60 protein-coding genes and 4 tRNA genes (2 of these 64 cut by a window edge) are annotated in these 53,750 nt (G+C 60.0%); 31 read left to right on the top strand and 33 right to left on the bottom strand.

From position 1 onward, the window contains the following. A protein-coding gene (gene asd, locus ACFIQF_RS02235; protein WP_393939679.1) for an archaetidylserine decarboxylase crosses the window boundary here: on the top strand, positions 1 to 260 show its 3' end. Its footprint begins 589 nt before the window's first position; only the last 260 of its 849 coding nucleotides appear in the window; its start codon lies beyond the left edge, outside the window; it ends in the stop codon at positions 258 to 260. 18 nt (positions 261 to 278) lie between these two features. Here the strand turns inward: asd and ACFIQF_RS02230 are convergent, their stop codons facing one another. After that, the gene (locus ACFIQF_RS02230) at positions 279 to 1,211 is read right to left on the bottom strand and encodes a pseudouridine synthase (protein WP_393939677.1); all 933 of its coding nucleotides are present in this window, start codon (positions 1,209 to 1,211) and stop codon (positions 279 to 281) included. A gap of 118 nt (positions 1,212 to 1,329) precedes the next feature. Here ACFIQF_RS02230 and ACFIQF_RS02225 point away from each other — a divergent pair, with 118 nt between their 5' ends. Further along, positions 1,330 to 2,604, top strand: coding sequence for a purine-cytosine permease family protein (locus ACFIQF_RS02225; protein ID WP_393939675.1), 1,275 nt, complete (start codon positions 1,330 to 1,332; stop codon positions 2,602 to 2,604). Between the two features lie 44 nt (positions 2,605 to 2,648). On the opposite strand, the gene ACFIQF_RS02220 is transcribed toward ACFIQF_RS02225, so the two are convergent. Together ACFIQF_RS02220 and ACFIQF_RS02215 are read right to left on the bottom strand one after the other, a co-directional pair. Beyond that, positions 2,649 to 3,995 (bottom strand): 3-deoxy-D-manno-octulosonic acid transferase, encoded by a 1,347-nt coding sequence (locus tag ACFIQF_RS02220; protein WP_393939673.1) that lies wholly within the window; start codon positions 3,993 to 3,995, stop codon positions 2,649 to 2,651. 9 nt (positions 3,996 to 4,004) lie between these two features. After that, on the bottom strand, positions 4,005 to 5,435 hold the full coding sequence (locus tag ACFIQF_RS02215; protein ID WP_393939671.1) for a phosphomannomutase/phosphoglucomutase: 1,431 nt from the start codon (positions 5,433 to 5,435) through the stop codon (positions 4,005 to 4,007). Between the two features lie 261 nt (positions 5,436 to 5,696). Between ACFIQF_RS02215 and ACFIQF_RS02210 the strand changes: the two genes are divergently transcribed. After that, positions 5,697 to 6,632, top strand: coding sequence for a DMT family transporter (locus tag ACFIQF_RS02210; protein WP_393939670.1), 936 nt, complete (start codon positions 5,697 to 5,699; stop codon positions 6,630 to 6,632). Between the two features lie 15 nt (positions 6,633 to 6,647). Here the strand turns inward: ACFIQF_RS02210 and ACFIQF_RS02205 are convergent, their stop codons facing one another. After that, positions 6,648 to 7,094, bottom strand: coding sequence for a Fur family transcriptional regulator (locus tag ACFIQF_RS02205; RefSeq protein WP_393939668.1), 447 nt, complete (start codon positions 7,092 to 7,094; stop codon positions 6,648 to 6,650). 114 nt (positions 7,095 to 7,208) lie between these two features. Beyond that, positions 7,209 to 7,760, bottom strand: a complete 552-nt coding sequence (gene msrA / locus ACFIQF_RS02200) for a peptide-methionine (S)-S-oxide reductase MsrA (protein WP_393939667.1) — start codon at positions 7,758 to 7,760, stop codon at positions 7,209 to 7,211. Positions 7,761 to 8,118: 358 nt separating this feature from the next. Here msrA and ACFIQF_RS02195 point away from each other — a divergent pair, with 358 nt between their 5' ends. From ACFIQF_RS02195 to ACFIQF_RS02170, 6 genes are all read left to right on the top strand, one after another. Next, positions 8,119 to 8,808, top strand: a complete 690-nt coding sequence (locus tag ACFIQF_RS02195; protein ID WP_393939665.1) for a TetR/AcrR family transcriptional regulator — start codon at positions 8,119 to 8,121, stop codon at positions 8,806 to 8,808. After that, entirely contained in the window at positions 8,805 to 10,019 is a 1,215-nt protein-coding gene (locus ACFIQF_RS02190; RefSeq protein ID WP_393939663.1) for an efflux RND transporter periplasmic adaptor subunit, read from the top strand. Before ACFIQF_RS02195 ends, ACFIQF_RS02190 begins: the two co-directional genes overlap by 4 nt. 3 nt (positions 10,020 to 10,022) lie before the next feature. Beyond that, on the top strand, positions 10,023 to 13,187 hold the full coding sequence (locus ACFIQF_RS02185; RefSeq protein WP_393939661.1) for an efflux RND transporter permease subunit: 3,165 nt from the start codon (positions 10,023 to 10,025) through the stop codon (positions 13,185 to 13,187). Between the two features lie 94 nt (positions 13,188 to 13,281). Next, positions 13,282 to 13,995 carry a protein-L-isoaspartate O-methyltransferase family protein gene (locus tag ACFIQF_RS02180; protein ID WP_393939660.1) on the top strand — a complete coding sequence of 238 codons (714 nt, stop codon included), beginning with the start codon at positions 13,282 to 13,284 and terminating at the stop codon, positions 13,993 to 13,995. A 51-nt stretch (positions 13,996 to 14,046) separates the two neighbouring features. Further along, a complete protein-coding gene (locus tag ACFIQF_RS02175; protein ID WP_393939658.1) occupies positions 14,047 to 14,382 on the top strand; it encodes a rhodanese-like domain-containing protein in 336 nt (111 codons plus the stop codon). A gap of 66 nt (positions 14,383 to 14,448) precedes the next feature. Then, positions 14,449 to 15,867, top strand: coding sequence for a TolC family outer membrane protein (locus ACFIQF_RS02170; protein WP_393939656.1), 1,419 nt, complete (start codon positions 14,449 to 14,451; stop codon positions 15,865 to 15,867). Between the two features lie 273 nt (positions 15,868 to 16,140). On the opposite strand, the gene ACFIQF_RS02165 is transcribed toward ACFIQF_RS02170, so the two are convergent. The 18 genes from ACFIQF_RS02165 to uvrB form a co-directional block, all read right to left on the bottom strand. After that, positions 16,141 to 16,608: a hypothetical protein gene (locus ACFIQF_RS02165; protein ID WP_393939655.1), complete on the bottom strand. Its 468-nt coding sequence runs from the start codon at positions 16,606 to 16,608 to the stop codon at positions 16,141 to 16,143. Between the two features lie 87 nt (positions 16,609 to 16,695). Continuing rightward, a complete protein-coding gene (locus tag ACFIQF_RS02160) occupies positions 16,696 to 16,983 on the bottom strand; it encodes a hypothetical protein (RefSeq protein WP_393939653.1) in 288 nt (95 codons plus the stop codon). Between the two features lie 490 nt (positions 16,984 to 17,473). Next, entirely contained in the window at positions 17,474 to 17,965 is a 492-nt protein-coding gene (locus tag ACFIQF_RS02155) for a hypothetical protein (RefSeq protein WP_393939652.1), read from the bottom strand. A 52-nt stretch (positions 17,966 to 18,017) separates the two neighbouring features. After that, entirely contained in the window at positions 18,018 to 18,299 is a 282-nt protein-coding gene (locus tag ACFIQF_RS02150) for a hypothetical protein (protein ID WP_393939650.1), read from the bottom strand. Positions 18,300 to 19,362: 1,063 nt separating this feature from the next. Continuing rightward, positions 19,363 to 19,578 (bottom strand): hypothetical protein, encoded by a 216-nt coding sequence (locus tag ACFIQF_RS02145; protein WP_393939649.1) that lies wholly within the window; start codon positions 19,576 to 19,578, stop codon positions 19,363 to 19,365. A gap of 242 nt (positions 19,579 to 19,820) precedes the next feature. Continuing rightward, positions 19,821 to 19,895 (bottom strand) — tRNA-Val (locus ACFIQF_RS02140). 37 nt (positions 19,896 to 19,932) lie between these two features. After that, positions 19,933 to 20,007: transfer RNA gene (locus tag ACFIQF_RS02135), tRNA-Val, on the bottom strand. A 37-nt stretch (positions 20,008 to 20,044) separates the two neighbouring features. Next, positions 20,045 to 20,119, bottom strand: a tRNA-Val gene (locus ACFIQF_RS02130). 37 nt (positions 20,120 to 20,156) lie between these two features. Beyond that, positions 20,157 to 20,231, bottom strand: a tRNA-Val gene (locus ACFIQF_RS02125). A 59-nt stretch (positions 20,232 to 20,290) separates the two neighbouring features. Continuing rightward, positions 20,291 to 21,007 (bottom strand): DNA polymerase III subunit epsilon, encoded by a 717-nt coding sequence (gene dnaQ, locus ACFIQF_RS02120; RefSeq protein WP_393939647.1) that lies wholly within the window; start codon positions 21,005 to 21,007, stop codon positions 20,291 to 20,293. A gap of 212 nt (positions 21,008 to 21,219) precedes the next feature. Continuing rightward, positions 21,220 to 21,558 (bottom strand): ISC system 2Fe-2S type ferredoxin, encoded by a 339-nt coding sequence (gene fdx / locus ACFIQF_RS02115; RefSeq protein ID WP_393939646.1) that lies wholly within the window; start codon positions 21,556 to 21,558, stop codon positions 21,220 to 21,222. A 158-nt stretch (positions 21,559 to 21,716) separates the two neighbouring features. Beyond that, complete coding sequence (gene hscA, locus ACFIQF_RS02110) at positions 21,717 to 23,579, bottom strand: Fe-S protein assembly chaperone HscA (protein ID WP_393939645.1); 1,863 nt, start codon at positions 23,577 to 23,579, stop codon at positions 21,717 to 21,719. Positions 23,580 to 23,710: 131 nt separating this feature from the next. Beyond that, the gene (hscB, locus tag ACFIQF_RS02105) at positions 23,711 to 24,229 is read right to left on the bottom strand and encodes a Fe-S protein assembly co-chaperone HscB (RefSeq protein WP_393939644.1); all 519 of its coding nucleotides are present in this window, start codon (positions 24,227 to 24,229) and stop codon (positions 23,711 to 23,713) included. A 105-nt stretch (positions 24,230 to 24,334) separates the two neighbouring features. Next, positions 24,335 to 24,658, bottom strand: a complete 324-nt coding sequence (gene iscA / locus ACFIQF_RS02100; RefSeq protein ID WP_393939643.1) for an iron-sulfur cluster assembly protein IscA — start codon at positions 24,656 to 24,658, stop codon at positions 24,335 to 24,337. A gap of 6 nt (positions 24,659 to 24,664) precedes the next feature. After that, positions 24,665 to 25,063: a Fe-S cluster assembly scaffold IscU gene (gene iscU / locus ACFIQF_RS02095; protein WP_393939641.1), complete on the bottom strand. Its 399-nt coding sequence runs from the start codon at positions 25,061 to 25,063 to the stop codon at positions 24,665 to 24,667. Between the two features lie 35 nt (positions 25,064 to 25,098). Further along, on the bottom strand, positions 25,099 to 26,319 hold the full coding sequence (locus ACFIQF_RS02090; protein WP_393939639.1) for an IscS subfamily cysteine desulfurase: 1,221 nt from the start codon (positions 26,317 to 26,319) through the stop codon (positions 25,099 to 25,101). Between the two features lie 147 nt (positions 26,320 to 26,466). After that, positions 26,467 to 27,003: a Fe-S cluster assembly transcriptional regulator IscR gene (gene iscR, locus ACFIQF_RS02085; protein ID WP_393939637.1), complete on the bottom strand. Its 537-nt coding sequence runs from the start codon at positions 27,001 to 27,003 to the stop codon at positions 26,467 to 26,469. Between the two features lie 222 nt (positions 27,004 to 27,225). Then, positions 27,226 to 29,319 (bottom strand): excinuclease ABC subunit UvrB, encoded by a 2,094-nt coding sequence (gene uvrB, locus ACFIQF_RS02080; protein WP_393939635.1) that lies wholly within the window; start codon positions 29,317 to 29,319, stop codon positions 27,226 to 27,228. A 133-nt stretch (positions 29,320 to 29,452) separates the two neighbouring features. Between uvrB and ACFIQF_RS02075 the strand changes: the two genes are divergently transcribed. The 4 genes from ACFIQF_RS02075 to ACFIQF_RS02060 all read left to right on the top strand — a co-directional run bounded on the left by ACFIQF_RS02075 (position 29,453) and on the right by ACFIQF_RS02060 (position 32,495). Then, positions 29,453 to 30,652 carry an amino acid aminotransferase gene (locus tag ACFIQF_RS02075; RefSeq protein WP_393939633.1) on the top strand — a complete coding sequence of 400 codons (1,200 nt, stop codon included), beginning with the start codon at positions 29,453 to 29,455 and terminating at the stop codon, positions 30,650 to 30,652. Between the two features lie 298 nt (positions 30,653 to 30,950). After that, entirely contained in the window at positions 30,951 to 31,199 is a 249-nt protein-coding gene (locus ACFIQF_RS02070) for a GlsB/YeaQ/YmgE family stress response membrane protein (RefSeq protein WP_393939632.1), read from the top strand. 88 nt (positions 31,200 to 31,287) lie between these two features. Beyond that, positions 31,288 to 31,833, top strand: coding sequence for a hypothetical protein (locus ACFIQF_RS02065; RefSeq protein WP_393939631.1), 546 nt, complete (start codon positions 31,288 to 31,290; stop codon positions 31,831 to 31,833). A 59-nt stretch (positions 31,834 to 31,892) separates the two neighbouring features. After that, on the top strand, positions 31,893 to 32,495 hold the full coding sequence (locus ACFIQF_RS02060) for an isochorismatase family protein (protein ID WP_393939630.1): 603 nt from the start codon (positions 31,893 to 31,895) through the stop codon (positions 32,493 to 32,495). Positions 32,496 to 32,627: 132 nt separating this feature from the next. Here ACFIQF_RS02060 and ACFIQF_RS02055 read toward each other — a convergent pair whose 3' ends face one another. Then, on the bottom strand, positions 32,628 to 33,635 hold the full coding sequence (locus tag ACFIQF_RS02055; protein ID WP_393939628.1) for a DNA-binding protein: 1,008 nt from the start codon (positions 33,633 to 33,635) through the stop codon (positions 32,628 to 32,630). A 90-nt stretch (positions 33,636 to 33,725) separates the two neighbouring features. On the opposite strand from ACFIQF_RS02055, the gene ACFIQF_RS02050 reads away from it, so the two are divergent. Beyond that, positions 33,726 to 34,922 carry a tyrosine-type recombinase/integrase gene (locus ACFIQF_RS02050; protein ID WP_393939627.1) on the top strand — a complete coding sequence of 399 codons (1,197 nt, stop codon included), beginning with the start codon at positions 33,726 to 33,728 and terminating at the stop codon, positions 34,920 to 34,922. Between the two features lie 205 nt (positions 34,923 to 35,127). On the opposite strand, the gene ACFIQF_RS02045 is transcribed toward ACFIQF_RS02050, so the two are convergent. From ACFIQF_RS02045 to ACFIQF_RS02010, 8 genes are all read right to left on the bottom strand, one after another. Beyond that, positions 35,128 to 35,880 carry an ABC transporter ATP-binding protein gene (locus tag ACFIQF_RS02045; RefSeq protein ID WP_008903073.1) on the bottom strand — a complete coding sequence of 251 codons (753 nt, stop codon included), beginning with the start codon at positions 35,878 to 35,880 and terminating at the stop codon, positions 35,128 to 35,130. After that, complete coding sequence (locus ACFIQF_RS02040; RefSeq protein WP_393939625.1) at positions 35,877 to 37,067, bottom strand: ABC transporter permease; 1,191 nt, start codon at positions 37,065 to 37,067, stop codon at positions 35,877 to 35,879. Before ACFIQF_RS02040 ends, ACFIQF_RS02045 begins: the two co-directional genes overlap by 4 nt. Beyond that, positions 37,064 to 38,260, bottom strand: a complete 1,197-nt coding sequence (locus ACFIQF_RS02035; RefSeq protein ID WP_393939624.1) for an efflux RND transporter periplasmic adaptor subunit — start codon at positions 38,258 to 38,260, stop codon at positions 37,064 to 37,066. The genes ACFIQF_RS02040 and ACFIQF_RS02035 overlap by 4 nt, the downstream gene beginning before the upstream one ends. 257 nt (positions 38,261 to 38,517) lie before the next feature. Then, positions 38,518 to 40,245, bottom strand: a complete 1,728-nt coding sequence (locus tag ACFIQF_RS02030; protein WP_008903069.1) for a SulP family inorganic anion transporter — start codon at positions 40,243 to 40,245, stop codon at positions 38,518 to 38,520. Positions 40,246 to 40,282: 37 nt separating this feature from the next. Next, positions 40,283 to 40,714, bottom strand: coding sequence for a protein tyrosine phosphatase family protein (locus ACFIQF_RS02025; protein ID WP_139019267.1), 432 nt, complete (start codon positions 40,712 to 40,714; stop codon positions 40,283 to 40,285). A 1-nt stretch (position 40,715) separates the two neighbouring features. Continuing rightward, complete coding sequence (locus ACFIQF_RS02020; RefSeq protein WP_393939622.1) at positions 40,716 to 41,150, bottom strand: DUF6691 family protein; 435 nt, start codon at positions 41,148 to 41,150, stop codon at positions 40,716 to 40,718. A gap of 11 nt (positions 41,151 to 41,161) precedes the next feature. Beyond that, positions 41,162 to 41,599, bottom strand: coding sequence for a YeeE/YedE family protein (locus tag ACFIQF_RS02015; protein WP_393939620.1), 438 nt, complete (start codon positions 41,597 to 41,599; stop codon positions 41,162 to 41,164). A gap of 3 nt (positions 41,600 to 41,602) precedes the next feature. Continuing rightward, positions 41,603 to 41,923 (bottom strand): ArsR/SmtB family transcription factor, encoded by a 321-nt coding sequence (locus tag ACFIQF_RS02010; RefSeq protein ID WP_393940011.1) that lies wholly within the window; start codon positions 41,921 to 41,923, stop codon positions 41,603 to 41,605. Positions 41,924 to 42,040: 117 nt separating this feature from the next. Here ACFIQF_RS02010 and ACFIQF_RS02005 point away from each other — a divergent pair, with 117 nt between their 5' ends. The 10 genes from ACFIQF_RS02005 to ACFIQF_RS01960 all read left to right on the top strand — a co-directional run bounded on the left by ACFIQF_RS02005 (position 42,041) and on the right by ACFIQF_RS01960 (position 48,669). Next, positions 42,041 to 42,925 (top strand): MBL fold metallo-hydrolase, encoded by an 885-nt coding sequence (locus ACFIQF_RS02005; RefSeq protein ID WP_393939618.1) that lies wholly within the window; start codon positions 42,041 to 42,043, stop codon positions 42,923 to 42,925. A gap of 53 nt (positions 42,926 to 42,978) precedes the next feature. Further along, on the top strand, positions 42,979 to 43,170 hold the full coding sequence (locus ACFIQF_RS02000; RefSeq protein ID WP_028600946.1) for a YgaP family membrane protein: 192 nt from the start codon (positions 42,979 to 42,981) through the stop codon (positions 43,168 to 43,170). A gap of 82 nt (positions 43,171 to 43,252) precedes the next feature. Continuing rightward, positions 43,253 to 43,702, top strand: a complete 450-nt coding sequence (locus ACFIQF_RS01995) for an OsmC family protein (RefSeq protein ID WP_008903062.1) — start codon at positions 43,253 to 43,255, stop codon at positions 43,700 to 43,702. Positions 43,703 to 43,711: 9 nt separating this feature from the next. After that, positions 43,712 to 44,170, top strand: coding sequence for a hypothetical protein (locus ACFIQF_RS01990; RefSeq protein WP_393939616.1), 459 nt, complete (start codon positions 43,712 to 43,714; stop codon positions 44,168 to 44,170). A gap of 25 nt (positions 44,171 to 44,195) precedes the next feature. Beyond that, complete coding sequence (locus ACFIQF_RS01985) at positions 44,196 to 45,110, top strand: alpha/beta hydrolase family protein (RefSeq protein WP_393939615.1); 915 nt, start codon at positions 44,196 to 44,198, stop codon at positions 45,108 to 45,110. 4 nt (positions 45,111 to 45,114) lie between these two features. Further along, positions 45,115 to 45,945, top strand: coding sequence for a prolipoprotein diacylglyceryl transferase family protein (locus ACFIQF_RS01980; RefSeq protein ID WP_393939614.1), 831 nt, complete (start codon positions 45,115 to 45,117; stop codon positions 45,943 to 45,945). Beyond that, on the top strand, positions 45,942 to 46,598 hold the full coding sequence (locus ACFIQF_RS01975) for a class I SAM-dependent methyltransferase (RefSeq protein ID WP_393939613.1): 657 nt from the start codon (positions 45,942 to 45,944) through the stop codon (positions 46,596 to 46,598). Before ACFIQF_RS01980 ends, ACFIQF_RS01975 begins: the two co-directional genes overlap by 4 nt. Before the next feature lie 15 nt (positions 46,599 to 46,613). Further along, a complete protein-coding gene (locus ACFIQF_RS01970) occupies positions 46,614 to 47,078 on the top strand; it encodes a methyltransferase family protein (protein WP_393939612.1) in 465 nt (154 codons plus the stop codon). A gap of 79 nt (positions 47,079 to 47,157) precedes the next feature. After that, positions 47,158 to 47,871 (top strand): Crp/Fnr family transcriptional regulator, encoded by a 714-nt coding sequence (locus ACFIQF_RS01965; RefSeq protein WP_393939611.1) that lies wholly within the window; start codon positions 47,158 to 47,160, stop codon positions 47,869 to 47,871. Between the two features lie 153 nt (positions 47,872 to 48,024). Beyond that, positions 48,025 to 48,669, top strand: a complete 645-nt coding sequence (locus ACFIQF_RS01960; RefSeq protein ID WP_008903053.1) for a peroxiredoxin — start codon at positions 48,025 to 48,027, stop codon at positions 48,667 to 48,669. 24 nt (positions 48,670 to 48,693) lie between these two features. Here ACFIQF_RS01960 and ACFIQF_RS01955 read toward each other — a convergent pair whose 3' ends face one another. Continuing rightward, positions 48,694 to 50,040: a sigma-54 interaction domain-containing protein gene (locus ACFIQF_RS01955; RefSeq protein WP_393940009.1), complete on the bottom strand. Its 1,347-nt coding sequence runs from the start codon at positions 50,038 to 50,040 to the stop codon at positions 48,694 to 48,696. 346 nt (positions 50,041 to 50,386) lie between these two features. On the opposite strand from ACFIQF_RS01955, the gene ACFIQF_RS01950 reads away from it, so the two are divergent. From ACFIQF_RS01950 to ACFIQF_RS01920, 7 genes are all read left to right on the top strand, one after another. Continuing rightward, the gene (locus tag ACFIQF_RS01950) at positions 50,387 to 50,536 is read left to right on the top strand and encodes a cytochrome d ubiquinol oxidase subunit II (RefSeq protein ID WP_393939610.1); all 150 of its coding nucleotides are present in this window, start codon (positions 50,387 to 50,389) and stop codon (positions 50,534 to 50,536) included. Continuing rightward, complete coding sequence (locus tag ACFIQF_RS01945; protein ID WP_393939609.1) at positions 50,533 to 50,697, top strand: hypothetical protein; 165 nt, start codon at positions 50,533 to 50,535, stop codon at positions 50,695 to 50,697. Before ACFIQF_RS01950 ends, ACFIQF_RS01945 begins: the two co-directional genes overlap by 4 nt. 75 nt (positions 50,698 to 50,772) lie before the next feature. Beyond that, positions 50,773 to 52,104 carry an NAD(P)/FAD-dependent oxidoreductase gene (locus ACFIQF_RS01940; protein WP_393939608.1) on the top strand — a complete coding sequence of 444 codons (1,332 nt, stop codon included), beginning with the start codon at positions 50,773 to 50,775 and terminating at the stop codon, positions 52,102 to 52,104. 39 nt (positions 52,105 to 52,143) lie between these two features. Further along, positions 52,144 to 52,488 carry a hypothetical protein gene (locus tag ACFIQF_RS01935; RefSeq protein WP_393939606.1) on the top strand — a complete coding sequence of 115 codons (345 nt, stop codon included), beginning with the start codon at positions 52,144 to 52,146 and terminating at the stop codon, positions 52,486 to 52,488. 91 nt (positions 52,489 to 52,579) lie between these two features. Further along, entirely contained in the window at positions 52,580 to 53,212 is a 633-nt protein-coding gene (locus tag ACFIQF_RS01930) for an MBL fold metallo-hydrolase (RefSeq protein WP_393939604.1), read from the top strand. After that, positions 53,209 to 53,658 carry a group II truncated hemoglobin gene (locus ACFIQF_RS01925; RefSeq protein WP_393939602.1) on the top strand — a complete coding sequence of 150 codons (450 nt, stop codon included), beginning with the start codon at positions 53,209 to 53,211 and terminating at the stop codon, positions 53,656 to 53,658. The genes ACFIQF_RS01930 and ACFIQF_RS01925 overlap by 4 nt, the downstream gene beginning before the upstream one ends. Before the next feature lie 35 nt (positions 53,659 to 53,693). Continuing rightward, positions 53,694 to 53,750: the start of a hypothetical protein gene (locus ACFIQF_RS01920; RefSeq protein ID WP_393939601.1), read on the top strand. 489 nt of this gene lie beyond the right edge of the window; the window shows 57 of its 546 coding nt (coding positions 1–57); its start codon is at positions 53,694 to 53,696; its stop codon lies beyond the right edge, outside the window.

Genomic DNA, 53,750 nt, shown 5'->3' with positions numbered 1-53,750 from the left:
TGCTGGTGGGTGCCACCATTGTTGGCAGCATGTACACCACCTGGCACGGCCAGGTGAACCCGCCGCGCTCGCGCAAGCCCCGCCACTGGGATTACCAGACCCAGCCCATCGTGCTGGAGCAAGGCGACGAGATGGGCCGCTTTCTGCTCGGCTCGACCGTGGTGTTGTTGCTGCCGCCGGGCAAAACGCAGTTTGCCGCCGATTGGGTGGCCGCCAAGCCCGTGCGCCTGGGCGAAAACATGGGCAACTTCCCGCTGTAAGGTCTCTAGCGCCGCCGGCTAAGCCTGCTCCGGCAAAGGCAGCAACTGCAGTCGGCTTGTAAAAGCGTGCTGCACGCCGCTCACCGGGTCGACAAAACCCAGCTCTTTGGCCAATAGCTGCAAAGGGCGCGAGAAATCGCCTTCCGGCGGATCATTCACTTCCGGGTAGAAAGCATCGTTGCGGATGGCTATGCCCAGCGCCGCCATATGCACGCGCAATTGGTGGCGCTTGCCACTGATGGGCTGCAAGCTGTAACGCGCCCAGTGGCCGTTGCTCTCCACCACATCCATCAGCGTGTGGCTGTTCGGTGCGCCAGACACTTCGTGCATCAGAAAAAAGCGCTGGCTCTCTTCCATGCGGCTGTGGTGCTCGCGCGGAAACTCCAGCCCGGCACGCATTGGCGCCACCGCCTCGTATCGCTTGTGCATGGCGCGATCGCGGAACAAAGCCTGATAAACGCCCCGCGTCGCAGCGTCTTTGGACAGCAGCACCAAGCCTGCCGTATCGCGGTCAATGCGGTGCAAAGGCGACAAAGCAGCATTGCCGGTAGCCAGCTTCAAACGCACCAGCAATGAGTTCTGCACGTATTTGCCCGTTGGCAATACGGGCAGGAAGTGCGGTTTGTCGACCAGCAGCAAGCGCTCGTCCTCGTACAACACCTGGGCTTCAAACGGGATCGGGGTTTCACTCTCCAGCGTACGCCAGTAATAAACGCGCTGGCCGGGCACAAAGCGCTGGTCGGCACGCAAGGGTTGGCGCTGCGCATCCACCACAGCGCCAGCGTCCATGCGCGCCTGCCAATCGGCGCGGGCTACCAGCGGCAGGCGCTCGGCCAGGTAATCGAGCAGCCAGCCATCGCCCTGGCTGGGCAAGACCACGCAACTGGGGCTGACGCCGTCGCGCATCCAGGTATGCGGCTCGCCAAGCGCCGCGTTTGCATGCAAATCCATATCGGCGTGGATTGTAGTGAGGCAGCAATGCCAGCATTGCACGCTTGGCCGTCAGGGGCTTGGCGCCAAGGCACAATAGCGCGACTTTTTGCCCAGCCCTAACCACTTACTCCGATCCATGAGCAGCAGCCTGCCCTCCAACTCCAATGCCGCGCTAACGCCGGTCCGCGCCGAAGAGCGCGTCTTCAACGGCATGCACCTGGCCTCGCTCTGGTTCAGCCTGGGCGTGGGCCTGTTGGTGATGCAAATCGGCGCTTATCTGATGCCGGCCCTGTCGCCACAACAAGCGCTGCTGGCGATTGTGGGAGGCTCCATCGTCGGGGCAGGATTGCTGGCCTGGGTAGCCAAGCTTGGCTGCGACACCGGTTTGTCCAGCGCCGGCCTGATCCACCAGGTGTATGGTCGCCACTTCGCCAAGCTGCCGGTGCTGCTGAACATTGTGCAATTGCTAGGCTGGGGCGCTTTTGAGCTGGTGGTAATGCGCGATTCCACCGTCGCCATTGGCCGCCAGGCTGGCAGCATGCAAGCCGAATACTGGCCTTGGCTGGCGACCATTTTGTGGGGCGCTTTGCTGGTGGTGCTGATGCTCGGCTCCATGGTGCACCTGGTGCGCAAGCTGATTTCGCGCATTGCCCTGCCGCTGGTGGTGCTGTCGCTGCTGTGGCTGAGTTGGCAATTTGTCGGCATGGCGCACAACCAGGGCCTGGCCGCTTTGTGGAGCCGCGAAGGCGCAGGCGGCATGGGCGTCATGCCAGCGCTGGACCTGGTGGTAGCCATGCCCATCTCCTGGCTGCCGCTGGTGGCCGACTATTCGCGCTACGGCAAAAACGGCCGCTCTGCCATGGCGGGCACTTGGCTGGGTTTTGGCATTGCCAACGTGTGGTGCTATGCGCTGGGTGTATTGGTGGCGCTGGTGTTACCCAGCAAAGACCTGGTGGCGGCGCTGCTGCTGGCACAAGGCGGCCTGATCGCGCTGTCTTTGGTGCTGCTCGATGAGGTGGACAACGCCTACGGCGACGCTTACTCGGGCGCCGTGTCTGCACACAGCCTGTCACCCAACTGGAGCGTGCGCGCCTGGGGCCTGGCCATCGCCGTGGCCTGCACCTTGCTCGCCATGGTGTTGCCGATGCACAGCCTGGAGCCGTTTTTGCTGATTCTCAGCTCAGTCTTTGTACCTTTGTTTGGCGTGATTCTGGGCCGCTTGGCTTTTGGCGGCTTCCGCTTGCCAGTAGCACAAGCCAATGTCCACGCCCTGCCCGTCGCGCTGTGGCTGGGCGGTATTGCGCTGTACCACGCGCTGGCAACCTGGGCACCTGTTGCCGGCTCGGCGATTCCTACCTTGTTGGTGACTTTTGTGCTGGCGTTTGCCACGCGGGCCAAGCCCCAGGCTTGACGGCCCCAGCTCTGAGCGGCAGATAGGGCTGCCACTGCAGGACTTCAGCTTTCCTCGTCGAACAGCGAAGCTTCAAAGCTGGTGTTGACAAAGCCTTTGGTGGATTCGAGCAGCGCCGCAATCATTTGAGCGCTTGCCTTGGCCGCGCCGCGGTGCGATTGGGCAAATACCAGCGCTGCATCGCGCATGCGCTTTTGCAGGGCGCTATCGCAGGCAATGGCCACGGCCTGCTGCAGGCCTTGCGCCATATCGGCCACGCGCACGGCGGCACCGGCTTCGGCGCTGCTGTCGGCGGCTTGCGCAAAGTTGAAGGTGTGCGGCCCCATGACCACCGGACAACCGCAGGCGGCGGCCTCGATCAGGTTTTGCCCGCCCAAGGGGGCATAGCTGCCGCCCAGCAAAGCCACATCGGCCATGCCGTAGTACAGCTGCATTTCGCCCATGCTGTCGCCCAGCCAAATATCGGCCGGCTCGGGCTCAGCCTGCCATTGGCTGCGCCGTGACACACTCAGGCCGCTGGCGGAGAGCAGCGCTTGCACTTCGTCAAAACGCTGCGGGTGGCGCGGCACCAGCAGCCACTGCACGGACGACGCAGCATCGCCAGCTTGTTGCCGCCATTGCTCCAAAGCCTGCAGCCACAGCGCTTCTTCGCCCTCGCGGCTGCTGGCCAGCAAGACCACAGGTTTGCTGCTTTGTTGGCGCCAAACCTGGCCTTGGGCCAGTTGCGCAGCGTCAGGCTGCACATCGAATTTCAGGTTGCCCAGCACAGCCGCCACGGGCGCGCCCACGCTGCGCAGGCGCTCGGCATCGGCATAGGTCTGGGCGATCACGCTGGACAGGCTTTGGTACGCCGGCCGGGCCAGCCAGGCCAAACGCTGGGCGCCACGCAGCGATTTTTCATTCAACCGCGCATTGGCCAGCACCAGTGGCACCTGCGCTTTGCGGCAGCCGGCCACCAGGCCAGGCCACATCTCGGTTTCCATCAAGATGCCGATCGCCGGCCGGAAATGGCGCAGAAAAGCGCGTACGGCCGCCGCATCGTCCCAAGGCTGCCACACCTGAATATCGCCGGGCAGCAGCAGCTTTTGCCCTTCGGCGCGGCCGGTGGCCGTGCCATTGGTCAGCAACAGGCGTACGGCAGGAATTTGCTCGCGCAGCTCGCGCAGCAAGATCGCAACCGCGCGGGTTTCGCCCAGCGATACCGCGTGGATCCACACCAGCGGCATGTCGGCCAGGCTTTGGTAAGGCGGCAGATCGCTGTAGTTGCCAAAGCGCTGCTCCACCGCTTCGGCGTAGCCGGGCTCGTTTTGCGCACGGCGCGCCAGCTTGCGCCGCACCAAGGGCCGCGCCAACCGCGCAGCCAGTGAATACAAGCCCAGGACCAGCCCCATCAGCCGTGCTCAGTGCGCCGCGCTGCCAACCACGGCGTCGGGCTTGACCTTGAGCAGCAGCGCCTTCATCTCGTTCTGGATGCGGTGCAGCGCCGCCTGGGTGTGGCCTTCAAAACGCAACACCAGCACAGGCGTGGTGTTGCTGGCACGGATCAGGCCAAAACCATCGGGCCAATCCACGCGAAGGCCGTCGATGGTGTTGATCTGCGCCGGTTCGCTGAAAACCGAAGGCGCCATGGCTTGCAGCTCGGCGGTGAGCTTGTGCGGCTCGCCCTCCTCACAGGCCACATTCAGCTCAGGCGTGCTGTAGCTGGTGGGCAAGGCGTTGAGTACGGCGCTGGGGTTCTGAGCGCGGCTCAAAATTTCGAGCAGGCGGCAGCCGGCGTAAGTGCCATCGTCAAAACCAAACCAGCGCTCTTTAAAGAAGATGTGGCCGCTCATCTCGCCGCCCAGTGGCGCATTGGTTTCGCGCATGCGGGCCTTGATGAGCGAGTGGCCGGTCTTGAACATCACCGGCTTGCCGCCAGCGGCCTCAATGGCCGGAGCCAGGCGCTGCGAGCATTTCACGTCGTAGACAATCTCGCCGCCGGGCACGCGCGAGAGCACGTCTTGCGCGAACAGCATCATCTGGCGGTCGGGGAAAATGTTCTGCCCGTCCTTGGTGACGATGCCCAGGCGATCGCCGTCGCCGTCAAAGGCCAGGCCCAGCTCGGCATCGCCGCTTTGCAGGGCTTCGATCAGGTCTTTCAGGTTTTCGGGCTTGCTCGGGTCCGGGTGGTGGTTGGGGAAATTGCCGTCCACTTCGGAGAACAGCTCGGTCACCTCGCAACCCAGCGCGCGGAAGATGCCAGGTGCTGTAGCGCCGGCAATGCCGTTGCCGCTGTCCACCACAATCTTCATCGGACGGGCCAGCTTCACATCGCCCACAATGCGCTCCACGTAGGCCTGGGTGACATCGGCTTGGCGCACTTTGCCGCCGCCTTGCATGCGCCAGGCTTCTTTTTCCATGATTTGGCGCAGCTTCTGAATCTCGTCGCCATAAATGGCGCGGCCGGCCAGCACCATCTTGAAGCCGTTGTAATCCTTGGGGTTGTGGCTGCCGGTGATCTGGATACCGCTGTGGCACAGCGTATTGGCCGCAAAGTACAGCATGGGCGTGGTCACGCGGCCAATGTCGATGACTTCGATACCCGCATCCACCAAGCCCTGGATCAGCGCGCGGCTCAGCTCGTCGCCGGACAGACGGCCATCGCGCCCCACGGCCACCACCATTTCGCCTGCGGCCAGGGCTTGCTGGCCAAACGCACGGCCCAGTTTCAGCGCTACGGACTCATTCAAGGTGCTCGGCACAATGCCGCGGATGTCATAGGCTTTGAAGATCGACGGAGAAATCGGCACAGTGAAACCTTTGCGATAGCTGGAGCAGCAAGGCGCTGGCATGCCAGGCGCGCACCGCGCCCGCAGCGCGCTGCGAAACGCGCTATTGTAGGCACGGCTGGCAGGCGCCAAAGCTCGCTGCGCCTGTGCGACAGGGCCTTGCCCTGAAATTTTCTCTGTTTTTATTACAGAAATCCAACGCACAGGCAAGCGCATGCAGCTATCACAACAATAGCAACACAGCGCGCATCAATTCAGCGCAAGAATCTCAGCAATCGGCCGAGGCAGTCCGTTTAGCATGGCACACCACTTATGAAAACAGCCATGGCTTCCACCTCCACTTCCGCCGCCGTTCACAGCGCCTCTGCCTCATCTAACCTGCGTTGGTTGCCCGAATTTGTCTTGTTGGCCGTGCTCTGGGGTGCTTCGTTTCTCTTCATGCGCCTGGGCGCGGCGCAGTTTGGCCCGGTGCCCACGGCTGGCCTGCGTGTCACCCTGGCAGCGCTGTTTTTGCTGCCGGTGATGGTGCTGCGCGGCGAATGGCCGGCCTTGCGCCAACACTGGAAGCCGGTGCTTTTCTCCGGTCTCATCAACTCGGCCATTCCTTTTGCTCTGTTTGCTTATGCCGTGGTGCACATGCCCACCGGCATGGCTTCGGTCTTGAATGCTGCAGCGCCTCTGTTTGGCGCCGTGGTGGCCTGGCTTTGGCTGGGCGACCGCATTACCCGGCTGCGCGCCATTGGCTTGCTGATGGGTTTTGCCGGCGTGGCCCTGCTCGCCTTGCACGACAAACCGGCCAGCAGCACCGGCAGCAGTGATTGGGCCGCTTACACCGCCATTGGCGCTTGTTTGTGCGCATCGCTGAGCTACGGCATTGCGGCCAGCTTTGCCAAACGCTATCTGGTGGGCGTGCCGCCTTTGGCCACTGCGACCGGCAGCATGATCGGCGCAAGCCTGGCCTTGTTGGTGCCTACCGTAGCCCTGTGGCCGGCCCAAACGCCGGGCGCGGGCTCTTGGTGGGCAGTGGCGGCTTTGGCGCTGCTGTGTACCAGCGTGGCTTATATCTTGTACTTCCGCATCATCCAAAACGCGGGCCCGAGTCGCGCCATTGCGGTCACCTTTCTGGCTCCGGTTTTCGCCCTGCTCTACGGCAACTGGTTCCTGAGCGAGCCGATTACCGCGTGGATGCTGGGCTGCGGCGTCATCATTGTGGGCGGCACCATGTTGTCGACCGGGCTGATCGGCGCCAAGCGCCCGTAAAACGCAACAAGCCTTTTATAGGTGGCTGCGTTTGCAATCGGCGCACAGGCCTTGCAAGCGCAGCTCGGTCTCGGCCGGGGCTAAACCCTGGCCTTGCAGGCTTTGCAAATACTGCGCCATGGCTTGCGCCATTTGGGCATTGGGCGCGTTGTCGGCCGATTCATCGAGCGCCTGCACCTGGTGGCAATCGGTGCATTCGTAGCGCACATGCAGCGTCTGCGCCGAGCTGCGCAAGCTGTAGCGCGTCAGCCGTTCAGCGTCCACGCTTTTGAGCAAGCGGCCGGCGGCGGCCAGGCGATCGAGCAAACGGTAGGTGGTGACGCGGTTCACATCCACCCCCATTTTTTGCAAACGCGCCTGCACATCGGCGGCCGACCACTGGGTTTGCGGCTGCGCATCCAGCAAGGCGAGCAAAGCCTTGGTCGCCCGCGTGGCACGCATGCCCGCGGGGAGCGACTGCACGGACAAAGCGGCAGAATTGGGAGAGCGTTTGGCTGCAAGCATGAAAACGGTTGTGGCTGCGCTGATGCAATTGTGTTGCATTATGCCCGCTCCCCCGGCGGGCTGCGGCCAGGCTTATTTCAACCAGCTGGAAAAACGGGTTTCCAGCTTGTCCACCTTGGGCGCCACCACGTACTGGCAGTACGGTTGGCGCGGGTTGTGGTCGAAATACTCTTGGTGGTAGGCCTCGGCCGTCCAAAAGCGCGCGAGCGGTTCCACCTCGGTCACCAGCGGCGCACCAAACTGGCCGCTGGCTTGCAGTTGCTGCACAAAGGCACGCACTGCGGCCAATTGCTGCGCATGGGTGCAGAAAATGGCGCTGCGGTACTGCGTACCCACATCGTTGCCCTGGCGGTTGAGCGTCGTCGGGTCGTGCGTAGCAAAAAAGATCTGCAACACCTGCTCCAACGGCAAAACACTGGGGTCAAAACGCAGCTCAATGCACTCGGCGTGGCCCGTGGTGCCCGAGCACACTTGCTCATAACTGGGGTTGGCCAGCTCGCCATTGGCGTAACCGCTGGTCACGCCGAGAACGCCGCGCACGCGGCTAAATACCGCGTCCGTGCACCAAAAGCAACCACCAGCCAGATAAATGGTTTCGGTGGACGAGGGATCGTGGGTAGCCATGCAAACTCCGGAAAGCGATTCGCGAAATACTGCCAAGATTTGTACCAGAGATTGCTGACCCCGCTTCGTCAGCCAAACACTATTTTTAAAGCTTTACGCAGCCTCAGGCCGCTTTTCGGTGCCGGTATGGCTAGCCCCGACTGCGCGGCATCTGCAAGGCGGCTGATGGAAGGCCGGTCCGCCGTTGCCGCTTGACGCGGTCAGAGCCGCAACCTACAGTGGTCGGCGCTCTGGAAAGCATGCGTTTCCAACGCGTCGCGCCACGCAAGGAACATAAACATGCTTTAATAACCGCCGGGTCATTAACCGGGCACCTACGCAGAGCTAGGCTGCAAGCCCGTTTTCTTTGTTGGCTGGCATGGGCACTTCTTCTTCCAATCCGTCTTCCGAACCGGCAGCGCCGCGCCGCAGCCGGCGCAAGCAAGCGCGCCCAGGCGAGCTGCTCGATGCGGCGCTGGATCTGTTCGTGGCCAAAGGCTATGCCGCCACCAAGGTGGAAGAAGTGGCGCGCCAGGTTGGCGTCTCCAAAGGCACACTGTTCCTCTACTTTCCCAGCAAGCAAGAGCTTTTTCAGGCGGTGGTGCGCCATACGTTGGCCGACCGTTTTGCCGAATGGGATTTGGAGCTGGACGCCTACCAGCAAGATACCGCCAGCCTGATTCGCTATTGCTACGAAGTGTGGTGGACGCGCATTGGCAACACCAAGGCTTGCGGGCTGACGCAGCTGGTAATGGCCGAGGCGCACAACTTTCCCGAGATTGCGGCGTTTTACCGGCAAGAGGTCGTCATCCCCGGCAACCGCCTGGTCGAGCGCATGCTGCAACGCGGCATTGAGCGCGGCGAGCTGCGCCCCATCAACTTGCAGCAAGGCACCGCCTTGGTGTTGGCCCCCCTGATTTATTGCGCCACCGCCCGGAACACCGGCGGCGTTTGCCTGCCCGATCCCCAAATGCATATTCCCGATTTTCTGCAACTGCAAGCCGATACGCTGGTGCGCGGCCTCGCCCCCATCACTGCAGCGCCTTTGGCGGCCAAGGAAGGTGCATGAAAAAGCTGATTCCCTGGGTTTTGGTGGTTTGCGTGCTGGCCTTGCTGGGTGCTGGCGTGTGGCGCGGCATGCGCACGCAACAACAAAAACAACAAGCCTTGGAGCAAGCAGAGCAAGCCAAGGCACAAGCGCTTTACCAGTTGGCGCCCAGCGATGTTTTGACTGCCACGCAGCAGCAACTGCCGCTGACTTTGCCCATCAGCGGCACCGTGCAAGCCGTGAACACGGCCACCATCAAGGCGCGTATGGCGGGCGAGATCCAGCAACTGCAGTTGCGCGAAGGCGATGCCGTGACCGCCGGCCAAGTGGTGGCGCGCATAGACAGCACCGAAAGCCAGGCCCGCTTGGCGCAGGCTCAGCAGCAAGCTGATGCGGCGCGGGCGCAGCGCGATATTCAGCAGCGCCAGTTCGACAACAACCGCGCCCTGGTAGACCAGGGCTTTATCTCGTCCACGGCGCTGCAGGCTTCGCAGTCGCAGCTGCAAGCGGCGCAATCCAACTACCAGGCGGCTTTGTCGGCCGCCCAGGTGTTGAAGAAGAACCTGAGCGATACCGTGCTCTACAGCCCGATCAGCGGCCAAGTGGCCAAAAAATGGGTGAGCAACGGCGAGAAAGTCGGCCCCGATGTGCAGGTGCTGGAAGTGGTAGACCTGAGCCAGCTGGAGCTGAAAGTGCAGCTCTCGCCCGCTGATTCGCTGCAAGTGCAGCCCGGCCAACGTGCGCTCTTGCGGGTGGAAGGCAGTGAGCAGACGGTGAACGCCACGGTCGCCCGCATCAACCCCGAGGCAGACACGGCCAGCCGCTCGATTGCCGCGTATTTGCGCCTGCAACCCGCGCCCCAACAAAAGCTGCAACAGCAATTGCGCCAAGGCCTGTATCTGCAAGGCCAATTGCAGATTGGTGCGGTTGATGCGTTGGCCGTGCCCTTGTCTGCCGTGCGCACCGACCAGCCAGAACCCTACGTGCAGCTGCTGGTGCCGCAAGGCGAGCATTTTGTGCTGCGCCACCAGCCGGTGCAATTGGGCAGCCGCGCCTTGCAAGACGGCACCACCTGGGTAGAAATCAGCCAAGGCTTGCAAGCGCAGCAACAAGTGCTGAGCGGTCAGGTGGGCCAGCTGCGCGCTGGCACGCTGGTGCGTTTACCTGCTCCCGCGCCCGCTGCGGCGGCCAGCAATGCACCTGAAGCAGCCACCAGCAAAGCGGCGCCATAAACCATGTGGTTCACCCGAGTCAGCCTGAACAACCCGGTTTTCGCCACCATGATGATGGCGGCCCTGGTGGTGCTGGGCGTTTTCTCTTTCCAGCGCCTCAAGGTCGACCAGTTTCCGAACATCGATTTTCCGGTGGTGGTGATCACGGTCGAATACCCCGGCGCAGCGCCCGAGATCGTTGAGAGCGAAGTCACCAAGAAGATCGAGGAAGCCGTCAACGCCGTGGCCGGTATCAGCGCCCTCACCTCGCGCAGCTACGAAGGCCGGGCCGTCATCATCATGGAGTTCCAGATCTATGTGGATGGCCGCCGCGCAGCGGAGGATGTGCGCGAAAAAATCGCCGCCGTGCGCCCGATCCTGCGCGACGAAGTGAAAGACCCGCGCGTGATCCGCTTTGACCCGGCCGATACCGCCGTCTGGTCGCTGGCCGTTATTCCCGACAGCAGCAAAGGCCAGGCGCCCAGCGCCATCGCCCTCACCTCCTGGGCCGATCAGGTGCTGAAAAAGCGCTTGGAAAACGTGCGCGGCGTGGGCGCGGTCAACCTGGTGGGCGCCACCCCGCGCGAGATCAACGTGTACCTGAACCCGCAGCAGATGGAAGCGTTGTCGGTATCGGCCAGCGAAGTGGCCGATGCGGTGCGCCGCGAAAACCAGGATTTGCCACTGGGCTCGGTGCGCTCGCTGCAGCAAGACCGGCTGGTGCAGATCGATTCGCGCATGAAGCGGCCTGAAGATTTCAACCAGATCATTGTGGCCCGCCGCAATGGCGCGCCGGTTTACCTGCACCAGGTGGCCCGCGTGCAAGATGGCGCGCAGGAGCTGGAGAACCTGGCGCTGTACAACGGCACGCGCACTTTGCTGCTGTCGGTACAAAAGTCGCAGGAAGAAAACACGATTGAAGTGGTGGACGGCCTGACACGCGCTGTGGCTGAGATTGCCCCCGAATTGCCGCCCGGCGTGCGCCTGGAGCCGATTGCCGATGCCTCGCGCCCGATCCGCGTGGCCGTGGACAACGTGCGCCAGACGCTGGTGGAAGGCGCAGTGCTGACGGTGCTGATTGTGTTTCTGTTTTTGCGCTCTTGGCGCTCTACAGTCATTACCGGGCTGACGCTGCCGATCGCCATCATCGGCACTTTCTTCTTCATGTATGCGCTGGGCTTCACCATCAACATGGTGACGCTGATGGCCTTGTCGCTGTGCGTCGGCCTGCTGATTGACGATGCGATTGTGGTGCGCGAGAACATTGTGCGCCACCTGCAAATGGGCAAGTCGGCCTACCGGGCGGCGCTGGACGGCACGCAGGAGATAGGCCTGGCCGTGTTGGCTACTACCTTGTCCATCGTGGCAGTGTTCCTGCCTATCGGCTTTATGGGCGGCATCATCGGCAAGTTCTTCCACGAGTTCGGGCTGACGATTGTGGTGTCGGTGCTGTTGTCGATGTTTGTCAGCTTCACGCTCGATCCCATGCTCTCCAGCGTTTGGCACGACCCGAGCGTGAACCCGCAAAAAACCGGCAAAGCCAGCTGGTACGAGCGCAGTATTGGCCGCGCTTTGCTGGCTTTCGAGGCCGGCACCGAGCAGCTCAGCCACGGCTACCAGCGCTTGCTCGCTTGGTCGCTGCGCCACAAGCTGAGCACGCTGGCCATAGCGGCGGCCATTTTTGCGCTCAGCATTGTGCTGGTGCGGTTTCTGGGCACCGAGTTTGTGCCGCGTGCAGATTTTTCCGAGACCAATATCCGCTTCAACGTGCCGGTGGGCGCTTCGGTAGAAGCCACCGAAGCCAAGGCGCGCCAGGTGGAAACCTTGGTGCGCCGCCATCCCGAGGTGCGTTACACGCTGACCACCATCAACACCGGCAACGCCAATGGCAAAAACTACGCCAGCATGTATGTGCGCCTGGTGGACCGCGCCCAGCGTAGCAAAGACGTGAACCAGATCTCGGCCGAACTGCGCAGCGAGCTGAACCAGGTGGCCGGCATAACCGTCACCCACGTGCGCTTGCTGGAGGCCGTGGGCGGGCAAAAACAAGTGGAGTTCTCGCTGCAAGGGCCTGATTTGAAAGAGCTGGAGCGCCTCTCAGCCCAACTGGCCGAGCGCTTGCGCGGCATTCCCGGCCTGGTCGATCTGGACAGCAGCGTGCTGGAGCGCGAACCCATCGTGCAACTGCAGTTCAATCGCGACGCGGCCTCAGAACTGGGCCTGCCCATGGGCACAGTGGCCGCCACTTTGCGCACCATGGTGGAAGGCACCACGGTGGGCAACTGGCGCGCGGGCGATAACCAGACCTACGACGTGAACGTGCGCATGGCACCCGAGGCCCGCACCAACCCGCAAATGCTGGCCCATTTGCCGCTCACCGCGACGGGCGTGGACGGCAAACCGCACACCGTGCGCCTGAACCAGCTGGCCACCATCAGCGAAACCACCGGGCCCAACCGCATCAACCGCCGCGCCATGAACCGCGAAGTAGCCTTCAGCGCCAACGCCTACCAGCGCAGCGCGGGCGAGGTGGCGGGCGACATCAAGGCGGTGCTGGCGCAGATTCCCTTCCCGCCCGGCTACCGCTACGAGTTTGCCGGCAGCACCAAGAACATGCAGGAATCGTTTGGCTACGCGCTCTCGGCGCTGGCGCTGGCGGTGCTCTTCATCTACATGATTCTGGCCAGCCAGTTCCGCAGCTTTTTGCAGCCGCTGGCCCTGATGACATCTCTGCCACTCACCCTGATTGGCGTGGTACTGGCGCTGCTGATGTTTGGCACCACGCTGTCGATGTTCTCCATCATCGGCATCATCATGCTGATGGGCCTGGTCACCAAAAACGCCATCTTGCTGGTGGACTTTGCCATCCGCGCCCGCGAGCCGCATACCGACGACCAAGGCCAGACCGTGCCCGGCCTGCCACGCGAGCAAGCCCTGCTGCGCGCCGCACAGGTACGGCTGCGCCCTATTTTGATGACCACGCTGGCCATGATCTTCGGCATGGTGCCGCTGGCCTTTGCCATGAGCGAAGGTGCCGAGCAACGCGCGCCTCTGGGCCAGGCGGTGATTGGTGGCGTAATTACCTCTTCGCTGCTCACCTTGGTAGTAGTGCCGGTGGTGTATTGCTACCTGGACGATTTTGCGCGCTGTGCCGCCCGTCGCTGGCACGGCGCAGGCCCGGCTGCATAGGCTAAAATCGAAGGTTGGTCAGGTAAGCGCGTATCGACAGTCGAACAGGAATACGGCCTGGGTGTCTGCTGCAATTTGTATAACGGAGTCTGGAATGAGTTTGCCATTGAACATGCCCTCGAGCTCGAACGACAAATACCAAGTCGCTCGCTACAACATGGTGGAGCAGCAAGTGCGCCCCTGGAGCCTGGGCGACGAACAGGTGCTGGAGCTGATCGGCACGCTGCGCCGCGAAGAGTTTGTGCCCAATGGCCTGCAAGACATGGCTTTCATGGACATCCAACTGCCGCTGCTCGGCGACGACGGCGAAGAAGCCGTGGCCAATGGCCACTGCATGATGCCCCCGCGCGTGGAAGCCCGCGTGCTGCAAGACCTGAAGCTGCAAGCGCACGAGAACGTGCTCGAAATCGGCACCGGTTCGGGCTACATGGCCGCGCTGATGTCGCGCCTGGCCAAGCAAGTGACCACGCTGGAAATTGAGCCAGCCCTGGTCGAGCTGGCCCGCGCCAACCTGCACCGTGCCCAGATCAAAAACGTCGATGTGGTGCTGGAAGACGGCTCCAGCATGAAAGCCATTGGCGGCACCTACGACGTGATCGTGCTCAGCGGCTCGGTCTACCAAGTGCCTGCTGCGCTGTTCGACAAGCTCAACGAAGGCGGCCGCCTGATCGCCTTTGTTGGCGAACTGCCGGTGATGCGCACCACGCTGTACACGCGCGCCAACGGCAAGATCGAAGTGAGCCAGCCCTGGGACATTGTGGTGGCCCGCCTCAAAGGCTTCCCCGAGGCACCGCGCTTCAAGTTCTGATCTCTGCCGCCAGTCCGTGCAGCCGCCGCGCTGCACGGCAGAAAGTGACTTATGCAACAAATCCGCCCCGCGCAACTGCAAGATTGGCTGAGCCGCCACGCAGACGCCCAGCCCCTGGTGCTGGATGTGCGCGAACCCTGGGAAGTGCAAACCGCCTCGGTGCAGCCCGCCGGCTTTGAGCTGCTCAACATCCCCATGCAGCAAATCCCGGCCGCACTCAACCAGCTCGAAGAAGACCGCCCCATTGCCTGCCTCTGCCACCATGGCATGCGCAGCCTGCAAGTGGCGCATTTTCTGGAGCAAAACGGATTTACCGAAATTGCCAACGTCACCGGTGGTATCGACCTGTGGAGCGCCGAGCGCGACCCGAGCGTACCCCGCTACTAACTACCAACAAAAACAAAGCTGCTGGTGCCAGACTGGTAGGCGCCCGCAGCAAAAAACCAGCACACCATGCGCACTGCCTCTGACCTGTTCCGCCCTGTTTGGTTCGGTTCCTGCTTGGCAGGCGCCCTGTTGGTATTGGCCAGCGGCGCAGCACACAGCCAGAACCTCTCGCAAATGGCCGAACAGGCCAGCGGCTACGACGCCGCCTGGCTGGCCGCCCGCGCCAATGTGGATGCCGCCATCAGCCGCGGCGAACAAGCCCGTGCCGGCCTGCTGCCGCAAGTGGGCCTGCAGGCGCAATCGCAGTACGGCCGCACCGAAATCAGCAAGCCCGACATGGCCATCACCGGCCCCAACCACCAGTTGGGCCTGACAGCCAGCCAGCCCCTGTACCGGCCCGCCAACCGCATCAGCTTTGAACAAGGCCAATTGGGCGGCAACATCGCCCGCCTGCAGCTGGATGCAGCCAGCCAAGACCTGCTGGTGCGCGTGGCGCAAGCCTATTTCGACGTACTGGCCGCACAAGACACCATGCGCTTTGTACAGGCGCAAAAAGCGGCCGTGCAAGAGCAATTGGCTGCCGCCAAACGCAATTTTGATGTGGGCAGCGCCACCATCACCGATTCCCGCGAGGCCGAAGCCCGCTTTGACCTGGTGCGCGCCCAGGAAATTGCCGCCGCCAACGACCTGACGGTGAAAAAACTGGCGCTGGACAACGTAGTAGGCACGCCCGGCAACCAGCCCTGGCCGCTGAAGCAGCCCGTGCAACTGCCCGCCTTGCAGCCCAACCAGGTAACACCCTGGGTAGACCAGGCGCAAAGCGAGCAAGCGCAAATCCGCATTGCGCAATTGGCAGTAGACAATGCTCGCCTGGACACGAAAAAAGCCGAAACCGGCCACCTGCCTACCGTCGATCTGCAAGCCAGCGTAGGCAAACAGTTCTACCCCAAAGGCAGCGCGTCCATGCCCAACAATGGCTACAACGCCACCCAAGGCACGGTGGGCGTGGTGCTGAATGTGCCCTTGTTTGCCGGCTTCTCGGTGCAAAACCGTGTCAAGGAAACCCTGGCACTGGAAACCAAGGCCGAGGCAGACCTGGACAACGCCCGCCGCACCGTGGCGCAAACCGTGCGCAGCGCCTTCTTTGGCGTGCAATCGACCGCCAGCCAAGTGCAAGCCCTGGAAGCCGCCGAAGCCAGCAGCCAGCTGGCCCTGGATGCCAACCGCACCGGCTACGAGGTCGGCGTGCGCATCAACATCGACGTGCTCAACGCCCAAAGCCAGCTCTTCCAAACCAAGCGCGACCTGGCCCAGGCCCGCTACAACACCCTGCTCGGCCAGCTCAAACTCAAACAATCCGCCGGCTCGCTGACTTTGGACGATATTCGCGCCCTGGATCGCATGCTGGGTGCGCCGGAAGCTGGGGCGGCTGCTGATGGTTCTGGCAGCGCAGCAGCTTCTGCGCCTGCTGCCAACAAGCCTTGAGGCATTGGCGGCACCGCTGTGCCATGGCTAGTTGACATACCGACGGCCCTAAACCAGCCCGCTACGACAAACGGTGGGTTTGCTCTCCTCTGGGCTGAGCTGTGGCGGGCAACCGATGACTGGATGCCTTGCTCTTGCCAACCAGCACAACGCACCGAAGCTTGCTCGCCGCTGGTAGCGTATTGCACCGTCCGACTCATAACCCACCCTAAATAGCACCGTCGCACGGCTTAGGCCTAGCACGCAACTGCGGTGCGGCTAGGGATACGTAGGTTACTGCTCCGGCACCCGGTTTTGGCGGGTTCCGAATATCTCAAAACGCCCTCCAAAATCAGCACAGTGGTATTGGTCTTTTGGCACGGCTTCTACAAAGCTATAGCTCCATTTGACAGCCACCGGACCAAGCTCCTGGGCGAGCCCATGAAACCGTTTCGATAAATTGATCTCTCGAATCAGCTTCTCATTCGATTTCAATAAAATATTTTCCAATCGGTGTCCTGAGCCGAAAACAGGTTGAATGGCTTGCTTGCTATTTTTATACTCGGCAGAAAAATTAACACCAAAGCCAAACATCGACCAAGGCAGGAAATCATAAGGAATTACCACATCCCGCGTCGACACATTCTTGATAGAAACAGCAACCAGATCAGCACCGCTGGAATGAACGTGGACTTCAACAGGACACCCGCTTGCAAATGCCAATTTACCAGCAAGCATGAGGGCGACAGCAAGAGTTAGCATCCTCATAATCGAGCCCCACTTTAATACAAGGATTTTATCAACACTGGTGGCACCAGTCAGCGTTCACAAAAAACCAATTCGCTGCTATCAATAGCACAGCAGCAGCAACCCAGCAACAGTAAAAATCCATCCAAAATAGCCTTGAACAACAAGTGCCTGATGGCCTAAAAGCGGAAACATTGCATCAATGGCCGATAATATTTCTTTCTTGAACCAGAGAAGGTACAGGCAATAAGAAAACATACCATCCATAAGAACTAACAAGATTAAATCTGCATAGAGCTTTCTGCACGTATTGGCATCATACAAAACCCAAAGAAGCAACACCATCTTGAAGATCAAGAAGAGATTAAAGGCAATGTACTTTGCGCGCATTTCTCAGATGAAAACTGTTATACATATGTAGACCTGAATCACATACACTGCATAACAAAAATATTTTAAATTATACGCCCATTATTTCAGTGAGACGAACACCAAATACAGTAAAACGAATAGAAAAGCAGATGAAAAACAAACAACAAAGATAAATAAATTTAACTCATACTTTTTTGACTCGCTTAAGTCTATTCGATACTTTTCCAGAAAATAGCCCAAGATTAACCTGTGAAAAACCCCGAGAACACCAAACAAAACCGGGCCTACAGGAATGATCAGATCAACTGGTGACAGCACTGCTTGAATGCCGAAAAACAGCAATGATATAAAAAATGCAGAGAAATATATTTTCTTAAGCACAGCAGTTATTGCAATCATTCATCAATCATAAATTATTCACATGCAATTTTAAAAAATATATTTACTTCAACAGCCAATATTAGAGCCGCTCCGGTGACACTGACCAGCACCTAAAACCCATTATTTCTCACTGCATATTTGAGTTGTTTAGCACTTTCTGCAGGCTAAGCTTACTGTTGCGAGCGCTCCATATGTCAACAGTCACACCAGGCTGCACTGGCGTATTTTTGAATCTAAACATCACTTTCCGCTTGTGCGGCAACGAAAACCCCAAAGGCCTTTCACCGTTCACACGAAAAAAACCAATGGGCCAGCATGCATACTCATTTCCATACCTTGGCCACGTCAAATCACTCAATTTTACTTCTCTCTCTTCAAGTTTTCCGTTTGTATTCATGGAGATTTGAATGCTTCCATTCAGTGGATTGCTGCAATTGTATTTTTTAACCACAAATAGCAATTCACTCCTGCCCTCATTAATCATTATTTCAGTTGAAATGTCATTTTTTAAACCCGTATTTATGCTTGCGATTTTTCTAGAAAAATGGTCATCCGAGATAAGCAATGCACAGCCACCAACAACTAAGATCAGGAGCAATGCCACGAGCGATTTCTTCATCTACTAATGCTTTTTAGATAAAAATCATATCCCACAAAAATTCACGGAATAATTAGCTTTGATTATAGGTTTGACAACTTAAAGCAGGTGTTATTAAACACTCATCGCCACCAGAATGCAATGAGAATTTTATTTTGTATGCAACACTTCTATTCAATCTAACACTATCCACATTATCCCATTTGATATTAAAATACAATGTGCCATGGTCATATATAGGATTGATACTAATAATACCTTGATCTTCAAATACCATCTTTCCGGCAGCGTCAGTCATATCATAGATGCTTGCTGCTATTTTTATATTTTTACAGTTTTGAGGATCTTTTGGCATGGCTCCAAAGTAGTACTTCCCAGAGGGAAGCCCCGATATGTTTAAAGTAGTCGAAGTCTGGGTTGATATTTCATCGAAAAAGTATGCGGCTGAATGGCCATATATAACCCACCCCAGATAGCGCCATCCATTTCTGTTACCGTCCTGAATATTGGGATACTTCAGTGTGGGAGCGCATGCGGAAATAAGGAATATCATTAGTAAAAAGCATCTTCTCATCACAACACCCAAACTGTTAAATTTCACTAAACAAACCGAAGAGCTACAAAGACAAATACGATTGTCAACACATATACCGAATACGCCAAAAAATATAGTGATCTGACTTCGGAGGGAATCAGGTCTGGATAGTTTATTTTTTGCTTGTATAAAAAATAGATAAATGACAGGGAAATCATTGGCGTGTTTTTAAAGAGCCAAGTTTTCTTGACATTTATTTTATTTCCATTAGAGCCCATCCTTTTCTCAATAAATCCAAAGCAGAAACTCAAAATGCAAAATGCCGGCAACCCATTCAGAATACAAATCCACGCCATTGATGAAATTTTGTCTTCATAAAATAAAAACCCACAAACCACTAATGAAAACAAGCACCAACAAATAAAAATCCACTTTAATTTTGCATAGACATTCATATTCATTCACAAATAAAATAAAATTATCTCCACAACCTAATCTGAGATCAAATGCTACTTGTTTATCTTGGCTTTTATGTGCATATACAAGTGCATGGAGCCGACTATTGCAAGAAAATCCCAAAATACAAAGCCTGCCGGCCAAGCAAGGTGTCCCAGCCCATCGCCGGTGTCCACACCAGTAAAAATTGGAATATACAAGCCAATCAGCAATACAGTGATCATTACAGCCTTGAATTTAGTCGTTGTACAAAATTCAGATATGTAGAATGAACACAACAGCATGATTACCGTTTTGTATAAAACAAGCCAACCGGCGAAGAATAGCAATCTGTCAGGAAAGAATATATTTGTATTGAATATCAATACCGCCATAAGGTTCAGAAACACGAATAGCACCAGAAAGCCGAGAAATACAAAGAAATTTCTCATTCGCCACTGATCCGGTTGATGCGCTGCTCGCCTGCAACAGCTACCACACTGAAGCCGAGCTCGGTGGTTGGGACGAAGAGACCGATGCCGGAGTTGGATTGGGCCAGGCTGAACGTTGTGGTGGCGGCCATTGCGGTCAAGAGCGAGCAGACGCGCAGCCATTGGCGCAGTGGCTGGTGCCTGGTTTTGTTTTGCTTATAGCTGTCTGGCATGGATGTCCCCTTGGGCACCGCCCACAGCGGGCAAGTGCCAACGAGCCAGTTTGCCTATCGCACTGAATCAGCTATTGACAAAAGCTAACGAAATAGGTTTTGTGAAGTTGCCTGGCCAGGCATGAACCGAGACGTCATGGTATGGCGCCAAAACCCGGAGAAAATCTGCCGAATTGAGTGCTCTATGCAGGCCAACGCGGAAATGCAAAAAGGCCTGATGCGAACATCAGGCCTTTTGATATTGGTGGGTGATACATGGATCGAACATGTGACCCCTGCCGTGTGAAGGCAGTGCTCTACCGCTGAGCTAATCACCCGAGAAAGCCGCCTTTGCAGGCTGCTTTCCAGAAAAACTGGTGGGTGATACATGGATCGAACATGTGACCCCTGCCGTGTGAAGGCAGTGCTCTACCGCTGAGCTAATCACCCAAGAAAGCGGCCTTTGCAGGCTACTCTCTGGAAAAACTGGTGGGTGATACATGGATCGAACATGTGACCCCTGCCGTGTGAAGGCAGTGCTCTACCGCTGAGCTAATCACCCAAGAAAGCGGCCTTTGCAGGCTACTCTCTGGAAAAACTGGTGGGTGATACATGGATCGAACATGTGACCCCTGCCGTGTGAAGGCAGTGCTCTACCGCTGAGCTAATCACCCCGTTTGACGTCCCCGTCAAGCCCTCTATTATGACAGCTAATTATTGCCACTTGGCAATTTCAGGCTGTTTTTCGCCAAATTGTTTTGTCGCCGCTGGATTTGTCGATCTGGGCCAGCACGGCTTCGTGCGCAGCCAGCTCGGCTTCGGAGGGCTCGATGACGGGCAGGCTGAATTGGCTCAGGTCTTGGCGCTTGACGACGACGCCCGCTTTGGCGGCATTGCTGCTGGTGGGCGCATCGACAGACAGCAGTTGCTCCTGGCCACGCGTCATGTTGATGTAGACGTCGGCCAGCAGCTCCGCGTCGAGCAAAGCGCCGTGCAGCTCGCGGCCGGAGTTGTCTACTTCCAGGCGGTCGCACAAGGCGTCCAGCGAGTTGCGCTTGCCGGGAAACAGCTCTTTGGCCATGACCAGGCTGTCGATCACGCCGCTGACCATGGTGCTGAGCTTGGGCAGCCCCAGGCGCTCAAACTCCATGTTCAAAAAGCCCATGTCAAACGGCGCGTTGTGGATGATCAGCTCGGCGCCTTGCAGGTATTCGCGCACCTGCTCAGCCACTTCGTGAAAACGCGGTTTGTCGGCCAGGAAGGCGGTGGTGATGCCGTGTACGCGCAGCGCGTCTTCGTGGCTTTCGCGGTCCGGGTTGAAGTACAGGTGCAGGTTGTTGCCTGTGAGTTTGCGGTCGAGCAGTTCCACACAACCCAATTCAATTACGCGGTCCCCTTCCGCAGCCGACAGGCCGGTGGTTTCCGTGTCCAGAACGATTTGGCGTGACATCCCTATTCCTCTCAGTTAGATCACTTTTATACCCGATAACGGTAATGCAAAGCTTGGCGCCCTACGCGGCGCATGGCCGCAAACAGCGCCTGGCACAGCAAGGCCTTGCAACAAGCATTGCGTCTCTATCGGCACCCAAAAACAAAACTCTCTGAGCTCGCACTCCAGAGAGTTTCGTCACCAGGTTCACTCTACCAAGTCAAAGCCAAGGCTTAGTGGCCTTCTTTGGCGTGGTTGATGGAGTATTTGGGGATTTCCACCGTCAGGTCTTCGCGGGCCACGATGGCCTGGCAGGACAGGCGCGATTGCGGCTCCAGCCCCCAGGCTTTGTCGAGCAGATCGTCTTCTTCTTCCTCGGACGGCTCCATCGAGTCAAAGCCCTGTCGCACGATGACGTGGCAGGTGGTGCAGGCGCGGCTCATTTCGCAGGCGTGCTCAATATTGACACCGTTTTCCAGCATGGCTTCGCAGATCGAGGTACCGGTGGGCGCATTGATTTCCGCACCATTGGGGCAGTAGTCGGGGTGCGGGAGGATTTTGATGGTGGGCATTGCTTAATTCTCTTGGGGTGTCAATTGTCCATGGCCTTCAGCGCAGCAAGCTGACATGGGCGTCAATACAGCCTGTTTGCGGGCAGCCGGCAAGGGCCGCCCCGCAGCCAAGGCTGCGTCCCCCGTGGGGGAAGGCGCGAAGCGGCTCAGGGGGCATGTCAGATCGCTTGCACGTTCTTGCCAGCCAGGGCTTGGCGGATGCCGCGGTTCATGCGCTCGGCGGCAAAGGCTTCGGTGCCTTTGGCCAGGGCTTCGCTGGCAGATTCAATGGCTGCAGCACTGTCGCCAGTCAAAGTGGCACGCAAGGCGTTCATCAAGGCGTCGATGTGTTCGCGCTCGTCGGCTGCGAGCACGTCGCCATCAGCCTCCAACGCGCTTTGCGTGGCGATCAGCAGGCGGTCGCCATCGACACGCGCTTCCACCAGCGCACGCGCTTGCATGTCGGCCTGCGCGGTGCTGAAGCTGTCTTGCAGCATGCGGGCGATCTGGTCGTCCGAGATGCCGTAGGAAGGCTTGACGTCGATTTGCGCTTGCACGCCGCTCAGCTGCTCTTGCGCGCTGACGGACAGCAGGCCATCGGCGTCAATGGTGAAGGTGACGCGGATGCGTGCCGCACCGGCGGCCATGGGCGGAATGCCGCGCAGCTCAAAGCGCGCCAGGCTGCGGCAGTCGGCCACCAGATCGCGCTCGCCCTGAACCACATGGATGGCCAAGGCAGTCTGGCCGTCTTTGTAGGTGGTGAAGTCTTGCGCGCGGGCCGTTGGAATGGTCTCGTTGCGGCTGACGATGCGCTCGACCAGGCCGCCCATGGTTTCGATACCCAGCGACAGCGGAATCACGTCGAGCAGCAGCAGATCGCCGTTGTTGTCGTTGCCCGCCAATTGGTTGGCCTGGATGGAGGCGCCCAGCGCCACCACTTCGTCGGGGTTCAGATTGGTCAGCGGCTCGGTGCCGAAGAAGGCGCCTACGGCTTGGCGCACTTGCGGCATGCGGGTGGAGCCGCCCACCATGACAACGCCCTGTACGTCTGCCTTGTCCAATTGCGCATCGCGCAAAGCGCGGCGAACGGCAGACAGCGTGCGGGCGGTGAGCTGCTCGGTAGCAGCATCAAAATCTGCACGGCTCAGCTCGAATTCGATCTGGCCGCTTGCCAGCGCTGCGCTGAAGCGCACGCTTGGCGCATCCGTCAACCCTTCTTTGGCAGCCTTGGCAGCCAGGCGCAGCACGGCTTTGTCTTGCGCGCTGTTGGCGGTGCTGCCGGTTTTGGCCAAGGCCCATTGGGCCAGCGCTGCATCGTAGTCGTCACCACCCAGCGCCGAATCACCACCAGTGGCGATGACTTCGAACACGCCTTGGGTAAGGCGCAGGATTGAGATGTCAAAAGTGCCGCCGCCCAGGTCGTACACCGCGTATACGCCTTCGGCAGCGTTGTCCAGGCCGTAAGCAATGGCCGCAGCCGTTGGCTCGTTGATCAAGCGCAGGAGCTTGATGCCGGCCAGTTGCGCAGCGTCTTTGGTGGCTTGGCGTTGCGCATCGTCAAAATACGCGGGCACGGTGATGACGGCGCCATACAGATCGTTGTCGAAGGTGTCTTCGGCACGGTAGCGCAGCGTGGCCAAAATTTCGGCGCTGATCTCGACCGGCGATTTGCTGCCGGCTACGGTTTCGATGGCCACCATGCCGGCACCTTCGGGCTGCACCAGCTGGTAAGGCAGTTGCTCGGGGTGTTGCACGTCGGTCAAGGTGCGCCCCATCAGGCGCTTGGCCGATGCGATGGTGTTGGCGGCATCCAAGCCAGGCGTGCTGAGTGCGGCGTAACCAATGTCGCGCTTGCCGTTGGCGTGGTAGTGAATGACCGAGGGCAGCAGTACGCGGCCGTCGTCGTCGGGCAGGCATTCGGCCACGCCGTTGCGCACGGCGGCGACCAGCGAGTGGGTGGTGCCCAGATCAATACCTACCGCGATGCGACGCTGGTGCGGATCGGGGGATTGACCGGGTTCGGAGATTTGGAGCAATGCCATGGATGCTGATTCTTCTGGAGTTTGTCTCGCTGGCCGGGCCGCAGTCCGGCAAGGGTGCAGCGCGGGCGTTGCAGCAGGCGCAAGTTGGCGCGGCCGCAGCCACGCTCGCCTGCCAACGGCGGGTTCAGGCGCTATTGTCCCAGTTGCTCGCGGCGGCGATCGATGTCGGCGCTAAATCGCGCAACAAACATGAGGGCTCTCACCTGCTGCGCGGCTTCGCTGTAGTTGTGCTCGGCGTCGAGCAGTTGCTGGCAGCGGGCCAGCATGCTGCGGCGCGCGGCTTGCACTTCGTCGTCCAGGGCATCTACCGCGGCGGGCGCCTGCGCGTCTTCCAAGGCTTCGCGCCATTCCATTTGCTGCATCAGAAAGGCGGCCGGCATGGCGGTGTTGTCTTCGGCGCGGATGGGCGCACCATGCAGCTCGCACAGGTAGGCAGCGCGTTTGAGCGGATCTTTGAGGCGCTGGTAAGCCTCGTTGATGCGCACCGACCACTGCATGGCCACGCGCTGAGCCGCCGCGCCTTGCGAGGCAAAGCGGTCAGGGTGCGCTTCTTTTTGCAGCGCTTTCCAGCGCTCGGCCAGTGGCGCCGCCTCTTGGGCAAACTGCTCGGGCACGCCGAACAGCTCGAAATCATTGGATTGCAGGTTCATCAGTAAAAAACCGCCTGGCGTTTGCGAAGGCGGTTTGTGTAGCTTGGAAACAGGTGCCAACCAGGCGTTGCCGCCTGGCCGGTACCCCAAACAATAGCCAGAGGATCAAACGCGAAAGCTTTCGCCGCAGCCGCAACGGTCACGCTCGTTGGGGTTGTGGAACTTGAAGCCTTCGTTCAGGCCTTCGCGCACAAAGTCCAGCTCGGTTCCGTCGATGTAGGCCATGCTCTTGGGGTCGACCAGCACCTTGACGCCGCGCTCTTCGAACACCACGTCTTCAGGCGCCGCCTCGTCCACGTACTCGAGCTTGTAGGCCAGGCCCGAGCAGCCCGTGGTTTTGACGCCCAGGCGCACGCCCACGCCCTTGCCGCGGCGCGTCAAGTAACGGCTGATGTGGCGTGCAGCCGATTCAGATAGCGTGACAGCCATGGGTGCTTAAGCCTCCACCTTGGCGGCGTGCTTGGCTTTGTAGTCGTTGACGGCGGCCTTGATCGCGTCTTCGGCCAGGATCGAGCAGTGGATCTTGACGGGGGGCAGCGCCAGTTCTTCAGCGATCTGGGCGTTTTTCAGCGCAGCCGCTTCGTCCAGCGTTTTGCCCTTGACCCATTCGGTCACCAGCGACGACGAGGCAATCGCCGAGCCGCAGCCGTAGGTTTTGAAGCGCGCGTCTTCGATCACGCCGGTGTCGGCATTCACCTTGATCTGCAGCTTCATCACGTCGCCGCAGGCAGGCGCGCCGACCATGCCGGTGCCGACCGATTCGTCACCCTTGTCGAAGGAACCCACGTTGCGAGGGTTTTCGTAATGATCGATCACTTTGTCAGAATATGCCATTTTGGAACCTCTTCAAACTTGCTGGATGCGCCGGTTTAGTGGGCGGCCCACTGGATGGTGCTCAGATCGACACCATCCTTGTACATTTCCCACAGGGGGCTCAATTCGCGCAGCTTGGCCACGTTTTCGCGGATGGATTGCACGGCGTAGTCGATGTCGGCTTCGGTGGTGAAGCGGCCGAAGGTCATGCGCAGGCTGCTATGGGCCAGCTCGTCGCTGCGGCCCAGGGCGCGCAGCACGTAGCTGGGCTCCAGGCTGGCCGAGGTGCAAGCCGAGCCGGACGATACGGCCAGACCCTTGATGCCCATGATCAGCGATTCACCTTCCACATAGTTGAAGCTGATGTTCAGGTTGTGCGGCACGCGGTGTTCCAGATCACCGTTGATGAAGACCTGTTCGATGTCCTTGAGGCCATCGATCATGCGTTGCTGCAAAGCCTTGGCGTGTGCGTAGTCCTTGGCCATTTCTTCTTTGGCCAGGTGGTAAGCCTCGCCCATGCCAACGATCTGGTGCGTAGCGAGTGTGCCCGAACGCATGCCGCGCTCGTGGCCGCCGCCGTGCATTTGTGCTTCGATGCGCACGCGGGGCTTGCGGCGCACGTACAGCGCGCCAATGCCCTTGGGGCCGTAGGTTTTGTGCGAGGCCAGGCTCATCAGATCAATCTTGAGCTTGGTCACATCGATCTCGACCTTGCCGGTAGCTTGCGCTGCGTCGACGTGGAAGATGATGCCTTTTTCACGACACAGGTTGCCAATGGTTTCGATGTCCTGGATGACGCCGGTTTCGTTGTTCACGAACATGACGCTGACCAGAATGGTGTCGGGGCGGATGGCCGCCTTGAACACGTCCAGATCCAGCAGACCGTTTTCCTGCACGTCCAGATAGGTGACTTCAAAGCCCTGGCGCTCCATCTCACGCATGGTGTCGAGCACGGCCTTGTGCTCGGTTTTGACCGTGATCAGGTGCTTGCCCTTGCCTTTGTAGAACTGGGCCGCGCCCTTGATGGCCAGGTTGTCCGACTCGGTGGCGCCGCTGGTCCAGATGATTTCACGTGGGTCGGCGTGGATCAGGTCAGCCACTTGCTTGCGGGCCTTTTCCACCGCTTCTTCCGCCGTCCAGCCCCAGGCGTGGCTGCGCGAAGCCGGGTTGCCGAAATTCTCGGACAACCAGGGAATCATGGCTGCGACCACACGGGGGTCCACCGGCGTGGTGGCGCCGTAGTCAAGGTAAATCGGAAAGTGGGGGGTCATGTCCATATCTGGCTTCTCTGGCGCGTGCTGTCGGGCACTCGCAAAATCTCAAAACACAAGCTGTCTACTCATGCGGCCGCGCCGTACAGACGCAACCACCCTGCCCGGCCGCCCAAGCGCACCAGGCGGCGGCGCCAAGCGCCGCGCTATACCTTAGGATTTGGCAAACGCGTTGCCCAGCGCGAACACCGAGTTCGGTGCCGTCACGCGGATGGGCTTGACCACCGGCGTGGTCGAGATGGCGCGGCGCACCACGGGTTTGTCTTCAATCTGGATGCCCTTGGCCAGTTGCTCGTCCACCAGCTTTTGCAGGGTGACGGAGTCGAGGAACTCGACCATGCGTTGGTTCAGCGATGCCCACAGCTCGTGCGTCATGCAACGGCCGGCTTCGCCCATGCAGTTTTCCTTGCCACCGCACTGGGTGGCATCGATGGGCTCGTCCACCGACACGATGATGTCTGCCACGGTGATTTCAGCAGCCTTGCGAGCCAGGGTGTAGCCGCCGCCGGGGCCACGGGTGGATTCCACCAGTTCGTGGCGACGCAGCTTGCCAAACAGCTGTTCCAGATACGACAGCGAGATTTGCTGGCGCTGGCTGATGGCAGCCAAAGTGACAGGGCCGTTGTTCTGGCGCAAAGCCAGGTCAATCATTGCCGTGACAGCAAAACGGCCTTTGGTGGTGAGACGCATAATCGTTCCTTAAGAGGTCAGGCTTGATAACCATAGAGACAGACAGTGCGAGCAAGCCACCCGCACCGTTATCGTCTTAGCCCGTCGCTCCACCCTGCTGGCAGGGTAGGTCCCATTCATCGATAGGCTTTCTTCTTGTTGTTGAGTAATTTGTGTCAGTATAGCACAAAGCCCCCTGACGGCGCTCGGGTAAGCAAAGATTACTGACACAACCAGTTCTTTCTAGAGGCTCCGGGTATTCCCTGCCTCTGGAGCAGCCCCTCCAAATGCCCTTGATTTGAGCAAGGTCAATTGATCGCGTGCCTGTGCCGCAGCCTCGAATTCCAGGTTGCGGGCAGCTTCCAGCATTTCCTTCTCCAGCCGCTTGATCTCCTTGGCGATATCGCGCTCGGACATCTCCTCGACCTGCGCCTTGTTGAGCGCTGCTTGCTCGGCGCGCTCGAACTCCTCGCTGGCCTTGGTGCTGTAGACCCCGTCGATCAAGTCGCGCACTTGCTTGACGATGCTCTTGGGCACAATGCCATGCTCTTGGTTGAAGGCCAGTTGCTTGGCGCGGCGCCGCGTGGTCTCGTCCATGGCTCGGCGCATCGAATCGGTGATCTTGTCGGCGTACAGAATGGCTTTACCGTGCAGGTTTCGGGCTGCTCGGCCGATTGTCTGGATCAAACTGCGTTCCGCGCGTAGGAAACCTTCCTTATCTGCATCCAGAATGGCGACCAAAGAGACCTCAGGAATATCCAGGCCTTCACGCAGCAGGTTGATACCTACCAGCACATCAAAGCTGCCCAGACGCAGGTCGCGGATGATCTCGACGCGCTCGACCGTGTCCACATCCGAGTGCAGGTAACGCACCTTGACGCCGTTGTCGGTGAGGTACTCCGTCAGCTGCTCGGCCATGCGCTTGGTCAAGGTGGTGATCAGCACGCGCTCGTTGACCTTGACACGGGCATGGATCTCTTGCAGCACGTCGTCCACCTGGTGCGTGGCTGGGCGCACCTCCACCTCGGGGTCGACCAGGCCGGTGGGGCGCACCACCTGCTCGACCACCTTGCCGGCATGGGTCTTTTCGTACTCGGCCGGGGTGGCCGAAACAAACACCACCTGGCGCATGCGCTGCTCGAACTCGGCAAACTTGAGCGGCCGGTTGTCAAGCGCGCTCGGCAGGCGAAAACCGTATTCCACCAGCGTGGTCTTGCGCGCCTTGTCACCGTTGTACATGGCGTTGAGCTGGCCGATCATCTGATGGCTTTCGTCCAGAAACATCAGCGCGTCTTTGGGCATGTAATCGGTCATGGTGGGCGGCGGATCGCCCGGTTTGGCGCCGGAGAGGTGGCGCGAGTAGTTCTCGATGCCTTTACAGTGCCCTACTTCGCTGAGCATTTCCAGGTCAAACCGGGTGCGCTGCTCCAAGCGCTGCGCTTCCACCAGTTTGCCCTCGGCCACCAGTTGCTTGAGGCGCCAGGCCAGCTCTTCCTTGATGGTTTCCACAGCAGCCAGCACTTGGTCGCGCGGCGTCACATAGTGGCTACTGGGGTAAATGGTGAAGCGCGGCACCTTTTGGCGCACGCGGCCGGTGAGCGGGTCGAAGAGCTGAATGCTCTCAATCTCGTCATCAAACAGCTCGATGCGCACCGCCAGCTCGCTGTGCTCGGACGGGAAAACGTCGATGGTGTCGCCGCGCACCCGGAAGCTGCCGCGCGAGAAATCCATGTCGTTGCGCTTGTACTGCATGCGCACCAGTTGTGCGATCGCGTCGCGCTGGCTGATCTCGTCGCCCACGCGCACGATAAAACGCATCTTGGTGTACGACTCGGGCGAGCCGATACCGTAGATGGCCGAGACCGTGGCCACCACAATCGTGTCGCGGCGCTCCAGCACGCTCTTGGTGGCAGACAAGCGCATTTGCTCAATGTGCTCGTTGATGGCGCTGTCTTTTTCGATGAACAGATCGCGCTGCGGCACATAGGCTTCGGGCTGGTAGTAGTCGTAGTAGCTGACGAAGTATTCGACCGCGTTCTTCGGGAAAAACTCGCGGAACTCGCTGTACAGCTGGGCGGCCAGGGTTTTGTTGGGCGCAAACACGATGGCCGGTCGCCCGGTGCGCGCAATCACATTGGCCATGGTGAAGGTTTTGCCCGAGCCGGTCACACCCAACAAGGTCTGAAAAGCCTCACCGTCATCAATGCCTTCCACCAGCGCATCAATCGCGGCCGGCTGGTCGCCAGCGGGCGGGTATGGCTGGAACAGCTCAAAGGGCGAGCCGGGGTATTGGACAAATTGGCCCTCGCGAGGTGCCTCGGTAGTGACTTCGTGCATAGGTCGGGTATGCCACGCGCGGGCGGGCATCGCTAGAATACGGGGGTTAACCCCGAAGCGTACTGTAAATTGAACCAACGAGGTTCTGCAGCTTGGGGCGTTACGCCAGATTTCTACCTACCAAGGACTACACATGTCTCTTTTTTCTTCCGTCGAAATGGCCCCCCGCGACCCGATCCTGGGTCTGAACGAGCAATATGCAGCCGACACCAACCCCAGCAAAGTGAACCTGGGCGTGGGTGTGTATTTCGACGACAACGGCAAGCTGCCGCTGCTGCAATGCGTGCAAGCCGCTGAAAAAGCCATGATGGACAAGCCCACGCCGCGCGGCTACCTGCCGATCGACGGTATCGCCGCCTACGACAGCGCCGTCAAGGGCCTGGTGTTTGGTGCCGAGTCTGACGTGGTCAAGTCCGGCCGCGTGGCTACCGTGCAAGCCGTGGGCGGCACCGGCGGCCTGAAGATCGGTGCCGACTTCCTGCACCGCCTCAACCCCAATGCCAAGGTGCTGATCTCCGACCCGAGCTGGGAAAACCACCGCGCCATCTTCCAGAACGCTGGTTTTGAAGTGGGCAGCTACCGCTACTACGACGCGGCCAACCGCGCCATCAACTTCGAAGGCATGATCGCCGACCTGAACGCTGCCGCTCCTGGCACCGTGGTCGTGCTGCACGCTTGCTGCCACAACCCCACCGGCTACGACATCGACGCCGCCCAGTGGGACAAGGTGATCGAAGTGGTCAAGGCCAAGAACCTGGTGGCTTTCCTCGACATGGCCTACCAAGGTTTTGGTCACGGCATCGCCGAAGACGGCGCCGTGATCAGCAAGTTTGTCGCCGCCGGCCTGAACATTTTCGTCTCTACCTCGTTCTCCAAGAGCTTCTCGCTCTACGGTGAACGCGTGGGCGCACTGTCTGTGGTGGCCACCGACAAGGACGAAGCCGCTCGCGTGCTGAGCCAGCTGAAGATCGTCATCCGCACCAACTACTCCAACCCACCTACCCACGGTGGCGCTGTGGTGGCAGCCGTGCTGAACAACCCCGAGCTGCGCGCTCTGTGGGAAAAGGAACTGGGCGAAATGCGCGTGCGTATCAAGGCCATGCGCCAAAAGCTGGTGGACGGCCTGAAGGCTGCCGGCGTCAAGCAAGACATGAGCTTCATCACCACCCAGATCGGCATGTTCTCGTACTCCGGCCTGTCGAAAGAGCAAATGGTGCGCCTGCGTTCCGAGTTCGGCGTGTACGGCACCGACACCGGCCGCATGTGCGTGGCTGCGCTCAACAGCAAGAACATCGACCACGTCTGCGCCTCGATCGCCAAGGTCGTGGCCTGATAGCTGGGGCTGCATGGCAGCCTGCGCCGGGCGCAGCGCTGCCAAGCAACCCGGTCACCAATCCTTCCAATAGCTCCTTCGGGAGCTATTTTTCATGGCGATTGCATGTCAGTTACATGTCCATGGAATGACCGTCGAGTGACGGATTACCGCCTTGTCATCCACCAACCAACGCATTAGTACCGATTGAGAAAAATTTGAAATCTCGTCCTACAAAACGCGCTACATTCCATCGCTACGCTTGGGTCTGACTTGCCAGCCAGAACGGCGCAATTTATTCAACTACGAGGGAAAACCCATGGGAATCATTGGAACCATCTTTGTCGGCCTGATCGTTGGCCTGCTGGCGCGCGCGCTCAAGCCCGGAGATGACAAGCTCGGCTGGATCATGACCATCCTGTTAGGTATTGCCGGCTCGCTGCTGGCTACCTATGCCGGCACCAACATGGGCTGGTACCGCGAAGGCGAAGCGGCCGGCTGGATTGCTTCCATCGTCGGCGCCATCATCCTGCTGGTGATCTACGGCCTGCTGCGCAAAAAATCCTGATCTAGCGCTGACACGCCGGGCCACCGCAGCACTTTGCGTGCACGGTGGCCTTGGTTTTTTTGGCCGCTTCCCGCACTGACGACATCCTATGAAACTCAGCCGCAAACCCCGCCCGCCCAGCGCATTGCAATTGGCTCAAGACACCGGCAACCCGGCCTTGGTCGAAGCCGTTGAAGCCTCCAGCAAGCTGCTGCACCGCAAAGCACTGATGGCCGCCATGGCCAGCGCCGTGCCCGTGCCGGGGTTGGACATGGCGGTGGATGCAGCCCTGCTCTCGCGCCTGATCCCGCAGATCAGCAGCAACTTTGGCCTGAGCGACGAGCAAATCGCCAAACTCTCGCCCGCCAAGCGCGACAAGGTGCAAAACACCGTCAACATGCTCGGCGGCGTGCTGATCGGCAAACTCATCACCAAAGATGTGATTCTGCGCGCCGCCAAAGCCATTGGCGTGCGCCTGACAGCCCAACAAGCCAGCAAATATGTGCCCTTGGCCGGCCAAGCCGTAGCTGCGGCGCTGGGCTATGCGACACTACGCTATCTGGGCGAGCAACATCTGCGCGACTGCGTGCGAGTAGCGCACGAAGCCGGTCTGGCGTTGCCCGCGCCGGCAGCCGAAAACCCCTCGCTTTCTTAACCCATTCTATTTTTGCCGCCAGCGCTGGCCCGCCCAGCGCTGACCGCGACTCCAAGCCTATGCTCTTAGATTTTGAAGAATCCCAACTGGTTCTGGTCGACTACCAGGACAAGCTCATGCCCGCCATTTTTGAAGGCCAGCAAGCATTGAAGAACGCCACCACGCTGGCGCAGATCGCCCGCATGCTGCAGGTGCCCGTGTTCGGCACCGAGCAAAACCCCGGCAAGCTCGGCCCCAACGCGGCAGAACTGCGTGCGCTGTGCGACAAAACCCTGTCGAAAATGTTCTTCAGCGCTGTGCCCGAAGGCCTGGGCGAATGGCTGCGCCCACCGGCCAAGCCCCAAGGCGGCAATGCCCGCAGCCTGCCCAAGCACCTGCAAAAGCCACAACAGCAAGCACCTGAGCGCAACAGCATCGTCATTGCCGGCTGCGAGGCCCATGTCTGTCTGCTGCAAACCGCGCTGGAGTTGCTGGAAGACGAGTTCGAGGTCTGGGTTGTCACCGACGCTTGCAGCAGCCGTACCGAGCGCAACCGCGATGCCGCTTTCGACCGCCTCGCCGGTGCCGGCGCAGAGCTGGTGACCACCGAAATGGTGGCCTTTGAATGGCTGCGCAGCTGCGAGCACGAAGACTTCCGCGACATGCTGCAATTGATCAAGTAAGCACGCCAAGCCCTAGATCGAGGGCAAGCCAGGATACGGCCAGTTTTGACTCATAAGCCTTTTGGTTATTAAAGAATCGTCATTTATTCCTTCTTGTATCGACGCGTCACCCTTGACTCGCCAGAGGCCTGCTCACTTGACTTCTGGTGCTTCACCACCACGCTTTTTACGAGAAGATTTCTGCGTCGGTCTGAACTGCTCCACCAGTTCACGCAAGGTGCCAGCTTCGGCCTTGTGCTGTGCAACTGCCTGAAGAGCTTGCTGTAGCTCGGCCGATTGCGCCTGGTGCGCCCTGGTAATTTCGGCCAAGGAGGCGCGAGCACCGGCTGCTTCTGCCGCCAACCTGCTCTGTGCAGCATTGGCTTCGAGTAGTTTGGCGTGACAGTCGCGTTCGGTCTCTGTCAGCTTGCCTCGCAATTGCTCCAATTGCTTTTCCGCCTGGGCACGCGCGGTTCGCTCTCGGTCAATTTCCCGAAGCGCCCGGTGCTCCGCTTCGGTAGATCGCTGGGCGGCTTCATCAATAGCTGCACGTCCTTTTTCCAACTCGGCGCTGAAATGCTGCCTGCTCTTCGATTGCTCCAGCTTCAGCTCATCCACCTGCCTGGACAGTGCCTCACCTCTCGCTGTGCTCGCAGCGTGCGCACGCCGTTCCTGCTCAAGCTCTGCAGCAAGGGCCTGAGCTCGGGTCTCCAGTTCGGTGACTTTGGTCTGTGCGGTCTGTATCTGGGTCTCCAGGACGGCGCTTCGCTGCAGAGCCTCCTTCAGGTCTGCCTGAGCACTCTGGGCTTCTGCGTGTGCCTCGACGTGCAGGACCGCAAGCTCCCCGCGTGCCAACTCCGTTGCCTGGGTCCACAGCACGCTGACCGCCTGGCCTGCGGCCTCTTTAAGCGCCTCCGGTAAATCGGGGTGATCGATCTCCACCCGGGCCTTGCCGCGCAGATCCTCCCAGAACTTGGCCAGCGCTTCGGCCGGGGCGCTCATGGAGCCCTTGCGCACATGCTGATAGAGCTTGCTGGCTGTGGGCGTGATGCCGTATCGGAAGAACAGCAACGCGCAAACCTCGCGGTACAACGCTTTCGTATCGCTGAAACGCTCCCGCAGGGCTTCAACTTCGGCTTGGATTTCGGATTCTTCGCTCATTCTTAAATAATACAACGTATAACGTATAAATCGTTGAATTAATTTTCAATCTCTGGACATAATTAATCTAATGTCTATAGAATTTGGCCTATGAGCAGTTTGATCGTCGCCCCGGCCGCTTTGGCGCATCTTGAGCCCTTGGACGGCTTGGTACTACCCGCTCATCTTTCCGGAGAGCGTGGCCGAAATCGGGCCCAGGGCCTGCCCCAAGTAGCGGCCAATGACGACCGCTCTGCGGTTTTGGCTTGGCTGGCGCGCTACAAGGATTCACCGGCCACGTTGGCCAGCTATCGCAAGGAGGCCGAAAGGCTGCTGCTTTGGTGCGTGCACCAGTACGGAAAGGCCCTGTCCGATCTGACTCACGAGGATTTCCTCGCCTACGAGTCCTTTCTGGAAGATCCTCAACCAGCCGACCGCTGGGTCATGCAGGTCGCTCAGAAGGCGCCGAGGTCCTCGCCCCACTGGCGTCCGTTCGCCAAGCCGCTGGATAGGCAGAGCCAGCGCCAAGCGCTGTCGATCCTCAACAGTCTCTTCAATTGGTTGGTTCAAGCCGGGTATCTGGCGGGCAACCCCTTAGCTTTGCGCCGCCGCAAATCTGTGGCCCGGCCCGCCAAGACCAGCAGATTCCTGCCCCACGAGCACTGGGCGCAAGTACGCGCAACGATTGAGTCCCTTCCCACGGGTACGCCTCGCCTCGCTCTCCAAGCGGCCCGATATCGGTGGCTCTTCTCACTCCTCTACATCGGTGGCCTGCGGATTTCGGAGGTCTGCAACAACTCCATGGGCGACTTTTACTGGCGACGGGGAGCCGATGGGCGGGAGCGCTGGTGGCTGGAGATTTGTGGCAAGGGAGAAAAAACCCGAGCGATTCCTGCGACTGACGAGTTGGTCTCTGAGCTAATGCGCTACCGAAAGTCGAATGACCTGGGACCTCTACCGCGTGAGGGCGATTACTCCCCACTGCTCCTGCCATTGATTGGTGGGTCTAAACCTATGGGACGCAGTGGGGTGCACGAGTTGGTCAAGACAATCTTCCGCGAAACCGCAGCCCGCCTGCGCGCTCTGGGTCCTGACCATGAGGCCGCTGCCGCTCATGTGGAGAAGGCCTCAGCCCACTGGATGAGACATACGGCGGGCACCCATCAGAGCGACAACATGGATCTCAAGGCTGTTCGCGACAACCTGGGGCACGCAAATATTTCCACCACTAGCATCTATGTGCACACGGAAGACGATGTGCGCCATGACCAGACCGCAAAAGCTCACAAGCTGGGGTGGGCGGTTTGATCGCGAGACGTTGATCCTGTCCGTCAGTTGCGCGACATGCCTTATAAAGGTACCTCATCGGGAACTACTTGCAGGTACTGCTGCAGGTATCTCAGGACCGCGCTCAGACCTATCAAACCTGGTACGGGCTGTACGCCTATCTGTGAAGAGCCAAGAGGCTGTTTCTTGACGAGCTACAAACCCGAGTTTTGTACGGGCGGCGTGTTTACGAAGGGGGAAGAAGTGCAGCGTCTTCCAATGCCCGCCCCTCACCAGCCTCTTCGACCGTTTGTCCATCGCGAATGTGATAAATCCGTTTGAAAGTCGGGATGATCTTTTCGTCGTGCGTCACCACAACTATGGCGGTTTGAGCCTGACGCGCCATCTGGTTGAGGATGCGCATCACACCCAGCGCGCGTTCGCTGTCCAGCGGCGCGGTGGGCTCGTCGGCCAGTATGACCGGCGGCCTGTTGGCCAGCGCCCGCGCGATTGACACTCGCTGTTGCTCTCCGCCCGATAGTTGGGAAGGCTCAGCCCGCGCACGGTGCTGTACATCCAGCGCTGTTAGCAACTCCAGCGCACGGGCACGGGACTCGGCGTTGGACCGTCCGGCCAGCATCGGCAGCAACGCCACGTTGTCCGTCACATCCAGGAACGGTATGAGATAGGGGGCCTGAAACACGAAGCCGATGCGATCACGACGCAGCGCACGCAGGTCTTTCACTTTCCAGCCGTTGTCATAGATTACCTCGTTGCCCAGCGTCATCCGGCCACTGCTGGGTTCGATGATCGCACCAAGGCATTTGAGCAGCGTGCTTTTGCCCGAGCCCGAAGGCCCCACCAGACCCACCACCTCGCCGGGGGCCACCTGCATGTTCACGTGTTTTAGCGCCTCCACAGCCGTGTCGCCGTGACCATAGACCTTGCGCAGACCTTCGATCAAGATACCGCCTTGATAGGGTGTGTTCATCGCATTCATCCGATCGCCGCGCCAGGATCAACCTTCAGAGCCACGCGGATCGCCAGCGTGCTCGCCAGTGCGCAGATCACCAGCGTGACCACCAGGCCCGTCGCAGCGTCGCCCGGCAGCAGCAGCACAAATTTGGGGAAGGCAGGAGCCCAGAGGGTTGCTGCTACCTTGCCAACCGCAAAGCCAATCAAGCCCAAGCCCAGCGCCTGCTGCAGGATCATGCTGGCAATAGTTCGGTCACGCGTGCCGATGAGCTTGAGCACCGCAATCTCTCGCAGCTTGCCCATGGTCATGGTGTAAATGATGAAGGCCACAATCGCTGCGCTGACAATGGCGAGGATCACCAGAAACATGCCGATCTGCTTCGCCGAATTGGCGATAAGTTTCACGATCAGAATATTTTCCATGCCCTCGCGCGTGTACACGCTCAGGTGTTTCCAGCGCCGTATCGGTTCGGCCACCTGTTCGGGCGTGAAGCCTGGTGCCAGCTGCACCAGTACTGCATTCACGCTGCGGCTGCTGGTCTGTAGGTTCTGCACCGCGTCCAGCAGGTCGGGACTGCCCGGCCGGTTGAAGGCTGGGTTGGCGGCCGTGCGTGCGCGATCATTGATGATGGCGTCGTTGTCTTTCAAAAATTGTGTCTCCTGCGCGTCCTTCAGCGGCACGAACAACATAGGGTCTCCGCCGGAGGACACCATGCGCTGAGTCAACCCCACCACCGTGTAGTCATGGCGACGGATGCGCACAGTCTCGTCGAGCTGAAAACCGGTCTTGACATCAGCGACCGCCTCATAGTGGTTGCGAGTGAGGTGGCGCCCTGCAACCAGGTAGCCCGGCGCACCAGGCATCCCTGGCTCGATGCCCACAACCATCACACGGTTGTCTTCGCCGTTGCGCGCCACCTGCATGGTCAGGTAGGTCACGTTGGCTGCGGCGGTCACGCCAGGCATGCCACGCACGCTGCGCACCACGTCGTCCTTGATGCTGGACGATTCAGCGTACGGCCCCTGCGTGTCTTTCTGCACCAACCATAGGTCGGCGCGGCTGTTGGACAGCAGCGCATGGGCGTCGTCCACCATGCCTCGGTATACGCCCGCCATCGACAGCGTCACGCCGATGAGCAGACCCAGACCCAGTCCGGTCAGCACGTACTTGCTCCAGCCGTGCAGGATGTCGCGCCCGGCCAGGCTGATCACCTCGCTCCCCCAGTCGGCATCAGTTGGTCCACAAGGGTGATCCGAGAGCCGGCTTTCAACGCACTCTGGGTGTAGAGCACCACCGTATCGCCCTCGTGCAATCCATCCAGCACCTCCACCATGCCGTCAAGCCCTTGTAGGCCCAGCCTCACTGGTACAAATTCCAGCACGCCATTCTTCAGTCGCCACACACCATTTTTTCCTTCATGCTGCTGTGTGGCTGCGTTCGGCAACACCAGCATCTCGGGAGTGGCTGGCAACTGCAGAGTCACCTCGGCCATCTCGCCCACCGGCACGCCCGCAGGCAACGCCGCAAAAGCCACTTGCGCCAGCCGCTCCTCGGTCACGCTGTCCGCCAGCGGCTCCACCCGAGCCACTTTGCCTGCCAGCACCTCGCCCGGCCGCGAGCGCAGTGTGATGCGCGCAACCAAGCCCGGCGCGAGTCCTGCCGAGCGGCCCTGGTCCACGCGCAGCGTCACCCACAGGCTGACCGGGTCCATCAAGCGCAGCACGGCTTGGCCAGCCACCACGGTGGTACCGGCCTCCGCGTCTCGCGCGGTCACCATGGCAGCGGCAGGTGCCACCAGCTTCAGGTTCTCTCGCTGCTGCGACAGCGCCGCGCGTTCAGCACGCAGTCGCGTCAGGTCTTGCCCGGTGCCGCCCAGGTTGGCCTGCGCCGCCTGCACCCCGGCGTCAGCTGAGGCCACTTCCTGAGTGCGCGCGTCGAGCGCCCCAGGACTGATGAAGTTTTGCTGCGCAAGATCTTCATTGCGCTTCAAATTGGTGGCGGCCAGCGCTTGCCGTGCCATCGCGTCAGCCACTTGCGCATTTGCTGCCTGACGTGTGCTCTGCGCGCGCGCCAGGGATGCGTCCAGCGCAGCCAAGCGCTGCTCAAGGTCCACCGGATCCATCTCGGCCAGTAGCTGGCCTGGCTGCACCGTATCGCCCACATCAACCTTCACGCTCAGCACACGCCCAGCCACCGTCGGACCGACCATCCAGCTATGCCGCGCCTCCACCTGGCCAATGCCAAAAATTTCGGATGTAACGCGGCCCTTCTTCACCTCGGTTGTCTGCACCTTGACGGGAGCCAGTGGCCCAGTGCGCAGTGCCACCCAGACCAATGCCACCAGCAGTGCAAGCGCCAGGCCGCCCAGGAGGATGCGGCGGGAGTTGTGTGGGTTCATCTTCATGCGCGGGATCCTCGGGATGCGCCAGCCACAGATGGCCAACACGGCAATGAGTTGTTTGAAAAGACCATCATGGCGCACTACCACCTCAATCGGTCGAAGCACGTGAGCCTTATGCGGCAGTTCTTGGCGATGCGACTGCTCCTGAGGTTAGATGGCTTCCTGGGTCAGCAAGTAGCGAAACACCGTTGCCTGCGCAGTACTCTCGGCTTGCACAAGGTGAGCGGTGGTTACGTCCAGGTGCAACCACGATCCAACCCTCAAGCGACTTCAGGCGACAGTTCCTGGATGGCTTGGTAGTGGGTAAAAAACAGCCTTCCACTCAAGCCATGCAGGAATTCGGTGGCCTTCAAACGGTCCATCACCGGCCCCTTGACCTCGGAGAGGTGCAACTTCAAGCCGGCCCCGCGCAGGCGCAGGTCGATAGCTTCCAGACTCTCCAGCGCACTGGCATCAATGTCGTTGATGGCCGAGCATTGGAGCACCACATGCTCGAGAGCGGGGCGGCTTGCCACGGCATTGTTGATGCGGTCTTCCAGGGCTCGCGAGTTGGCGAAATACAGGCTCTCGTCCACACGCAGGCTCAGCACCCGCGGACTCACCACCACGGTGTGGCGCTGCACGTTGCGGAAATGCTCCGTGCCTGCAACCAGGCCCACCTCGGCCATGTGGGGGCGGCTGGTGCGGTACAGATAGAGCGCCAGCGACAAGGCCACACCGACCACCAGGCCGGCCTCCACGCCCACCGTGAGTGTGGCCACCAGCGTGGCCAGCACCGCAAGGAAGTCGGATTTCGCGTAGCGCCAAGTCTTGCGCAGGATGCTGAAGTCCACCAACGACAGAACAGCCACCACGATGGTGGCGGCCAGCGTAGCCTGCGGCAGGTAATACAACGCCGGCGTGAGGAAAAGGGAAGCCAGCGTGATGCCGGCGGCCGTGAATACGCCGGCTGCAGGCGTCTGCGCGCCAGCGTCGAAGTTGACCACCGAGCGGGCAAAACCGCCGGTGACCGGGAAGCCGCCAGTGAACGACGCGCCCAGGTTACTCGCGCCCAGAGCCACTAGTTCCTGGTCGGGCTCGATGCGCTGGCGCCGCTTGGCCGCCAGCGTCTGCCCGACCGATACCGACTCCACAAAGCCAACCACGCTGATGAGCAGTGCCGGCACCAGCAGCGCCTGCCACAGACCCAGATCCCACAGAGGCAGCGTGAACGGCGGCAAACCCTGGGGCACGGCGCCCACGATCTTCACGCCTTGAACTTGCCAGTCCAGCGCCCAGGTGAGCAGCGTTGTCACGGCGATGGCAGCCACCGGCCCAGTCTTGGCCACCACGTCGGCCGCGCGCGGCTTCATGCCCAGGCGCTGCAGCAAGGGTTTGAGACCGCTGCGCACCCAGAACAAAAACGCGACGGTTGCAGCTCCAATGGCCAGGGTCAGCACATGCACCTGGCCGAGCTGTGACATCAAGGACAGGCTCAGATCCAGGAAATTGTGCCCTTCGGCGCTCACACCCATCAACGTCTTGAGCTGGCTGGCCGCGATCAGGATGCCCGATGCCGAAATGAAGCCTGAGATGACCGGGTGGCTGAGGAAGTTAGCAAGAAAGCCAAGACGTAGCAACCCCATGGACAGCAGCAGCAAGCCCGAAAGAAAAGCCAGCGTGATGGCTACTGCCCAGTATTCGGGTGTACCAGCCGGGGCGTGCTGTCCAATGGCAGCAGCTGTCATGAGCGAGACTACCGCCACCGGCCCCACCGCAAGCACGCGGCTGGTGCCGAACACCGCATATAGCAGTAGCGGCGCTACGCTGGCGTAAAGACCCACCTCGGGCGGCAAGCCCGCGAGCATGGCGTAGGCGAGGCTCTGAGGGATCAACATGATGGTGACGATGAGTGCCGCCACGCCATCACTCACCAGAGCCTCGCGGTTGTACGCTCGACCCCATTGCAACACAGGCAGTGAAGGCAACACGCGGCGCCAGGATGGCATTGTGCTCATGGAAGGATACCAGTGCAGGCGTTAAACATCACGATTTCGATGGTGGCACGGGTGGTACCAAGGTGGTCAGGTTGAATCCGGCTTGGGCGGCCCTCTGTACGAGATCTGGCCAGGGCTTTGAACCCACTTGCGAAAGCGCCCAAAGCAAGGCTGATCGCGTACCGCTGCGGCAGTAGGCCAGCACAGGGCCAGGCAACTGTGTCAGCAAGTCACCAAAATCGCGTCCGTCCTGCGCGCGAACGCTACCCGAGACGACGGGCAGATAGGCCAGCTTCAGTCCGGCTGCGTTTGCAGCCGTCGCAATATCCTGTGAGCTGAACTGCCCTGGGCTTTCACCATCTGGACGGTTGCAGACTAGCGATTTGAAGCCGGCGGCAGCAATCGCCTGAAGGTCGTCTGGAGAGATTTGCCCGGTGACCGACAAGGTTTCGGAGAGGGGTACGGCTTTGAAAGGGGTCACCTCACGCTCCCATACGTCGACGCGAGCCTGCGCGCTCGGCGATTTCAAAAATTGCCATGCCTAAGAGCATGGCCGCCACAAAAACCGCAGCCTTCAACTCGCCCGAGCCCATTGACACGATACCCGGACCAGGGCAAAAGCCTGCCAGACCCCAGCCCGCGCCAAAAGTCAGGCCGCCGATGAGTAGGCGCTTGTCGATCTGCGTTGACTTCGGTAGGTGCAGGGCACCGCCCATGAAGTTGGTGGTTCGCTTGCGCGCCAGCGCAAAGGCGAAAAAGCCTACGGCAATCGCGCCTCCCATGACGAAGGCCAACGAAGGGTCCCAGATGCCGAATAGGTCGAGGAAGCCCAGCACTTTTGCCGGGTCGGTCATGCCGGAGAGCAACAGGCCCAGGCCGAACAGTAGGCCCACAAAGAACTCGGTGATGCGGTGCATGTAGATGCTCCTTACAGAACGTGGCGAACCACGAAGACCATGGTGAAACCCGCACCCATGAACGCGAGTGTGGCTACCAGTGAGCGGGGTGACAGGCGCGAAAGACCGCAGACGCCATGTCCGCTGGTGCAGCCCGAGCCGTAGCGTGTGCCCAGACCTACCAGAAGCCCAGCGCCCACGATGGTGGGGAAACCGGCGTCGATGCGTGGCGCCTGTACAAAGTCTGCAGGCGCCAGCAAGCCGTATACGAGCGGTGCGGCTAGCATGCCCAGAAGGAAGGCTATTCGCCAGCCTGCGTCTCCCAGCTTAGGTGGTAGCAGCCCACCCAGGATGCCGCTGATGCCTAGCACCCGGCCATTGATCAGGATGAAAAAAGCCGTGGCTACGCCCAGCAGGATGCCGCCGGACAGCGAAGCCCAGGGCGTGAAATTGATCCAATCAATCGTCATGGTTCACTCCGATTTGCAAACACAAAATTGCTCGTACAGCACCTGCATCACGGCCAGCGCTTTGGGGTTGGTCAATGCGTAGTGGATGTTTTTGCCTTCACGGCGAGTGCTCACCAGTTCCTCACCGCGCAACACGGTTAGTTGCTGCGACAAGGTGGGTTGCACGATGCCCAACAAATCTTCAAGCTCACCAACCCGGCGTTCGCCTTGTGAGAGCTGGCACAGGATGAGTAGCCGGTCAGGGTTAGCCAGCACCTTCATCATTCGGCAGGCCTGGTCCGCGGCCAACTGCATTTGTTCCAAGTCCATCAAGGAGTTCTTCATCGGTGCTTCTTCCAAGGGTGTGGCGGCCTGCGACTTTTCATGCGATGAAGATAATATATTGACAAATAAACTATCTGTCAATATATTATCCGTACCTTATTTAAGAAGGAGCCGCCTATGACATCCGCCCCGACAGCAACCCCTCAGCTCCATGTGCATGGAATGTTCGACCCCGCCACCTGGACGGTGTCCTATGTTGTGCACAACGGCCCAGGCAGCGAAGCAGCGATCATCGATTCAGTGCTCGACTACGACCCTAAATCGGGCCGCACAACGTACAACTCTGCTGACAAGGTGATTGACTATGTGCGCACCCATCAGCTCAAGGTGCGATGGATCCTAGAAACTCACGCACACGCCGATCACCTTTCGGCCGCGCCGTACTTGCGGGCACATCTCGGCGGAAAGATCGGGATTGGCGGCAACATCACTGCAGTTCAAAAGGTGTTCAAAGGCGTTTTCAACCTAGAGCCGGGTTTCAAACAGGATGGCTCGCAGTTCGACCATCTTTTCCAGGAGGGAGAAAGCATCCCATTGGGCATGTTGTCTGGTGAGGTGATGTTCGTGCCAGGTCACACGCCAGCCTGCGCTGCCTATCGCTTTGGTGATGCGGTGTTTGTGGGCGACACCCTCTTCATGCCAGACGTGGGCACTGCGCGTTGTGACTTCCCAGGCGGCGACGCCCGCGCGCTTTACGCATCCACCCGCAAGCTGCTGAGCCTGCCACCAGAAACACGACTCTTCATGTGCCACGACTACCCTCCCAACGACCGACCGGTGGCTTTCGAGACGACGGTGGCGGAACAGCGCGCTAAAAACATCCACGTGCATGATGGCGTGAGCGAAGACGAATTCGTGACCATGCGCACGAGGCGCGATGCCACCCTGGAGATGCCCACCTTGATCCTTCCATCGGTTCAAGTGAACATCCGCGCTGGCGAGCTGCCGCCCAAAGAAGACAACGGCGTCGCGTACCTGAAGATCCCCTTGAACGCACTTTGATCAAGTGCGCACATGGCTATTTAGCCATCCATTTTTACTTTTGGAGAATTACCATGACCAAGAACGTCGGCGGCATTGACCGCACATTGCGCATCCTCATCGGGCTGGCCTTGATTGCGGGTGCGGCTACCAACACCATCGGCATGTGGGGCTACCTGGGTGTCGTGCCCTTACTCACTGGCCTGATCGGCTGGTGTCCACCCTATGCCATCTTCGGCTTTAACACCTGCTCACTGAAGAAGTGAGTTGCGAGGTGCCAAGCCCAATCTGCCCATCAGGGTGAATGCTCCTTGCGCACCTTCGCCCAAACTTATCGAAATCACCCAAATGAACACAGTATCCGTTTCGCTCCAACAGCAGGCCGACTACCGTTTTGAGATCCGATTTGGTGAAGGCATTTCTAGCCTGATCGCCGACGAGCCCGCACCGCTAGGTAAGGGGGGCGGCCCGTCTCCTGCGCAGTTGCTGTGTGCCTCGGTGGGCAACTGTCTGAGCGACTCACTTCTTTTTGCGCTGCGCAAGTTCAAGCAGGCACCCGAACCGCTGCGCTGCGAGGTCACGGCCGAGGTGGGGCGCAACCCCGAAGGAAGGCTGCGTATTCTGAGTATCCACTCCACTATCACCCTCGGGGTAGTGGCGAATTCGCTGGAGCACTTGGAGCGGGCTTTGACGCAATTCGAGGAGTTTTGCACTGTTACCCAAAGCGTGCGCCAAGCTGTCCCGGTGCGGGTCACGGTGATCGATGCTGCCGGCCACACTCTGCGCGATCAATCCTGAGCTGGCCCCATGAAAATCAAGGCCCTCCTTGTCGAAAGCTTCCGCTCCGGGACTATCGCCTCCGTGGCCATCGTTCCGCTGAGTCCGATCTTCAAATCGGCGGGCCTGCGCATTGGCCACTACGGCCCGAAATTCGCGGGGCTGTACGTCAGCGACCCCCAACCCTGGTTACTTTTTGTGCAACACCTTGTCATCGGCTGGGTTTCAGCGCTGCCTTTGCTCCTCGTCTTTCTGGCCACCCAAGCCGGACGATGGCCAGTAATGACCGGTGCTGCGTATGGGGCGGCTTACTATGTGGCGATCAACTCGCTGGCATTGCCGATCTATTTCAACGACCCGCTTCCCTGGCAACTTGGAGCCTCCACCGTGCTGCCCAGCCTGATCGGCCATGTGATCTTCGGCGCGGTGATCGGCCGGACATCCCGGCATTTTGTGACCCGCACCAACCCGCGACGGGTTGTGACGTGAGGCAGGTCGATTTGACCGGGCGCCCATGACCGCGGTGCTTGGGGCAGTGGCCACGCTGGGCGGCGTCTGGGCACTTCGCAAGTTGGCCCACAGAGGCATCGTGCGCGGGTTGCGCGCGCCGCGAGTACCTCATGAGCCCTTGGACGATGCATTTGGCTTGACCTCGGATCGTGTTCGGCAAGTCCATGTCCCAACTGCGGGTGGCAAACACCTAGCCGCCTGGTTGGTGTCACCACCGCAAACCGTAGCGACGCCAGCACCTGCAGTGCTGGTTATGCACGGCTGGGGCGCCAACGCCTCCATGATGGGATCCGTGGTGCCACCGCTGCACGCCGCCGGATTTGCTGTGTTGCTGCTGGACGCCCGGTGCCATGGGCACAGCGACGATGAGACGTTCACATCGATGCCGCGCTTCGCCGAAGACATTGCCGCTGGTCTCGCATGGCTCAAGCACCAACCCAACATCGCCGCTGACCGCGTAGCGCTGCTGGGCCACTCGGTTGGAGCGGCTGCAGCGTTGCTGCATGCCGCACGTCACCATGACGTCGGCGCTGTGGTCAGCCTGTCTGCGTTTGCCCATCCCGCCGAGGTGATGCGCCGCTTCATGGCTGATAAGCAGATCCCATATGGACTGCTTGGCTGGTATGTGATGCGGCATGTGCAGCGGGTCATCGGCGTCACTTTTGACGAGATTGCTCCATTGGGAACGTTGCCTGCCGTGCGCTGTCCGATCCTCTTGGTGCATGGTCTGCGGGACCGCACCGTTCCGGTGGATGATGCTTACCGTCTGCTGGCAACATCCAGCAATGCGCGTCTGCTGCTGGTGGAGGGAGACCACGACCTGCGCGAAGCCATGGCACCCCACGCGCACGCCCTGGTGAGCTTTCTGCATCGCGCAATTGAACCGGCCACCCCCGCTCCGAGAACCGGAGCCGACTGAATCCATGCTGTCTTTGTCCCTAGGCCCAATTGCCCTGCCACTGGCGCCCTTTCTTCTGTTGATCGCGATCTGGGGGAGTTCGTGGCTGGCCAGTCGCCGGGCTCGCCAGGGCGCGGACAAGGTATCGGGAGAACAGGCGGGACGCACGGTGACCCACGCGGCGCTGTTAGGTCTGGTGGCGGCGCGGCTGGCCTACCTCGTGTGGCACGCGGATGCATATCTTGCATCGCCGTGGGCGGCATTCGATCTGCGCGATGGTGGATGGAGTGCGCCGGCAGGGCTGGTGGCCGGCGTGGCCTGGCTGGCATGGCGCGGCTCGGTCACGCCTTGGCTGCGCAGGCCGCTGGCGGTGAGCGGCACAGCGGGTGTCGCTTTCTGGTGGCTGGCAACCCTGGCCAGCGGGCTGGCCGGTACCCACAGCCTGCCCCCCGTTCAACTGGTTCGGATTGAGGATGCACGGGTGCTCAGCCTCACCGAGGCTGCGCGCGGGCGTCCAGTGGTGGTCAACCTGTGGGCCAGCTGGTGCGGTCCGTGCCGGGTGGAAATGCCGATGCTGGCGGCCGCTCAGCAGCGAGAACCCACGGTGGCCTTTCTTTTCGTTAACCAGGGCGAATCGCCCGCCACGGTGCAAAGCTTCCTGCAACAACAAGGTTTCACCCTGCGCGAGGTGCTGCTGGACAGCGGGTCCTCGCTCGGACAAGCCATCGCATCACGCGGTCTGCCCATCACGCTCTTCTTTGATGCCAAGGGCAGACAAGTCGATGCACATTTCGGCATCCTCAACCCCGCCGCGCTGGAGAGTCGCCTGCGCCAACTACGAACCGCCCCGAGATGAGCACCCCCACCCAGAACATGACCTCGAAAAACACCCCAGCGTTCAGCGATCCAGCCAACACCTGGAATCAGCGTTTCGCCGCACCCGGCTTCCTGTTCGGCGCCGAGCCCAATGGATGGTTGCGCGAGCATGCCCACGTTTGGTCACCAGGCGAGCAGGTTCTTTGCGTGGCCGATGGCGAAGGTCGCAACAGTGTCTGGTTGGCGGAACAAGGGTTGAAGGTTGATGCATTCGACATCGCGGCAACCGGCGTGGCCAAAGCCCGGGAACTCGCGGCGCAGCGGGGCGTGACGGTCAACTTCGCAGTGGCCGACTGTGATGCCTACGCCTGGCCAGACGCTGCCCTCGACGGGGTTGCGGCCATCTTCGTGCAGTTTGCCGATCCGGACTTGCGCGCGCGCCTGTTTGCCAACATGGTGCGCTCCCTGAAACCCGGCGGATGGCTCGTGCTGCAGGGCTACACCCCCCGGCAGCTTGACTACCGCACAGGGGGGCCGCCCTTGGTGTCGCACCTCTACACAGAATCCTTGTTGCGGGAAGCCTTTAGCGAGCTCGACATTGACACCTTGCGTGAATACGAAGCCGAGCTGGCCGAGGGCAGCGGTCACCATGGCCGCTCTGCGCTGATCGGCATGGTCGCGCGTCGCCTGTGATAACGGGGGGTCGACATGAGCGATAACGGTGTGCAACGCACGCTGGGCAGCGTCCTGGTGGCCTTGCAATTCGGGTTGATCGTGCTGCTGGCGTGGCTGGGATTACCTTCATTCTTGTCGGACCAGGCGCCTGCTGGTGCCTGGGTTACCTCAGTCGCGGGCGCGTTTGTGGGGATCTGGGCGGTGTCAACCAACCGGCCGGGCAACTTCAACATCAGGCCTGTACCGCGCGCCGGAGCGCGACTGGTCCAGCAGGGCCCCTACCGGTGGATCCGCCACCCGATGTACACCGCGGTGATGGCGTGTGGCATTGCAGCCGCATGGGCCAACACAACCTGGCTGGCCTGGCTGGCCCTCGGTGCGCTGGTTGCCGTGCTGGTCAGCAAGGCTGTGCTGGAGGAGCGCTGGATGCTTCTGGCGCACCCGGGCTATGCGGCCTACCGACGGGACACTTGCTGGTTTCTGCCGTGGATCGCCTAGTCTCGCGGTATGGCGTCCGGCCAACGGCGATACGTCTACACGCCTCGAACCTTGTCCAAGCCTCCATTTCACATCCACCATGATCCCCATTCATACCCAATCCGCCTGGCGCGGCACCTCCGATTGCAGGTCTTGTGCCGTGCGTGAGGTCGCCCTGTTCTCCAACCTCAACGAGGAGGACTTTGCCCTCATCCACGCACCCATTGATGACATGGCGTACCGGGCGCACCAGGTGCTGTTCAACGAGGGGGACGCAGCGGGTGGAATCTTCACATTGCGCTCTGGCATGCTCAAACTGTCCCGAATCACAGGTGACGGGCGCCGACGCATCCTGCGCTTGCTGCGTCCGGGCGATGTGGTCGGCCTGGAGGCGCTAGCCACCGGCCGCTACGACAGCGAGGCGGCCGCGCTGACCGATGTGACGCTGTGCCGCATTCCAACCGAGGTGGTGCACAAGCTGAATCTGAACTCGCCGCGCATGCACGCAGGCCTGCTCGACAAGTGGCATAAGGCGCTGCGAGAAGCCGACGACTGGCTGGCCTCGATCAACTTCGGCACCGCGCAACAGCGGGTCTGCCAGTTCATCCTCAAGATGCGCCACACCACCGATCCGGCCTTCGTCACGCTGTTCTCGCGCGAGGACATGGGCGCCATGATGGACCTGAAACAGGAGACGGTGAGTCGCGAAATTTCGGCGCTGGTGAAAGCAGGTGCCCTGCAGCCAGTGGACAAACTGGGCCGTCTGTACCGCATCATAGACGAATCGCTGCTGCAACCCGGCTCCAACCTTTGAAGCGCAGCCGCCTGAGGCTATCGGCGGCATAGGATAAGACAACCGCCGCCATGATCCATGTCATGAGCGGTGTTCCGTGGTGGGTCGACACTGAACCCATCGAACAGCCAACAGCTGTTCGGTTGATTCTTCAACCTTCCAACGGAGTCCCTCATGGAAAACGCATCGAACTCAAGCTTCCCCCACCTCAACGAAGCCGCACCGGCATTCAAGGCCAACACTACCCACGGAGAGCGCAGCCTGGACGACTACAAAGGCAAGTGGCTGATCCTGTTCTCGCACCCAGCCGACTTCACGCCCGTATGCACCACCGAGTTCATCGCCTTCGCCAAGGCTTCAGACACCTTCAAGAGCATGAACTGCGAACTGCTGGGTCTGTCCATCGACAGTATCTACTCGCACTTGGCCTGGATGCAAAGCATCAAGACCAGCTTCGGCGTGGAGATTCCCTTCCCCATCATTGACGACATCAAGATGGATGTGGCTCGTGCCTACGGAATGATTCACCCGGGTGCTGCCGACACGCAGGCTGTTCGCGCCACATTCTTCATCGACCCCGAAGGTAAGCTGCGCGCCATGGTGTATTACCCCATGAGCAATGGCCGCTCGATCGACGAGTTCGTGCGCCTTCTGACCGCCATGCAGACCAGCGACGCCCACAAGATCGCCACGCCTGAGGGCTGGACGCCGGGCTGCGATGTCATCGTGCCGCCACCCAAGACCCCGGCCGCTATCGAAGCGCGCAAGGGCGAGGGCTACGCCATGAAAGACTGGTACTTCTCGACCCGTAAGCTCTGACCCTGGCAGCCCGGGTTCCGTGCTTCAAGCCGCGTCAGGGGCGTCACCGATATCGCGAAGCTTGCGGTAGAGAGACCGCTCGCTAATCCCGAGTTTTTCCGCCAGTTCGGCGCGGCTGCCGCGGTGGGCCTTGAGCTGGGCCTGCAGGGCGGCACGCTCGACGCTTCGCAATGAAGACTCCGCGCCGGATGCTGTGGCCTCCGGCGCTTCTGCGCGTTGCAATGCCACCGGCGAAGGCCTCGCGTCGGTACCCAGTGCGCGCTCCACATGCACTGGCTCGATACTGTGGCCGTCGGCCAGCAAGGCAGCGCGCTCCAGAACATTGCGCAGCTCACGCACATTGCCCGGGAACGGATAGCGCTGGAGCAAGGCCAGCGTATCTGCAGACAGGCTCAGACGCCGTTGCGGCGCCACCCGCTCCAGCAGCGCTGCCGCCAGCAGCGCAATGTCGTCTCCCCGTTCCCGCAGCGCCGGCAGGGCAATGGGGAATGTGCTGAGCCGGTAATACAGGTCTTCGCGGAAGCGCCCGTCGGTCACCATGGCCTTGAGGTCGCGGTGTGTGGCCGAGACCACGCGCACATCGGTGCGCCTCAGCTCGTTGCTGCCAACGCGGCGGTAGGTGCCGCTCTCCAGCAGGCGTAACAGCTTAACCTGCATGGCTAGCGGAATGTCGCCCACTTCATCCAGAAACAAAGTACCGCCACTGGCGGCTTCCACCAACCCGGGCTTGCTGGTATTGGCACCAGTGAAGGCGCCTCGTTCGTGGCCGAACAGTTCACTCTCGAACAGATTCTCGGGCAGGCTCGCACAGTCCACCACCACCAGCGGGTGGGTTGCGCGCGGGCTGGCATCGTGCACAGCCTGGGCCACCAACTCCTTGCCTGTACCCGACTCTCCGAGCAGCAGCACGCTGGCTTGCGACGGCCCAACCCGAGCCACCAGCTCCAACATGCGCTGGAAGGCCGGCGAACGGCCCACCAGTCCCTGCCGCACGGGCTGACCCTGGGCCACGCGCAAGGGCTCCATCTTCTCCACGAAATACGCCTGTTCACCCGTTGCATCTAGCAGTGGCACCAGCTCGATGTTCACGTACGACTCGCCCTGGGGCGTGTGGTGCAGGTGCAGCACGCGTTCGCGCTGGCCCGACTCGCGCGCACGCGCCAGAGGGCAGCTTTCACCTGCCTGATCACATGGCACGCTGAAGTGATGGGATACCTCGTAGCAGGTGCGCCCGACCACCGAGGCGCGCGGGCTGAACTGGCTACGGTAGGCCGCATTCGCGGCCATGATGCGGTACTGGCGGTCCAGTAGGATGTGCGGCTCGGCCAGGCTTTCCAGGTAAGAGAGCAGTTCAGGCAACACGTGGGCCATCGGGTAGATCTTTCGGAACATTGCACAGGATCCCAGCGGGAACCTGCGGTCAATCACTGTCAAGTTGCCCTGCCATTTTGGCAGACAGCTGACTGCTTTGGCAGAAGAAACCTGGCAGCGTGGTGGCAGCCAGGCTGCCTATCACGCCGTGAGCCCTGAATTCATTAGGTTTTTTGCGCCGGCGCTTGTTGGCACGGCTCTTGATAAGTGAAAGGCGTTTGCCACTTCACCGATTCAAGGAAACACCCAATGTCTGACCTGCCTGACGCACTCCTGTTGGCGCGCATCCAGTTTGCGTTCACGGTGAGTTTCCACTTCCTGTTTCCCGTATGTCATTCCCGGAGCCGTGACCATCTGGGAAGCCGCAACCGACCACAGCGGCCAGGTCTTCATGCTTTGGGGCACGGCCTTCGTGCTGCCCATGATCCTGGGCTATACCGCCTGGTCCTACTGGGTGTTCCGCGGCAAGGTCAACTCAGACGGATACCACGCATGAAAAACCCTCTGCTGCGCTGGCCTGCCATCACCGCGAAGAGCGCCGACGAACCGCTGGCACCGCTGTGGATCCGCTTGCTCTGGATGGCGGGCATCTGGCTCGCGAGCATCTCAGTCCTGACCGCAGTAGCCATGGTGCTGCGGTGGGTGCTGAAAACCTAAATTGGCTTGGCAAAGACAAGCTTCGAGCTTGCGCCAAACCCTTTTGTCGTCAACCACCCTAATGAGGAGACAAAAATGACGAACACTCAGTATGCTGCGCACACGAATTCGACACGTAGGCGCTGGCTGCAGGCTCTGGCTTCTACGCCACTCGTTCCGACATTGACTGCCCCGGCTTTGGCTGAAGGGGCCACAAAAACAAAAGCCCACATCGTGATAGCTGGCAGCGGTCTGGGCGGCATCGCAGTCGCCAACAGGCTGTCTAAGCTGCTTGACGGTGCAAAGATCACCATCATCGACCGCAAAGAAGAACACAACTACCAGCCTGGATACACCCTGGTTGCATCGGGTGTTTGGCCTGTGTCTAAGGTGCGCGACAGCAATGCAGACTTCCTGCCCGCTGGCATCGAATGGGTGAAAGACATGGTTGCCAGTTTTGATCCTGTGGCAAACACCGTCAGTACCGTGGGTGGGCAACGCATTCGCTACGATTTTCTGGTGGTTGGCATCGGCGTTTATTTGGACTACACCCAGATCACCGGGATGGATGTATCAGCCATCGGACGCGAAGGCCTGACCAGCGTCTACCCGAGCCCAGAGGCTGCACAGGCGACATGGGCGACCATGCAAGCGTTCGCCGCCAAAGGGGGCAACGCGGTAATGACGCTGCCTTCTACGCCACTCAAATGTGCGGGTGCGCCCCTGAAAATGACTTTCATGCTGCGGGATCGACTGTTCAAGGCGGGCACCTTGGGGATATCCAAGATCCGTTTTGAGTCAGCACTAGGCAACGTGTTTGGGGTTAAGGCGGTCAACGACAACGTCCTCGAACGCTGGCGTGACCTGGGAATCGACGTGGATTTCTCACGCAAGCTCACCGCTATCGACATCGGTGCACGTCGCGCCACCTTTGCTTCTCCCGATGGGCAGACGCAGGAGATGCCCTATGACTTTATCCATGTGGTGCCCCCTACACGCGCTCCAGATGCCGTAAAGAACAGCGAGCTGGCATGGAAGGATGGCCCGTTTGCCACAGGTGGCTGGTTGGAAGTGGACAAGCGCACCCTCCAGCACCGACGGTTTCCTAACGTGTTTGGCATCGGCGATATCAATGGCACGCCGCGCGGGAAGACCGCCGCCACCGTAAAGAAGAGTGCCCCACTGGTGGCGCACAACTTGGTGGAAGTGATTGCTGGGCGCGTAGCCAACGAGAACTTTGACGGCTACACCTCTTGCCCGCTAATTACGCGCGAGGGCTCTGCCATGCTGATCGAGTTCGACTACGAGGGCAACCTCACCCCTACGCTACCAATGATCGAACCGCTACAGGACAGTTTTTTCGCATGGCTGATGAAGGTTCGCATGCTCAAACCCGCATACATATCCGTACTAAAAGGCCGGGTCTGAAGCCCTGGTACTGAAACCAACAACTCAAGGAGAAAAACCATGTATGAACTCTGGCTGATGCTGAATATTCTCTGGGAAGTTGCATTAAGCGTCTGGCCCATGTTACTAGCAGCATCATTGCTGTGGCTGGTGTTAATGGGCCTCACGTTGCGATACGCAGGCGCCCGATGGAGCGCTAGCTTGCCGTCAGCATTACTGATTGGGTGCATTGCCGCCTTCGCAGCGTTTCTTTTGCTTCCACAAGCACTGAGCTCTACGCTGTCCGACCTAGGCTATTGGGTGGACTGGGTCACGTTGATCGGGTTGGCAATGGCCGTAGGCGGCGCTGTCGCCGCATATGCCTTGCCATTAATCACCATACGCCGCGAGCTCGGCCATAGATGAGTCGAGTGATCGCACATCCAGCAATTTTGACGGCTGCGGCCTAACCTGCGTTATGTACTTTCGAATACTCCCTGACGAGACCAATGGTGCAATGAGCTATCTGCTGGCCGATCTTGACACTCGCGAGTGCGTTCTACTGGATCCACGTGGCACAGATGTCCCCCTGCTCAAAGCCATGCTGCAAGAACACCAGTTGCATTTGTGCTGGTTGCTGCGCACTCACGAGCATGACGCACTCCTTCCAGGTGAGTCCGCTGCATTAGATGCGCTTGGTGCTAAACGCATTCAAAAGATGATATCGGTCGAGGAAAGCGACAGGATAGCTTGTGAAACGAGTGCGCTTATGTTTGGCAACGAACTGCTGAGAGTCATGCCGACTCCGGGTCACACTGAGGGCTGCGTGAGCTACTTGTGGCGCGATCGGCTGTTCTGCGGCGATCTGCTGACGGTGGATGCTTGCCCACACCAACCGAGACCAGCTCTGCCCGAAGCCTTATGGGACAGCGCGACCCGCCATGTATTCACCCTGCCTGGTGAGACCTTGCTTTTCTACGGCCACGCACAGCAGGGCCGCGTCGTGTCGAACGTGCTGGAGCAGCGACGCTGGCACCCCTGGTTTGGAAATACCACGCGCGATGAGTTTCTTGCGTGCGTGCGCTCCCCCAAAACTGAAGCCAATGCATCGTCAATGCGCGACGTTACGCTGTCCACTCACACCCTATGACAACCTTTTGCGGCTCTGCCGACACCAATACAGCCAACATCGTCCCCGAAAGCGTTTATACGCGCCTTGGTGGTGCGCCAGCGATCCGAAGATTGGTAGACCGTTTCTACGAATTGATGGACGAGTTGCCCGAAGCGTATGGCGTGCGCCAGCTTCATCCGAGCTGCCTCTCAGGCAGCGTCGACAGCCTGTTCAAGTACCTCAGCGGATGGTTCGGCGGTCCACCCTTGTACGAGCGGGAGCGCGGTCATCCCCGGTTGCGCAAGCGCCATTCGCCCTATGCCATCAACGCGGCAGTGCGTGACGAATGGCTGTTGTGCATGCAACTGGCGCTGGCCGAACAGGTGGATGACCTAGCCTTGCGAACATCCATCGAGCGAGCGTTTTCTCATATGGCCGATCACCTGATCAACACGGACTACTTGATCAAAGGGTGCTCGCGATGACTGACCATCACCTGACCAATCCTGGAGTGGGCACCATGAACGCGGCATCCCAGAGCCCGCTCCGACGGCTATTGCGCGCACTCAGATCCTAT

Source organism: Comamonas trifloxystrobinivorans (assembly GCF_043359985.1).
Classification (GTDB): domain Bacteria; phylum Pseudomonadota; class Gammaproteobacteria; order Burkholderiales; family Burkholderiaceae_C; genus Comamonas; species Comamonas trifloxystrobinivorans.
This window is presented reverse-complemented; position numbering and strand designations above follow the sequence as displayed.

What these genes read in the sequence shown, in the direction of transcription:
- ACFIQF_RS02230 (WP_393939677.1), bottom strand. Translation starts at nt 1,211, where the DNA reads ATGGATTTGCATGCAAACGCGGCGCTTGGCGAGCCGCATACCTGGATG.
- ACFIQF_RS02225 (WP_393939675.1), top strand. Translation starts at nt 1,330, where the DNA reads ATGAGCAGCAGCCTGCCCTCCAACTCCAATGCCGCGCTAACGCCGGTC.
- ACFIQF_RS02220 (WP_393939673.1), bottom strand. Translation starts at nt 3,995, where the DNA reads ATGGGGCTGGTCCTGGGCTTGTATTCACTGGCTGCGCGGTTGGCGCGG.
- ACFIQF_RS02215 (WP_393939671.1), bottom strand. Translation starts at nt 5,435, where the DNA reads ATGCCAGCGCCTTGCTGCTCCAGCTATCGCAAAGGTTTCACTGTGCCG.
- ACFIQF_RS02210 (WP_393939670.1), top strand. Translation starts at nt 5,697, where the DNA reads ATGGCTTCCACCTCCACTTCCGCCGCCGTTCACAGCGCCTCTGCCTCA.
- msrA (WP_393939667.1), bottom strand. Translation starts at nt 7,760, where the DNA reads ATGGCTACCCACGATCCCTCGTCCACCGAAACCATTTATCTGGCTGGT.
- ACFIQF_RS02195 (WP_393939665.1), top strand. Translation starts at nt 8,119, where the DNA reads ATGGGCACTTCTTCTTCCAATCCGTCTTCCGAACCGGCAGCGCCGCGC.
- ACFIQF_RS02190 (WP_393939663.1), top strand. Translation starts at nt 8,805, where the DNA reads ATGAAAAAGCTGATTCCCTGGGTTTTGGTGGTTTGCGTGCTGGCCTTG.
- ACFIQF_RS02185 (WP_393939661.1), top strand. Translation starts at nt 10,023, where the DNA reads ATGTGGTTCACCCGAGTCAGCCTGAACAACCCGGTTTTCGCCACCATG.
- ACFIQF_RS02180 (WP_393939660.1), top strand. Translation starts at nt 13,282, where the DNA reads ATGAGTTTGCCATTGAACATGCCCTCGAGCTCGAACGACAAATACCAA.
- ACFIQF_RS02175 (WP_393939658.1), top strand. Translation starts at nt 14,047, where the DNA reads ATGCAACAAATCCGCCCCGCGCAACTGCAAGATTGGCTGAGCCGCCAC.
- ACFIQF_RS02170 (WP_393939656.1), top strand. Translation starts at nt 14,449, where the DNA reads ATGCGCACTGCCTCTGACCTGTTCCGCCCTGTTTGGTTCGGTTCCTGC.
- ACFIQF_RS02165 (WP_393939655.1), bottom strand. Translation starts at nt 16,608, where the DNA reads ATGCTAACTCTTGCTGTCGCCCTCATGCTTGCTGGTAAATTGGCATTT.
- ACFIQF_RS02160 (WP_393939653.1), bottom strand. Translation starts at nt 16,983, where the DNA reads ATGCGCGCAAAGTACATTGCCTTTAATCTCTTCTTGATCTTCAAGATG.
- ACFIQF_RS02155 (WP_393939652.1), bottom strand. Translation starts at nt 17,965, where the DNA reads ATGAAGAAATCGCTCGTGGCATTGCTCCTGATCTTAGTTGTTGGTGGC.
- ACFIQF_RS02150 (WP_393939650.1), bottom strand. Translation starts at nt 18,299, where the DNA reads ATGCCAAAAGATCCTCAAAACTGTAAAAATATAAAAATAGCAGCAAGC.
- ACFIQF_RS02145 (WP_393939649.1), bottom strand. Translation starts at nt 19,578, where the DNA reads ATGCCAGACAGCTATAAGCAAAACAAAACCAGGCACCAGCCACTGCGC.
- dnaQ (WP_393939647.1), bottom strand. Translation starts at nt 21,007, where the DNA reads ATGTCACGCCAAATCGTTCTGGACACGGAAACCACCGGCCTGTCGGCT.
- fdx (WP_393939646.1), bottom strand. Translation starts at nt 21,558, where the DNA reads ATGCCCACCATCAAAATCCTCCCGCACCCCGACTACTGCCCCAATGGT.
- hscA (WP_393939645.1), bottom strand. Translation starts at nt 23,579, where the DNA reads ATGGCATTGCTCCAAATCTCCGAACCCGGTCAATCCCCCGATCCGCAC.
- hscB (WP_393939644.1), bottom strand. Translation starts at nt 24,229, where the DNA reads ATGAACCTGCAATCCAATGATTTCGAGCTGTTCGGCGTGCCCGAGCAG.
- iscA (WP_393939643.1), bottom strand. Translation starts at nt 24,658, where the DNA reads ATGGCTGTCACGCTATCTGAATCGGCTGCACGCCACATCAGCCGTTAC.
- iscU (WP_393939641.1), bottom strand. Translation starts at nt 25,063, where the DNA reads ATGGCATATTCTGACAAAGTGATCGATCATTACGAAAACCCTCGCAAC.
- ACFIQF_RS02090 (WP_393939639.1), bottom strand. Translation starts at nt 26,319, where the DNA reads ATGGACATGACCCCCCACTTTCCGATTTACCTTGACTACGGCGCCACC.
- iscR (WP_393939637.1), bottom strand. Translation starts at nt 27,003, where the DNA reads ATGCGTCTCACCACCAAAGGCCGTTTTGCTGTCACGGCAATGATTGAC.
- uvrB (WP_393939635.1), bottom strand. Translation starts at nt 29,319, where the DNA reads ATGCACGAAGTCACTACCGAGGCACCTCGCGAGGGCCAATTTGTCCAA.
- ACFIQF_RS02075 (WP_393939633.1), top strand. Translation starts at nt 29,453, where the DNA reads ATGTCTCTTTTTTCTTCCGTCGAAATGGCCCCCCGCGACCCGATCCTG.
- ACFIQF_RS02070 (WP_393939632.1), top strand. Translation starts at nt 30,951, where the DNA reads ATGGGAATCATTGGAACCATCTTTGTCGGCCTGATCGTTGGCCTGCTG.
- ACFIQF_RS02065 (WP_393939631.1), top strand. Translation starts at nt 31,288, where the DNA reads ATGAAACTCAGCCGCAAACCCCGCCCGCCCAGCGCATTGCAATTGGCT.
- ACFIQF_RS02060 (WP_393939630.1), top strand. Translation starts at nt 31,893, where the DNA reads ATGCTCTTAGATTTTGAAGAATCCCAACTGGTTCTGGTCGACTACCAG.
- ACFIQF_RS02055 (WP_393939628.1), bottom strand. Translation starts at nt 33,635, where the DNA reads ATGAGCGAAGAATCCGAAATCCAAGCCGAAGTTGAAGCCCTGCGGGAG.
- ACFIQF_RS02050 (WP_393939627.1), top strand. Translation starts at nt 33,726, where the DNA reads ATGAGCAGTTTGATCGTCGCCCCGGCCGCTTTGGCGCATCTTGAGCCC.
- ACFIQF_RS02045 (WP_008903073.1), bottom strand. Translation starts at nt 35,880, where the DNA reads ATGAATGCGATGAACACACCCTATCAAGGCGGTATCTTGATCGAAGGT.
- ACFIQF_RS02035 (WP_393939624.1), bottom strand. Translation starts at nt 38,260, where the DNA reads ATGAAGATGAACCCACACAACTCCCGCCGCATCCTCCTGGGCGGCCTG.
- ACFIQF_RS02030 (WP_008903069.1), bottom strand. Translation starts at nt 40,245, where the DNA reads ATGCCATCCTGGCGCCGCGTGTTGCCTTCACTGCCTGTGTTGCAATGG.
- ACFIQF_RS02020 (WP_393939622.1), bottom strand. Translation starts at nt 41,150, where the DNA reads ATGCACCGCATCACCGAGTTCTTTGTGGGCCTACTGTTCGGCCTGGGC.
- ACFIQF_RS02015 (WP_393939620.1), bottom strand. Translation starts at nt 41,599, where the DNA reads ATGACGATTGATTGGATCAATTTCACGCCCTGGGCTTCGCTGTCCGGC.
- ACFIQF_RS02010 (WP_393940011.1), bottom strand. Translation starts at nt 41,923, where the DNA reads ATGAAGAACTCCTTGATGGACTTGGAACAAATGCAGTTGGCCGCGGAC.
- ACFIQF_RS02005 (WP_393939618.1), top strand. Translation starts at nt 42,041, where the DNA reads ATGACATCCGCCCCGACAGCAACCCCTCAGCTCCATGTGCATGGAATG.
- ACFIQF_RS02000 (WP_028600946.1), top strand. Translation starts at nt 42,979, where the DNA reads ATGACCAAGAACGTCGGCGGCATTGACCGCACATTGCGCATCCTCATC.
- ACFIQF_RS01995 (WP_008903062.1), top strand. Translation starts at nt 43,253, where the DNA reads ATGAACACAGTATCCGTTTCGCTCCAACAGCAGGCCGACTACCGTTTT.
- ACFIQF_RS01990 (WP_393939616.1), top strand. Translation starts at nt 43,712, where the DNA reads ATGAAAATCAAGGCCCTCCTTGTCGAAAGCTTCCGCTCCGGGACTATC.
- ACFIQF_RS01985 (WP_393939615.1), top strand. Translation starts at nt 44,196, where the DNA reads ATGACCGCGGTGCTTGGGGCAGTGGCCACGCTGGGCGGCGTCTGGGCA.
- ACFIQF_RS01980 (WP_393939614.1), top strand. Translation starts at nt 45,115, where the DNA reads ATGCTGTCTTTGTCCCTAGGCCCAATTGCCCTGCCACTGGCGCCCTTT.
- ACFIQF_RS01975 (WP_393939613.1), top strand. Translation starts at nt 45,942, where the DNA reads ATGAGCACCCCCACCCAGAACATGACCTCGAAAAACACCCCAGCGTTC.
- ACFIQF_RS01970 (WP_393939612.1), top strand. Translation starts at nt 46,614, where the DNA reads ATGAGCGATAACGGTGTGCAACGCACGCTGGGCAGCGTCCTGGTGGCC.
- ACFIQF_RS01965 (WP_393939611.1), top strand. Translation starts at nt 47,158, where the DNA reads ATGATCCCCATTCATACCCAATCCGCCTGGCGCGGCACCTCCGATTGC.
- ACFIQF_RS01960 (WP_008903053.1), top strand. Translation starts at nt 48,025, where the DNA reads ATGGAAAACGCATCGAACTCAAGCTTCCCCCACCTCAACGAAGCCGCA.
- ACFIQF_RS01955 (WP_393940009.1), bottom strand. Translation starts at nt 50,040, where the DNA reads ATGGCCCACGTGTTGCCTGAACTGCTCTCTTACCTGGAAAGCCTGGCC.
- ACFIQF_RS01945 (WP_393939609.1), top strand. Translation starts at nt 50,533, where the DNA reads ATGAAAAACCCTCTGCTGCGCTGGCCTGCCATCACCGCGAAGAGCGCC.
- ACFIQF_RS01940 (WP_393939608.1), top strand. Translation starts at nt 50,773, where the DNA reads ATGACGAACACTCAGTATGCTGCGCACACGAATTCGACACGTAGGCGC.
- ACFIQF_RS01935 (WP_393939606.1), top strand. Translation starts at nt 52,144, where the DNA reads ATGTATGAACTCTGGCTGATGCTGAATATTCTCTGGGAAGTTGCATTA.
- ACFIQF_RS01930 (WP_393939604.1), top strand. Translation starts at nt 52,580, where the DNA reads ATGAGCTATCTGCTGGCCGATCTTGACACTCGCGAGTGCGTTCTACTG.
- ACFIQF_RS01925 (WP_393939602.1), top strand. Translation starts at nt 53,209, where the DNA reads ATGACAACCTTTTGCGGCTCTGCCGACACCAATACAGCCAACATCGTC.